Annotated in this window: 71 protein-coding genes, 2 rRNA genes and 2 other annotated features (1 of these 75 only partly in view); of the genes, 72 read left to right on the forward strand and 1 reads right to left on the reverse strand. The window is 39.1% G+C overall.

Annotation, left to right across the window (positions count from 1 at the left end; genetic code table 11):
- The 72 genes from PQF83_RS26670 to PQF83_RS27025 form a co-directional block, all read left to right on the forward strand.
- A 23S ribosomal RNA gene (locus PQF83_RS26670) occupies positions 1–119 on the forward strand; the annotation flags it as partial.
- Between the two features lie 49 nt (positions 120–168).
- Positions 169–284: ribosomal RNA gene (gene rrf, locus PQF83_RS26675) — 5S ribosomal RNA — on the forward strand.
- A gap of 206 nt (positions 285–490) precedes the next feature.
- Positions 491–952 (forward strand): transcriptional regulator CtsR, encoded by a 462-nt coding sequence (gene ctsR / locus PQF83_RS26680; protein WP_001244563.1) that lies wholly within the window; start codon positions 491–493, stop codon positions 950–952.
- Positions 953–1,125: 173 nt separating this feature from the next.
- Positions 1,126–1,674: a UvrB/UvrC motif-containing protein gene (locus PQF83_RS26685; RefSeq protein ID WP_000128382.1), complete on the forward strand. Its 549-nt coding sequence runs from the start codon at positions 1,126–1,128 to the stop codon at positions 1,672–1,674.
- A 4-nt stretch (positions 1,675–1,678) separates the two neighbouring features.
- A complete protein-coding gene (locus PQF83_RS26690) occupies positions 1,679–2,743 on the forward strand; it encodes a protein arginine kinase (protein ID WP_000050825.1) in 1,065 nt (354 codons plus the stop codon).
- Between the two features lie 22 nt (positions 2,744–2,765).
- Entirely contained in the window at positions 2,766–5,201 is a 2,436-nt protein-coding gene (gene clpC, locus PQF83_RS26695) for an ATP-dependent protease ATP-binding subunit ClpC (protein WP_000971179.1), read from the forward strand.
- Between the two features lie 96 nt (positions 5,202–5,297).
- A complete protein-coding gene (radA, locus tag PQF83_RS26700) occupies positions 5,298–6,674 on the forward strand; it encodes a DNA repair protein RadA (protein WP_001085212.1) in 1,377 nt (458 codons plus the stop codon).
- Between the two features lie 3 nt (positions 6,675–6,677).
- Entirely contained in the window at positions 6,678–7,751 is a 1,074-nt protein-coding gene (gene disA, locus PQF83_RS26705) for a DNA integrity scanning diadenylate cyclase DisA (RefSeq protein WP_000392171.1), read from the forward strand.
- 160 nt (positions 7,752–7,911) lie between these two features.
- Entirely contained in the window at positions 7,912–9,021 is a 1,110-nt protein-coding gene (locus tag PQF83_RS26710; RefSeq protein ID WP_000919684.1) for a PIN/TRAM domain-containing protein, read from the forward strand.
- A 16-nt stretch (positions 9,022–9,037) separates the two neighbouring features.
- Entirely contained in the window at positions 9,038–9,718 is a 681-nt protein-coding gene (gene ispD, locus PQF83_RS26715) for a 2-C-methyl-D-erythritol 4-phosphate cytidylyltransferase (protein ID WP_000288304.1), read from the forward strand.
- 115 nt (positions 9,719–9,833) lie between these two features.
- A complete protein-coding gene (gene ispF, locus PQF83_RS26720; protein WP_000488386.1) occupies positions 9,834–10,310 on the forward strand; it encodes a 2-C-methyl-D-erythritol 2,4-cyclodiphosphate synthase in 477 nt (158 codons plus the stop codon).
- Between the two features lie 89 nt (positions 10,311–10,399).
- A complete protein-coding gene (gene gltX, locus PQF83_RS26725; protein WP_000415154.1) occupies positions 10,400–11,857 on the forward strand; it encodes a glutamate--tRNA ligase in 1,458 nt (485 codons plus the stop codon).
- 47 nt (positions 11,858–11,904) lie between these two features.
- Positions 11,905–12,150, forward strand: a binding site (T-box leader).
- Positions 12,151–12,288: 138 nt separating this feature from the next.
- The gene (gene cysE, locus PQF83_RS26730; protein WP_000476500.1) at positions 12,289–12,954 is read left to right on the forward strand and encodes a serine O-acetyltransferase; all 666 of its coding nucleotides are present in this window, start codon (positions 12,289–12,291) and stop codon (positions 12,952–12,954) included.
- Complete coding sequence (gene cysS / locus PQF83_RS26735; RefSeq protein ID WP_000152258.1) at positions 12,935–14,332, forward strand: cysteine--tRNA ligase; 1,398 nt, start codon at positions 12,935–12,937, stop codon at positions 14,330–14,332. Before cysE ends, cysS begins: the two co-directional genes overlap by 20 nt.
- Positions 14,333–14,334: 2 nt before the next feature.
- Entirely contained in the window at positions 14,335–14,742 is a 408-nt protein-coding gene (locus PQF83_RS26740; protein ID WP_000564260.1) for a Mini-ribonuclease 3, read from the forward strand.
- Entirely contained in the window at positions 14,739–15,482 is a 744-nt protein-coding gene (rlmB, locus tag PQF83_RS26745; protein WP_000093759.1) for a 23S rRNA (guanosine(2251)-2'-O)-methyltransferase RlmB, read from the forward strand. Before PQF83_RS26740 ends, rlmB begins: the two co-directional genes overlap by 4 nt.
- A gap of 3 nt (positions 15,483–15,485) precedes the next feature.
- A complete protein-coding gene (locus tag PQF83_RS26750) occupies positions 15,486–15,998 on the forward strand; it encodes an NYN domain-containing protein (RefSeq protein WP_000997883.1) in 513 nt (170 codons plus the stop codon).
- A 67-nt stretch (positions 15,999–16,065) separates the two neighbouring features.
- Positions 16,066–16,722 (forward strand): RNA polymerase sporulation sigma factor SigH, encoded by a 657-nt coding sequence (locus PQF83_RS26755; RefSeq protein WP_000387199.1) that lies wholly within the window; start codon positions 16,066–16,068, stop codon positions 16,720–16,722.
- Positions 16,723–16,853: 131 nt separating this feature from the next.
- A complete protein-coding gene (gene rpmG, locus PQF83_RS26760) occupies positions 16,854–17,000 on the forward strand; it encodes a 50S ribosomal protein L33 (protein ID WP_002070160.1) in 147 nt (48 codons plus the stop codon).
- Between the two features lie 32 nt (positions 17,001–17,032).
- Positions 17,033–17,212 (forward strand): preprotein translocase subunit SecE, encoded by a 180-nt coding sequence (secE, locus tag PQF83_RS26765; protein ID WP_001241321.1) that lies wholly within the window; start codon positions 17,033–17,035, stop codon positions 17,210–17,212.
- 131 nt (positions 17,213–17,343) lie between these two features.
- Entirely contained in the window at positions 17,344–17,877 is a 534-nt protein-coding gene (nusG, locus tag PQF83_RS26770; protein ID WP_000415794.1) for a transcription termination/antitermination protein NusG, read from the forward strand.
- Between the two features lie 167 nt (positions 17,878–18,044).
- Positions 18,045–18,470 carry a 50S ribosomal protein L11 gene (rplK, locus tag PQF83_RS26775; protein ID WP_001085872.1) on the forward strand — a complete coding sequence of 142 codons (426 nt, stop codon included), beginning with the start codon at positions 18,045–18,047 and terminating at the stop codon, positions 18,468–18,470.
- A gap of 177 nt (positions 18,471–18,647) precedes the next feature.
- Positions 18,648–19,340, forward strand: a complete 693-nt coding sequence (gene rplA / locus PQF83_RS26780) for a 50S ribosomal protein L1 (protein WP_002020168.1) — start codon at positions 18,648–18,650, stop codon at positions 19,338–19,340.
- A 49-nt stretch (positions 19,341–19,389) separates the two neighbouring features.
- Positions 19,390–19,533, forward strand: a sequence feature (ribosomal protein L10 leader region).
- 39 nt (positions 19,534–19,572) lie between these two features.
- On the forward strand, positions 19,573–20,073 hold the full coding sequence (gene rplJ / locus PQF83_RS26785) for a 50S ribosomal protein L10 (RefSeq protein WP_000048716.1): 501 nt from the start codon (positions 19,573–19,575) through the stop codon (positions 20,071–20,073).
- 67 nt (positions 20,074–20,140) lie between these two features.
- Positions 20,141–20,500, forward strand: coding sequence for a 50S ribosomal protein L7/L12 (gene rplL, locus PQF83_RS26790; RefSeq protein ID WP_000159736.1), 360 nt, complete (start codon positions 20,141–20,143; stop codon positions 20,498–20,500).
- A 76-nt stretch (positions 20,501–20,576) separates the two neighbouring features.
- Positions 20,577–21,176 carry a class I SAM-dependent methyltransferase gene (locus tag PQF83_RS26795; RefSeq protein WP_000763281.1) on the forward strand — a complete coding sequence of 200 codons (600 nt, stop codon included), beginning with the start codon at positions 20,577–20,579 and terminating at the stop codon, positions 21,174–21,176.
- A gap of 292 nt (positions 21,177–21,468) precedes the next feature.
- Positions 21,469–25,002, forward strand: a complete 3,534-nt coding sequence (gene rpoB, locus PQF83_RS26800) for a DNA-directed RNA polymerase subunit beta (protein WP_000147554.1) — start codon at positions 21,469–21,471, stop codon at positions 25,000–25,002.
- A gap of 37 nt (positions 25,003–25,039) precedes the next feature.
- Positions 25,040–28,651 carry a DNA-directed RNA polymerase subunit beta' gene (rpoC, locus tag PQF83_RS26805; protein WP_000567937.1) on the forward strand — a complete coding sequence of 1,204 codons (3,612 nt, stop codon included), beginning with the start codon at positions 25,040–25,042 and terminating at the stop codon, positions 28,649–28,651.
- A gap of 113 nt (positions 28,652–28,764) precedes the next feature.
- Positions 28,765–29,013 carry a 50S ribosomal protein L7ae-like protein gene (locus PQF83_RS26810; protein ID WP_000121830.1) on the forward strand — a complete coding sequence of 83 codons (249 nt, stop codon included), beginning with the start codon at positions 28,765–28,767 and terminating at the stop codon, positions 29,011–29,013.
- Positions 29,014–29,127: 114 nt separating this feature from the next.
- Positions 29,128–29,550 (forward strand): 30S ribosomal protein S12, encoded by a 423-nt coding sequence (gene rpsL, locus PQF83_RS26815; protein WP_001142340.1) that lies wholly within the window; start codon positions 29,128–29,130, stop codon positions 29,548–29,550.
- Positions 29,551–29,579: 29 nt separating this feature from the next.
- Positions 29,580–30,050, forward strand: a complete 471-nt coding sequence (rpsG, locus tag PQF83_RS26820; protein ID WP_001137493.1) for a 30S ribosomal protein S7 — start codon at positions 29,580–29,582, stop codon at positions 30,048–30,050.
- A 207-nt stretch (positions 30,051–30,257) separates the two neighbouring features.
- Positions 30,258–32,336, forward strand: coding sequence for an elongation factor G (gene fusA, locus PQF83_RS26825; RefSeq protein ID WP_000090373.1), 2,079 nt, complete (start codon positions 30,258–30,260; stop codon positions 32,334–32,336).
- Between the two features lie 117 nt (positions 32,337–32,453).
- Positions 32,454–33,641: an elongation factor Tu gene (gene tuf, locus PQF83_RS26830; RefSeq protein WP_001029615.1), complete on the forward strand. Its 1,188-nt coding sequence runs from the start codon at positions 32,454–32,456 to the stop codon at positions 33,639–33,641.
- A gap of 400 nt (positions 33,642–34,041) precedes the next feature.
- Positions 34,042–34,350, forward strand: a complete 309-nt coding sequence (gene rpsJ / locus PQF83_RS26835) for a 30S ribosomal protein S10 (protein ID WP_001040596.1) — start codon at positions 34,042–34,044, stop codon at positions 34,348–34,350.
- A 34-nt stretch (positions 34,351–34,384) separates the two neighbouring features.
- Complete coding sequence (gene rplC, locus PQF83_RS26840) at positions 34,385–35,017, forward strand: 50S ribosomal protein L3 (RefSeq protein WP_000160207.1); 633 nt, start codon at positions 34,385–34,387, stop codon at positions 35,015–35,017.
- A gap of 25 nt (positions 35,018–35,042) precedes the next feature.
- Positions 35,043–35,666 carry a 50S ribosomal protein L4 gene (rplD, locus tag PQF83_RS26845; protein WP_001127258.1) on the forward strand — a complete coding sequence of 208 codons (624 nt, stop codon included), beginning with the start codon at positions 35,043–35,045 and terminating at the stop codon, positions 35,664–35,666.
- Positions 35,666–35,956 carry a 50S ribosomal protein L23 gene (gene rplW / locus PQF83_RS26850; protein ID WP_001205558.1) on the forward strand — a complete coding sequence of 97 codons (291 nt, stop codon included), beginning with the start codon at positions 35,666–35,668 and terminating at the stop codon, positions 35,954–35,956. Before rplD ends, rplW begins: the two co-directional genes overlap by 1 nt.
- Before the next feature lie 28 nt (positions 35,957–35,984).
- Complete coding sequence (rplB, locus tag PQF83_RS26855; RefSeq protein WP_000511580.1) at positions 35,985–36,815, forward strand: 50S ribosomal protein L2; 831 nt, start codon at positions 35,985–35,987, stop codon at positions 36,813–36,815.
- Positions 36,816–36,875: 60 nt separating this feature from the next.
- Positions 36,876–37,154 (forward strand): 30S ribosomal protein S19, encoded by a 279-nt coding sequence (rpsS, locus tag PQF83_RS26860; RefSeq protein ID WP_000124453.1) that lies wholly within the window; start codon positions 36,876–36,878, stop codon positions 37,152–37,154.
- Positions 37,155–37,171: 17 nt separating this feature from the next.
- Positions 37,172–37,513 (forward strand): 50S ribosomal protein L22, encoded by a 342-nt coding sequence (rplV, locus tag PQF83_RS26865; RefSeq protein WP_001148024.1) that lies wholly within the window; start codon positions 37,172–37,174, stop codon positions 37,511–37,513.
- A 3-nt stretch (positions 37,514–37,516) separates the two neighbouring features.
- On the forward strand, positions 37,517–38,176 hold the full coding sequence (gene rpsC / locus PQF83_RS26870; RefSeq protein ID WP_000529956.1) for a 30S ribosomal protein S3: 660 nt from the start codon (positions 37,517–37,519) through the stop codon (positions 38,174–38,176).
- A 1-nt stretch (position 38,177) separates the two neighbouring features.
- Positions 38,178–38,612: a 50S ribosomal protein L16 gene (rplP, locus tag PQF83_RS26875; RefSeq protein ID WP_000928971.1), complete on the forward strand. Its 435-nt coding sequence runs from the start codon at positions 38,178–38,180 to the stop codon at positions 38,610–38,612.
- On the forward strand, positions 38,602–38,802 hold the full coding sequence (gene rpmC, locus PQF83_RS26880) for a 50S ribosomal protein L29 (RefSeq protein WP_000855718.1): 201 nt from the start codon (positions 38,602–38,604) through the stop codon (positions 38,800–38,802). Before rplP ends, rpmC begins: the two co-directional genes overlap by 11 nt.
- 20 nt (positions 38,803–38,822) lie before the next feature.
- Positions 38,823–39,086: a 30S ribosomal protein S17 gene (rpsQ, locus tag PQF83_RS26885; protein ID WP_000004106.1), complete on the forward strand. Its 264-nt coding sequence runs from the start codon at positions 38,823–38,825 to the stop codon at positions 39,084–39,086.
- 43 nt (positions 39,087–39,129) lie between these two features.
- Entirely contained in the window at positions 39,130–39,498 is a 369-nt protein-coding gene (gene rplN / locus PQF83_RS26890; RefSeq protein WP_000615912.1) for a 50S ribosomal protein L14, read from the forward strand.
- Positions 39,499–39,536: 38 nt separating this feature from the next.
- Complete coding sequence (gene rplX, locus PQF83_RS26895; RefSeq protein ID WP_000558200.1) at positions 39,537–39,848, forward strand: 50S ribosomal protein L24; 312 nt, start codon at positions 39,537–39,539, stop codon at positions 39,846–39,848.
- Between the two features lie 26 nt (positions 39,849–39,874).
- Positions 39,875–40,414 (forward strand): 50S ribosomal protein L5, encoded by a 540-nt coding sequence (rplE, locus tag PQF83_RS26900; protein ID WP_001080827.1) that lies wholly within the window; start codon positions 39,875–39,877, stop codon positions 40,412–40,414.
- 33 nt (positions 40,415–40,447) lie between these two features.
- Positions 40,448–40,633, forward strand: a complete 186-nt coding sequence (rpsN, locus tag PQF83_RS26905; protein ID WP_001085700.1) for a 30S ribosomal protein S14 — start codon at positions 40,448–40,450, stop codon at positions 40,631–40,633.
- A 29-nt stretch (positions 40,634–40,662) separates the two neighbouring features.
- The gene (gene rpsH / locus PQF83_RS26910; RefSeq protein WP_000245511.1) at positions 40,663–41,061 is read left to right on the forward strand and encodes a 30S ribosomal protein S8; all 399 of its coding nucleotides are present in this window, start codon (positions 40,663–40,665) and stop codon (positions 41,059–41,061) included.
- Positions 41,062–41,093: 32 nt separating this feature from the next.
- Positions 41,094–41,633, forward strand: a complete 540-nt coding sequence (rplF, locus tag PQF83_RS26915) for a 50S ribosomal protein L6 (RefSeq protein WP_000086558.1) — start codon at positions 41,094–41,096, stop codon at positions 41,631–41,633.
- Between the two features lie 31 nt (positions 41,634–41,664).
- Positions 41,665–42,027 (forward strand): 50S ribosomal protein L18, encoded by a 363-nt coding sequence (gene rplR / locus PQF83_RS26920; protein WP_000628816.1) that lies wholly within the window; start codon positions 41,665–41,667, stop codon positions 42,025–42,027.
- 21 nt (positions 42,028–42,048) lie between these two features.
- Positions 42,049–42,549, forward strand: a complete 501-nt coding sequence (gene rpsE / locus PQF83_RS26925; protein WP_000554646.1) for a 30S ribosomal protein S5 — start codon at positions 42,049–42,051, stop codon at positions 42,547–42,549.
- Between the two features lie 13 nt (positions 42,550–42,562).
- A complete protein-coding gene (rpmD, locus tag PQF83_RS26930) occupies positions 42,563–42,745 on the forward strand; it encodes a 50S ribosomal protein L30 (RefSeq protein WP_001085234.1) in 183 nt (60 codons plus the stop codon).
- A gap of 33 nt (positions 42,746–42,778) precedes the next feature.
- Positions 42,779–43,219: a 50S ribosomal protein L15 gene (gene rplO, locus PQF83_RS26935; protein ID WP_000766080.1), complete on the forward strand. Its 441-nt coding sequence runs from the start codon at positions 42,779–42,781 to the stop codon at positions 43,217–43,219.
- Entirely contained in the window at positions 43,219–44,520 is a 1,302-nt protein-coding gene (gene secY / locus PQF83_RS26940; protein WP_000490114.1) for a preprotein translocase subunit SecY, read from the forward strand. The genes rplO and secY overlap by 1 nt, the downstream gene beginning before the upstream one ends.
- A 56-nt stretch (positions 44,521–44,576) precedes the next feature.
- Positions 44,577–45,227, forward strand: a complete 651-nt coding sequence (locus PQF83_RS26945; protein WP_001048996.1) for an adenylate kinase — start codon at positions 44,577–44,579, stop codon at positions 45,225–45,227.
- Positions 45,227–45,973: a type I methionyl aminopeptidase gene (map, locus tag PQF83_RS26950; RefSeq protein WP_000582539.1), complete on the forward strand. Its 747-nt coding sequence runs from the start codon at positions 45,227–45,229 to the stop codon at positions 45,971–45,973. Before PQF83_RS26945 ends, map begins: the two co-directional genes overlap by 1 nt.
- Positions 45,974–46,041: 68 nt before the next feature.
- A complete protein-coding gene (gene infA, locus PQF83_RS26955; RefSeq protein ID WP_001029884.1) occupies positions 46,042–46,260 on the forward strand; it encodes a translation initiation factor IF-1 in 219 nt (72 codons plus the stop codon).
- Between the two features lie 35 nt (positions 46,261–46,295).
- Positions 46,296–46,409 (forward strand): 50S ribosomal protein L36, encoded by a 114-nt coding sequence (rpmJ, locus tag PQF83_RS26960; RefSeq protein WP_000868344.1) that lies wholly within the window; start codon positions 46,296–46,298, stop codon positions 46,407–46,409.
- A gap of 21 nt (positions 46,410–46,430) precedes the next feature.
- A complete protein-coding gene (gene rpsM / locus PQF83_RS26965; RefSeq protein WP_000090789.1) occupies positions 46,431–46,796 on the forward strand; it encodes a 30S ribosomal protein S13 in 366 nt (121 codons plus the stop codon).
- 24 nt (positions 46,797–46,820) lie between these two features.
- A complete protein-coding gene (gene rpsK, locus PQF83_RS26970) occupies positions 46,821–47,210 on the forward strand; it encodes a 30S ribosomal protein S11 (RefSeq protein ID WP_000101799.1) in 390 nt (129 codons plus the stop codon).
- Positions 47,211–47,390: 180 nt separating this feature from the next.
- Positions 47,391–48,335 (forward strand): DNA-directed RNA polymerase subunit alpha, encoded by a 945-nt coding sequence (locus PQF83_RS26975; protein WP_000569643.1) that lies wholly within the window; start codon positions 47,391–47,393, stop codon positions 48,333–48,335.
- 35 nt (positions 48,336–48,370) lie between these two features.
- Entirely contained in the window at positions 48,371–48,733 is a 363-nt protein-coding gene (rplQ, locus tag PQF83_RS26980; RefSeq protein WP_000331490.1) for a 50S ribosomal protein L17, read from the forward strand.
- 103 nt (positions 48,734–48,836) lie between these two features.
- Positions 48,837–49,679 (forward strand): energy-coupling factor ABC transporter ATP-binding protein, encoded by an 843-nt coding sequence (locus PQF83_RS26985; RefSeq protein WP_000711783.1) that lies wholly within the window; start codon positions 48,837–48,839, stop codon positions 49,677–49,679.
- Complete coding sequence (locus tag PQF83_RS26990; RefSeq protein WP_000406517.1) at positions 49,655–50,536, forward strand: energy-coupling factor ABC transporter ATP-binding protein; 882 nt, start codon at positions 49,655–49,657, stop codon at positions 50,534–50,536. Before PQF83_RS26985 ends, PQF83_RS26990 begins: the two co-directional genes overlap by 25 nt.
- Entirely contained in the window at positions 50,524–51,318 is a 795-nt protein-coding gene (locus PQF83_RS26995; protein ID WP_001186536.1) for an energy-coupling factor transporter transmembrane component T family protein, read from the forward strand. Before PQF83_RS26990 ends, PQF83_RS26995 begins: the two co-directional genes overlap by 13 nt.
- A gap of 14 nt (positions 51,319–51,332) precedes the next feature.
- Positions 51,333–52,076 carry a tRNA pseudouridine(38-40) synthase TruA gene (gene truA, locus PQF83_RS27000; protein ID WP_002163776.1) on the forward strand — a complete coding sequence of 248 codons (744 nt, stop codon included), beginning with the start codon at positions 51,333–51,335 and terminating at the stop codon, positions 52,074–52,076.
- A 152-nt stretch (positions 52,077–52,228) separates the two neighbouring features.
- Entirely contained in the window at positions 52,229–52,666 is a 438-nt protein-coding gene (rplM, locus tag PQF83_RS27005; protein WP_001260793.1) for a 50S ribosomal protein L13, read from the forward strand.
- 21 nt (positions 52,667–52,687) lie between these two features.
- Positions 52,688–53,080 (forward strand): 30S ribosomal protein S9, encoded by a 393-nt coding sequence (gene rpsI, locus PQF83_RS27010; RefSeq protein WP_000079986.1) that lies wholly within the window; start codon positions 52,688–52,690, stop codon positions 53,078–53,080.
- Between the two features lie 161 nt (positions 53,081–53,241).
- On the forward strand, positions 53,242–53,670 hold the full coding sequence (locus tag PQF83_RS27015) for a YbaK family protein (RefSeq protein ID WP_001101006.1): 429 nt from the start codon (positions 53,242–53,244) through the stop codon (positions 53,668–53,670).
- 66 nt (positions 53,671–53,736) lie between these two features.
- Entirely contained in the window at positions 53,737–54,450 is a 714-nt protein-coding gene (gene cwlD, locus PQF83_RS27020) for an N-acetylmuramoyl-L-alanine amidase CwlD (RefSeq protein WP_000822435.1), read from the forward strand.
- 144 nt (positions 54,451–54,594) lie between these two features.
- Positions 54,595–55,662, forward strand: a complete 1,068-nt coding sequence (locus PQF83_RS27025; protein WP_000256607.1) for an Mrp/NBP35 family ATP-binding protein — start codon at positions 54,595–54,597, stop codon at positions 55,660–55,662.
- A 56-nt stretch (positions 55,663–55,718) separates the two neighbouring features.
- On the opposite strand, the gene gerD is transcribed toward PQF83_RS27025, so the two are convergent.
- A protein-coding gene (gene gerD, locus PQF83_RS27030) for a spore germination protein GerD (RefSeq protein WP_000827519.1) crosses the window boundary here: on the reverse strand, positions 55,719–56,115 show its 3' portion. Its footprint extends 221 nt past the window's final position; only the last 397 of its 618 coding nucleotides appear in the window; the start codon falls outside the window, past its right edge; its stop codon occupies positions 55,719–55,721.

Genomic DNA, 56,115 nt, shown 5'->3' on the forward strand with positions numbered 1-56,115 from the left:
AGATTTCCCATAGCGTAAGCTAGTAAGATCCCTGAAAGATGATCAGGTTGATAGGTTCGAGGTGGAAGCATGGTGACATGTGGAGCTGACGAATACTAATAGATCGAGGACTTAACCATATAATATGTAGCAAATGTTATCTAGTTTTGAAGGAATATGCCTTCATAGTTTGGTGATGATGGCAGAGAGGTCACACCCGTTCCCATACCGAACACGGAAGTTAAGCTCTCTAGCGCCGATGGTAGTTGGGACCTTGTCCCTGTGAGAGTAGGACGTCGCCAAGCAACTAAGCACGAGTCAAATGACTCGTGTTTTTTCGTGTTTTCTTTTATAATCCATAGTAATAAAAAATGTATTTAAATAATTATTATTTTGATTAAATACAGGGGAATGTGGCTAGGATAGTAAATAAGCAAAAGAGTTGCAAATTTTATTAATACGTATATAATTAAAGTCAAAGATAGTCAAAGTCAATAAAGGTGGCGGATAAATGAGAAATATATCTGATATCATTGAGCAATATCTAAAGCAAGTTATTGACTTAAGTAATAATAATGTGATTGAAATCAAGAGAAATGAGATTGCGGATCGATTCGAGTGCGTACCATCTCAAATCAATTATGTGATCAATACCCGTTTTACGTTAGAAAGAGGATTTGTAGTAGAAAGTAAACGTGGTGGAGGAGGTTACATTCGCATTATAAAAGTCAAACTGCATGACGATATAGACATTATTGATCAAATGCTTCATATGATTGATCATAGCGTTGCGCAAGGAAATGCAGAGAGTATGATTATACGTTTAATAGAAGAGGGAATCATAACGAATCGTGAAGCTAAACTTATGTTAAGCGTACTAGATCGTTCTGTATTATCAATGGATGTTCCTTCTCGAGATGAACTTAGGGCTCGAATATTATGCGCAATGTTAAGAACACTGAAATATAAATAAATACAGCTTTTGTAAAAGAATAATAACTAAAAGATAAGGCAGTTAAATATTGTAGAAGTTTTGAAAAAAGAACACGCACTTTTATGTAAACGAATAAAGGAAAGTGAACAGTCTAGTAATGTATGAAAAGTACTATGAGATAGATCGTTCCTGTTGTAAAGGTGGGGATAGTGATGACTTGTCAAAACTGTAATATAAGACCAGCAACTTTACATTATACAAAAGTAATTAACGAAAAGAAGGCGGAAGTTCATCTTTGTGAGCAATGTGCAGAACAAAGTGGCTATACGTCTTTCTTTCAATCATCGCAGTCTAACTTTTCATTCCATGATTTATTTGCTGGGTTATTACACGGTGAATCAACAATGTTTGAAGAAGAAAAAAGCGGATTTTCGAACACAAATATATTAAGATGTCCAAATTGTAAAATGACATATGAGCAACTTACAAAGGTAGGACGCTTTGGATGTGCTTCTTGTTACGATACATTTAAGGAACATTTAAAGCCGTTATTAAAACGTCTTCACGGCGGGCATACAGATCATTGTGGAAAAATTCCGAAGCGTATAGAAGGAAATATTCACTTAAAGAAAGAATTAGATGAACTAAAACTCATTCTGAAACAATACGTACAGAAAGAGGAATTTGAGAAAGCTGCTGGAGTAAGGGATAAAATTAGAAATCTTGAAACTCAGCTTAGTGAGCATAGAGAGGGGGAATAGTTCTATGTCACTGGACAAAATTATGAATGAAGCGATTAGTCCATGGATGAAGGGAGATGGCCCTGATTCTGATATTGTTTTAAGTAGTCGAATTCGTTTGGCTCGTAATTTTAAAAAATATCAATTCTCTACTATGCAAAACGAAGAAGAAGCTAAACAGATTCAAGAATTATTTAAAAAGGAATTTATAAATAAAACAGTAGAACCTTTTGGAGAGTTTGAACTATTAAAAATGAATGAATTAACGCCTCTTCAAAGGAGAGTATTAGTTGAAAAGCATTTAATTAGTCCCAACCTTGCAGGAACAGAATATGGAGCGTGTCTATTGTCAGAAAACGAACATATTAGTGTTATGCTGAATGAAGAAGACCATATTCGGATTCAGTGCTTATTTTCAGGATTGCAGTTATCAGAGGCACTTCAAAGTGCTAATCAAATAGATAATTGGATTGAGAAAGAGGTTGAATATGCTTTTGATGAATCACTTGGATATATTACGAGCTGCCCTACTAACGTTGGTACAGGACTTAGGGCTTCCGTAATGATCCATTTACCAGGGCTCGTTTTAACGAAAAGAATTAGCCGTATTATACAAGTAATTCAAAAATTAGGGTTAGTAGTAAGAGGAATATACGGTGAAGGTAGCGAAGCGTTAGGTAATATATTTCAAGTGTCAAACCAAATGACGCTAGGAAAATCTGAAGAAGATATTATTGCAGATTTAAAGAGTGTCATTCAACAAATCATACAGCAAGAAAAGATGGCTAGAGAATTAATTGTACAAAATTCAAGTATTGAGCTTGAAGATAAAGTTTATCGCTCTTATGGCATACTAGCCAACAGTCGTTTAATTCAATCTGCGGAAGCAGCCAATTGCTTATCAGATTTACGACTTGGTATTGATTTAGGATATATAAAAGGTATATCGAGAAATATTTTGACTGAGCTAATGGTTCTTACACAACCAGGCATTTTACAACAATATGCGGGAGGACCTTTAGGGCCAGAAGAAAGAGATTATCGAAGAGCAACCTTAATCCGTGAGCGATTACGTATTGAAAAAAACTAAGCGCAAGTAGGAGGCGATTTCTATGATGTTTGGAAGATTTACAGAAAGAGCACAGAAAGTATTAGCTTTATCTCAAGAGGAAGCGATTCGTATTGGGCATAACAATATTGGAACAGAACATATTTTACTTGGGCTTGTACGCGAAGGTGAAGGAATTGCAGCAAAAGCGTTGATTGCTCTTGGATTAAGCCCGGAGAAAGTTCAAAAAGAAGTAGAAGCGTTAATTGGACGCGGAACAGAAGCTTCTCAAACCGTACATTATACACCGCGTGCTAAAAAGGTTATTGAGCTGTCTATGGATGAAGCTCGTAAATTAGGTCATTCTTACGTTGGAACAGAACATATTTTACTTGGTTTAATCCGCGAGGGTGAAGGGGTAGCAGCACGTGTTTTAAATAACTTAGGTGTTAGCTTAAATAAGGCAAGACAACAAGTATTGCAACTTCTTGGAAGTAATGAAGCAAGTTCAGGTCATCAAGGTGGTTCTTCAACAAATGCAAATACACCAACACTTGATAGCTTAGCACGTGATTTAACAGTTGTTGCACGTGAAAATCGTTTAGACCCTGTTATTGGACGTGGTAAAGAAATTCAACGTGTAATTGAAGTTTTAAGCCGTAGAACGAAAAACAATCCTGTATTAATTGGGGAGCCTGGTGTAGGTAAAACGGCAATTGCAGAAGGATTAGCACAACAAATCGTAAATAATGAAGTTCCTGAAACTTTAAGAGATAAGCGTGTTATGACACTAGATATGGGTACAGTGGTAGCCGGAACGAAATACCGTGGTGAATTTGAAGACCGTTTGAAGAAAGTAATGGATGAAATCCGCCAAGCAGGAAATATCATTCTATTTATTGATGAACTTCATACATTAATTGGTGCAGGTGGAGCAGAAGGTGCTATTGACGCATCGAACATTTTAAAACCATCTTTAGCTCGTGGGGAATTACAATGTATTGGAGCGACAACGTTAGATGAATATCGCAAATATATTGAAAAAGATGCAGCTTTAGAGAGACGTTTCCAACCAATTCACGTTGATGAGCCAAGTTTAGATGAATCAACTCAAATTTTGAAAGGTTTACGCGATCGTTATGAGGCACATCACCGCGTATCTATTACAGATGATGCAATTGATGCAGCTGTAAAGCTTTCAGATCGTTATATTACAGATCGTTTCTTACCAGATAAAGCAATTGATTTAATTGATGAAGCTGCTTCAAAGGTTCGCTTACGCTCTTATACAACACCACCAAATCTAAAAGAGCTTGAAGTGAAGCTTGAGGAAATTAGAAAAGAAAAAGATGCAGCTGTACAAAGTCAAGAGTTTGAAAAAGCTGCTTCCTTACGTGATATGGAACAACGTTTACGTGAGAAGTTAGAAGATACGAAGCGTCAATGGAAAGAGCAACAAGGAAAAGAAAACTCAGAAGTGACAGTAGAAGATATTGCAAATGTTGTTTCTACGTGGACTCGTATCCCGGTTTCTAAGCTTGCACAAACAGAGACTGATAAATTATTAAACTTAGAATCGATTCTTCACGATCGTGTTATTGGTCAAGATGAAGCGGTAGTAGCTGTGGCGAAAGCTGTTCGTCGTGCTAGAGCAGGTTTGAAAGATCCGAAACGTCCGATTGGTTCATTTATTTTCTTAGGACCAACAGGTGTAGGTAAAACGGAGCTAGCAAGAGCGTTGGCAGAATCTATGTTCGGTGATGAGGATGCAATGATTCGCATCGATATGTCTGAGTACATGGAGAAGCATTCTACTTCTCGTTTAGTTGGATCTCCTCCAGGATATGTTGGATATGAAGAAGGTGGACAATTAACAGAAAAGGTTCGCCGTAAGCCATATTCAGTTGTCTTATTAGATGAAGTAGAGAAAGCTCATCCTGATGTGTTTAACATTTTACTACAAGTATTAGAAGATGGTCGCTTAACAGATTCTAAAGGGCGTACAGTTGATTTCCGTAATACAATTGTTATTATGACATCTAACGTTGGTGCAGAAGCGTTAAAACGTAATAAACATCTTGGATTTAACGTACAAGATGAGAGCCGCGATTATTCAGATATGAAAGGTAAAGTAATGGATGAACTGAAAAAGGCATTCCGTCCAGAATTCTTAAACCGTATTGATGAAATTATCGTGTTCCATATGCTTGAGAAAAAACATATTCAAGAGATTGTAACACTTATGGTAAATCAGTTAGTAAATCGCTTAAAAGAGCAAGAAATTGAATTGCATTTAACAGAAGGAGCGATTTCGGCTATTGCTGATAAAGGGTTTGACCGAGAGTACGGTGCTCGTCCGCTTCGTAGAGCAATTCAGAAACATGTAGAAGATAGACTATCAGAAGAACTTTTAAAAGGTGCTATTGAGAAAGGACAAAAAGTTATCTTTGATGTTGAAGGAGAATCATTTGTCATTCATAGTGCTGAAAAGGTAAAATAAGTATAGACAAACTAAGAGGGCTACGAGATAGCCCTCTTTCTTGTACGATAAGGATAAATTGTTTATAGATGAAAGTGAAGTGAGATATAAAACGATATGGCTAAAAAGAAAACAAAATTCACATGTCAAGAGTGTGGGTATCAGTCACCAAAATATATGGGGAAATGCCCTGGATGTGGTCAATGGAATACGCTTGTTGAAGAGATGGAACCGGTTGTATCATCAAGGCGCCTTAATTATGCGAATGCAATTCAAACAGAAGTAACAAAACCAAGACGTCTAACAGAAGTGGAAACAAAGTCTGAGGCGCGTATTGAAACAAAATTTCAAGAATTTAACCGTGTACTTGGTGGCGGGATTGTAGATGGATCCTTAGTACTGATTGGTGGAGACCCCGGGATTGGAAAATCAACGTTACTATTACAAATATCATCACAATTAGCGGATTCTTCATATGATGTCCTATATATATCGGGTGAAGAATCAGCAAAACAGATTAAACTGCGTGCGGATCGTTTACATGTAAATGGTAGTAATCTATTTGTTGTATCAGAGACGGACTTACAGCGAATTGCAACACATATTGAAGAGGTGAACCCAGCCTTTGTTGTTATTGATTCTATTCAAACAATACATCTACCTGAAGTAACATCAGCACCGGGAAGTGTGGCACAAGTTCGTGAATGTACAGCGGAATTAATGAAACTTGCAAAAACGAAAGGAATCCCTATTTTTATCGTTGGACATGTGACAAAAGAGGGAGCGATTGCAGGACCTCGTATGTTAGAACATATGGTCGATGCAGTTCTTTACTTTGAAGGAGACCGTCATCATACATACCGCATTTTGCGAGCAGTAAAGAATCGTTTTGGTTCTACGAATGAAATGGGTATTTTTGAAATGAAAGAGCTTGGCCTTGCAGAAGTATTAAACCCTTCTGAAATTTTTCTTGAGGAAAGACCAGTTGGGGTTGCAGGATCAACAGTGGTTGCCTCAATGGAAGGAACAAGACCAGTTTTAGTAGAAATACAAGCATTAATTTCCCCTACTAGTTTTGGAAACCCTCGAAGAATGGCAACGGGAATTGATCATAACCGTGTATCGCTTATTATGGCAGTGCTAGAAAAAAGAACAGGCTTATTATTGCAAAATCAGGATGCATATTTAAAAGTAGCAGGTGGTTTGAAGTTAGATGAACCAGCAATTGATTTAGCTGTCGCTTTAAGTATAGCTTCAAGTTTTAGAGATAAATCTACGGCACCAACCGATGCAGTAATAGGAGAAGTAGGATTAACTGGAGAAATAAGAAGAGTATCAAGAATTGAACAACGTGTACAAGAAGCAGCTAAATTAGGATTTCAACGCGCTATTATTCCTAGAAAAAATTTGGGAGGATGGACAATTCCAGATGGGATTGAGGTAGTTGGTGTATCTAATTTAGGAGAAGCACTTCGTTTGACATTAGGAGGCTAGGCTATGGAAGAAAACAAGCAACGTGTCAAAAGTATGATTAATATTTTACAACTTGTGGCCCCGGGAACACCACTGCGCGAAGGGATAGATAATGTACTTCGCGCACAAACAGGGGGATTAATTGTTCTTGGATATAATGAGCAGATTAAAAGTATTGTTGATGGAGGTTTTCATATTAATTGTGCATTCTCTCCAGCTAGTTTATATGAATTAGCAAAAATGGATGGGGCACTTATTTTAAATGAAACGGGAAGTAAAATTTTGATTTCGAACGCACAGTTAGTTCCAGAGTCATCTATTGACTCTATTGAGACAGGTATGCGCCACCGAACGGCGGAGCGTGTAGCAAAGCAGACAGGCAGCCTTGTTGTGGCTATTTCACAAAGACGTAACGTAATTACGCTATATCAAGGGAATTTACGTTATACACTAAAAGATATAGGCGTTATTTTAACAAAGGCGAATCAAGCTATCCAAACGTTAGAAAAATATAAGGCTGTATGGAATGATGGGATTACGAATTTGGGCATTCTAGAATTTGAAGAGGTTGTTACAATGTCCGAGGTAGTCCATGTTTTACATAGTGTTGAAATGGTACTACGTATTAAAAATGAAATATTGAGCTATATTCATGAATTGGGAACAGAAGGTAGGTTAATTCGTTTACAACTTACGGAACTATTAGCCGACTTAGAAGCAGAGGCAGCGCTATTAATTAAAGATTACTATCAAGAAAAAACACAAGACCATCATCAAATTTTGAAAAAGTTACAAGAACTTGCGAATACACAACTTCTAGAGGACAGTGATTTAGTTAAATTACTTGGATACCCAGGACAAACGAGTTTAGAAGAAAGTGTGACGCCGAGAGGATACCGAATCACAAGCAAAATTTCGCGTGTTCCACCACTTATCATTGAAAATTTAATTAATCGATTTAAAACTTTGCAAGGTGTTTGTCGTGCAACTATTAATGAATTAGATGATGTGGAAGGAATTGGAGAAGTCAGGGCGAAGAAAATACGAGAAGGCCTAAAAAGAATTCAAGAGCATCTCTATATGAGTAGACACAATTAAGAATATTACATTGATTCCATAATATAACGACACTAGAACATTTTTGGTATATGATATGATATATTGGTAAATAAAACTATTTATAAAAAAACACGTCCGCTTTTGCATTCGGCGTTTTGATTAGCGAAACAATGGTTAATAATGAGTAGGAGGTGGTTGGATGTTAAAACGGATTGTACAGCTCTTCTTTTTAGTAATCGGGGGAGCGTTAGGGATTTACTTAATCCCAAAAGTTATTAATGTATTAGACATCGGTGCCGTTCCTTTATTGGAAGGATCGTATGTTCGTGCAATTATTGGTGCAATTATTTTATTTTTAACAACATTTTGGCTTGTAGATTATATTGTTCAACTTATTAAGCATATTGAAGAGGCTCTTGTAAAAGCGCCTGTAGCAGATGTTTTGTTTGGTACATTAGGTTTAATCTCTGGGCTTATTGTTGCGTATTTAATTTTAATACCAATTCGTGAATTTACAATTCCAGTTATTAGTACAGTGTTGCAAGTGTTCTTTACTCTTTTACTAGGATATTTAGGATTCCAAGTAGGGTTTAAAAAGAGGAATGAATTGCTAGGATTATTTACATTACCACAACGTGGGAAGAAGAAAAATAATAATAGTGAGAATGAAGAACCAGAAAATGAGGTAGAAGAATCTTTAGCGCATTGGAAAATTCTCGATACAAGTGTAATTATCGATGGACGTATTGCTGATATTTGCCAAACAAAGTTTTTAGAAGGAACAATTGTCATTCCGCAATTCGTGTTAGAAGAACTTCAGCACATTGCCGATTCTTCTGATGCTTTAAAACGTAATCGTGGTCGCAGAGGATTAGATATTTTAAATCGTATTCAAAAAGAGATGCCGATCCCGGTAGAAATTTATGAAGGCGATTTCGATGATATTCAGGAAGTGGATAGCAAACTTGTAAAGTTGGCGAAAATCACTGGTGGAACGGTAGTAACGAATGACTTCAACTTAAACAAAGTCTCTGAATTACAAGGGGTAACGGTGTTAAACATTAATGATTTAGCTAATGCAATTAAACCTGTTGTACTCCCAGGTGAAGAATTAAGTGTGTATGTTGTAAAAGATGGAAAAGAACAAAATCAAGGTGTAGCATATTTAGATGACGGCACGATGATTGTAGTAGAAGATGGTAGAGAATATGTAGGCTCACAACTCGATGTACTCGTTACGAGTGTGTTACAAACGTCGGCTGGGCGCATGATTTTTGCCAAACGTAAATTATTAGAAAAAGCATTATAAGTAGAGGATTATTAATATGTATACATTAATTATTCCAGCAGCTGGTCAAGGAAAGCGGATGGGTGCTGGCAAAAATAAGTTGTTCTTACTTATTAATGAAGTACCGATTATTGTGCATACGTTACGTGCTTTCGAACAGGATAAAGCATGTAAAAATATTATTATGGCAATTAACGAAGAAGAGCGTCCGTATTTTGAAGAGTTAATGCAAAAGTATCCGGTTGCAAAGCCAGTACAATTTATTCAAGGTGGAGCTGAAAGACAAGATAGTGTATATAATGCGATTCAGCATACGAGTGATGTTGAGTATGTTCTTGTACATGACGGTGCGCGCCCGTTCGTAACGAATAAAGTGATCCAAGATGTATTAACTGCAGCAGAAAAATATGGAGCTTCCATTTGTGCGGTGCCAGTGAAAGATACTGTTAAGAAAGTAGAGCAGGGTGTTGTTGTCGAAACGGTAGAAAGATCTCAACTTAAAGCTGTTCAAACACCGCAAGGGTTCTCTGTTTCTCTTTTGTTAGAAGCTCATAGAAGTGCGAAGCAGAGTTGTTTCCTTGGTACAGATGATGCAAGTCTCGTAGAACGTATCGGGAAGCAAGTAGGTGTAGTAGAGGGGAGTTACTATAATATTAAAGTGACGACCCCAGAGGATTTACTAATTGCTGAAAGTTTTCTTCACGTTCAAAAGAAATGATAGCAATGATTATAGCGAAGAGAAGCTCGGCAAAGGCCGGGCTTTTCTTTATAAGGATAGCGATATAATATAGAATCATAAAGCTCAGTAGTTTAGCTCGAGGAGGATGTAAAAAATGTTTCGAATTGGACAAGGTTTTGATGTGCATGAATTCGCGGAAGGTAGACCGTTAATTATTGGCGGAATTACAATTCCACATGAGAAAGGATTAATCGGTCACTCTGATGCAGATGTATTGTTACATACAATCGCGGATGCGTGTTTAGGTGCAATTGCAGCAGGAGATATTGGGAAACATTTTCCTGATACAGACCCTGCCTTTAAAGATGCTGATTCAGCTGTATTATTGCAAAAGGTTTGGGAGTTTGTGCGTGAACAAGGTTATGAATTAGGGAATTTAGATTGTACAATTATTGCTCAAAAGCCAAAAATGGCACCACATATTGAAAGTATGCGCAAACGCATTAGTGAGCTATTAGAAACGTCTATCGATAATATCAATGTAAAGGCAACAACAACAGAAAAATTAGGATTTACAGGTAGAGAAGAAGGAATTGCTTCTCAAGCAGTTGTTTTATTACAGAAAAAATAATGGTTTTTAATTCGTAAGATGGATAATCACATTTTTTTGGTGTACAATTATAGAATGTGTTGACATTAAGAATGGAAGGTGTACCAATTATGGAAAAGCAAGTGAGAGTGCGCTATGCGCCAAGTCCAACAGGACACTTACATATCGGAAATGCGCGTACGGCATTATTTAATTATTTATTTGCTCGTCATCAAGATGGTAAGTTTATTATTCGTATTGAAGATACTGATGTAAAACGTAATGTTGCTGGTGGAGAAGAAAGCCAATTAAAATACTTGAAATGGCTCGGTATGGACTGGGATGAAGGTGTTGATGTTGGTGGTGAATTTGGACCATATCGTCAAACAGAGCGTTTAGATATTTATAAAAAGTTATATGAAGATTTATTAGAGCGTGGTTTAGCTTACAAATGTTATATGACAGAAGAAGAGCTAGAAGCAGAACGCGAAGGGCAAATTGCTCGTGGTGAAACACCTCGTTACGCAGGTAACCACCGTGATTTAACTGAAGCGCAAGTGAAAGAATTTGAAGCTGAGGGACGTATTCCAAGTATTCGTTTCCGCGTACCAGCTGACCGTGATTACACATTTAAAGATATTGTAAAAGATGAAGTTGCATTCCATTCAAATGATTTCGGTGATTTCGTTATCGTGAAAAAAGATGGAATTCCAACTTATAACTTTGCAGTAGCAGTAGATGATCACTTAATGGAAATTACACACGTACTTCGTGGTGATGACCATATTTCAAACACGCCAAAACAAATGATGATTTATGAAGCTTTCGGTTGGGATATTCCGCAATTCGGTCATATGACTTTAATTGTAAATGAAAGCCGTAAAAAATTAAGTAAGCGTGATGAATCTATTATTCAATTTATTGAGCAATATAAAGAGCTTGGATATCTTCCAGAAGCAATCTTTAACTTTATTGCACTACTAGGTTGGTCGCCAGTAGGAGAAGAAGAAATCTTCTCTCAAGAAGAGTTTATCAAAATGTTTGATGCAGCTCGTTTATCAAAATCACCTGCATTATTTGATTCTCAAAAACTAAAATGGATGAATAACCAATATATGAAAAAGCAAGATTTAGATACGGTGGTAGAATTAAGCTTACCGCATTTAGTGAAGGCTGGACGTATAGGTGAAACTTTAAGTGAACAAGAACAAGCTTGGATTCGTGATGTAATTGCGTTATATCATGAACAAATGAGCTTTGGAGCTGAAATTGTAGAGCTTTCTGAAATGTTCTTCAAAGATCATGTTGATTATGAAGAAGAAGGACAAGAAGTATTAAAAGGTGAACAAGTACCAGAAGTACTTCGTGCATTTGCTGGTCAAGTAGAAGCACTAGAAGCTATGGAACCGGCAGCAATTAAGGCGGCTATTAAAGCAGTTCAAAAGGAAACAGGTCATAAAGGTAAAAACTTATTTATGCCAATCCGTGTTGCAACTACTGGTCAAACACACGGTCCAGAGCTTCCTAATGCTATTGCACTTCTTGGAAAAGAAAAAGTTTTAAATCGTCTTCAAAAAGTAATTGGTTAACATTTTCTAGGTTTAGAAATATAATAAGTATACTTAAAACCTAATAAGGAAAAGCGACGAGAAGGAGAAGTAGAAAATCAGGCTTTTTACAGAGAGAACCACCTTAGGCTGGAAGTGGTTTATAAGCGGATTTTTGAAATGCCCCTTCGAGTCTTCTGCTGAACAGCAAATTGTTTTGCGAAACGTCTTAGGACGTAAAGTAAGCAGAAGCGGTGTACACCGTTATCAGAGATGAGTTTGAGGCTTTTTTTAGCCTAAACAGAGTGGAACCGCGCTTATAAGGCGTCTCTGTCAATATGACAGAGACGCCTTTTTTTATACCGTAAAATTGGGTATGAGTATAAGTTTTATCCACGTGTATAAAGATTTAGGGGGATAAGTAGGGAGTTAGTTCACTCGAAAAAGCAGCCCATAAAGGGGAGGGAACGTCGATGTTTAAGAGGCTTCGGGAAGATATTGAAGTCGTTTTTGAACAGGATCCAGCGGCAAGAAGTTATTTCGAAGTCATTTTGACTTACTCTGGATTACATGCAGTTTGGGCCCATCGAATTGCACATGCTTTTTATAAAAAGAATTTCTTCTTTATTGCACGTTGGATCTCACAAGTTAGTCGTTTCTTTACTGGCATTGAGATTCATCCAGGAGCAACAATTGGTCGTCGTTTTTTCATTGACCATGGAATGGGAGTTGTAATTGGAGAAACGTGCGAAATTGGTGATAATGTAACGATCTATCAAGGAGTTACATTAGGTGGTACGGGTAAAGAAAAGGGAAAGAGGCACCCTACAATTCAGGATAATGTATTAATTGCCACAGGTGCTAAAGTACTGGGTTCTATTACAGTTGGAGAGAATTCTAAAATTGGAGCAGGTTCTGTCGTATTAAAAGAAGTCCCTGCACATTCTACAGTTGTAGGTATACCTGGCCGAGTCGTTATTCAAAATGGCGTAAAGATTGGTCAAGAATTGAATCATTCCGACCTTCCAGACCCAATTTTTGATAAATTAAAGGTCATGGAAGTAGAACTTGATAAATTGAAAAAACAACTTGAAGTAAAGGTAGAAAGGAAGGATAAAAATGACTATTCACATTTATAATACGTTAACACGTCAAAAGGAAGAGTTTATTCCATTAGAAGAAAATAAGGTAAAGATGTATGTATGCGGACCTACAGTTTATAACTATATTCACATCGGGAACGCAAGACCACCTATGGTATTTGATACAGTGCGCCGTTATTTAGAATATAAAGGATACGATGTGCAGTATGTATCTAACTTTACTGACGTAGATGATAAATTAATTAAAGCGGCAAATGAATTAGGTGAAGATGTGCCGACAATTGCGGACCGTTTCGTGGAAGCATATTTTGAAGATGTAACGGCACTAGGTTGCAAACATGCAACAGTTCATCCGCGTGTAACAGAAAATATGGATATCATTATTGAATTTATTCAAGAACTTGTGAATAAAGGATATGCATATGAATCAGAAGGGGATGTGTACTTTAGAACGAAGGAATTCGAAGGGTACGGTAAGTTATCACATCAACCGATCGCGGACTTACGTCACGGTGCGCGTATTGAAGTAGGAGAAAAGAAACAAGACCCTCTTGATTTTGCACTATGGAAAGCTGCGAAAGAAGGAGAAATCTTCTGGGAAAGCCCTTGGGGTCAAGGTCGCCCAGGCTGGCATATCGAGTGCTCGGCAATGGCGCGTAAATACTTAGGGGATACAATTGATATTCACGCTGGTGGTCAAGACTTGGCATTTCCTCATCACGAGAATGAAATCGCGCAGTCTGAGGCGTTAACAGGAAAAACATTTGCACGTTATTGGATGCACAATGGATATATTAATATTAATAATGAGAAAATGTCTAAGTCACTTGGGAACTTCATTTTAGTTCACGATATCATTAAGCAATATGATCCGCAGTTAATTAGATTCTTTATGCTATCAGTACACTACCGTCACCCAATTAATTTCAGTGAAGAGTTATTACGAAGCACAAATAACGGACTGGAAAGAATTAAAACAGCTTACGGTAATTTAAAACACCGTATGGAAAGTAGTACGGATTTAACAGATCATGATGAGAAGTGGTTAGCTGACCTGAAAAAATTCCAAACTGCATTTGAAGAAGCGATGAATGATGACTTCAATACTGCCAATGCAATCACTGAGTTATATAATGTAGCAAATCATGCAAATCAATATTTACTGGAAGAACATACGTCTACAGTGGTAATTGAAGCATACGTAAAACAACTTGAAACATTATTTGATATTCTAGGGTTAGAATTAGCGCAAGAAGAGTTACTAGATGAAGAAATTGAAGCGCTTATTCAAAAACGTATTGAAGCTCGTAAAAATCGTGATTTTGCATTATCAGATCAAATTCGCGATGATTTAAAAAATCGTAATATTATTTTAGAAGATACCGCTCAAGGTACAAGATGGAAAAGAGGATAAGAATGATTGATGCAAAGCAATTAAACAGCTTAGCGTTAGCATATATGGGTGATGCGGTATATGAACAATATATCCGCTATCACCTACTTCAAAAAGGGAAGGTTCGTCCTAATCAGTTGCATCGATTAGGGACAAGCTTTGTTTCGGCAAAAGCACAGGCGAAAGTTGTTTATCATTTATTAGAGACAGCGTTTTTAACTGAGGAAGAAGAGGCAGTACTAAGAAGAGGGCGTAATGCAAATTCAGGTACTGTTCCGAAAAATACAGATGTACAAACATATCGACATAGTACAGCCTTTGAAGCGTTAATTGGCTATCATCACTTATTAAATAATCGTGAAAGATTAGACGAAATTATATATAAGGCAATTGCTGTTCTAGAAGAAAAGGAAGGGGGCACATCATCATGAGTAGTGAATATATTATCGGACGTAACCCTGTAATTGAAGCGTTACGATCAGGGAGAGATATTAATAAAATTTGGATCGCAGAAGGTGCTGCCAAAGGACAAGTACAAATTGTACTAGCACTAGCGAAAGAAAATAAAATTATTTTGCAACATGCACCAAAAAAGAAGTTAGATCAATTAGTTGAGGGGAACCATCAAGGTGTAATTGCTCAAGTGGCCGCATATCAATATGCTGAGCTAGAAGATCTATTCAAAGTAGCAGAGAAGCGTAATGAAGATCCATTCTTCTTAATTTTAGATGAAATTGAAGACCCGCATAACCTCGGTTCTATTATGCGTACTGCGGACGCGACAGGAGCTCATGGAATTATAATTCCGAAAAGAAGAGCTGTGGGACTTACTGCATCAGTTGCGAAAGCATCTACTGGGGCAATTGAATATATTCCTGTTGCACGTGTAACGAATTTATCTCGTACAATCGATGAATTAAAAGAACGTGGACTTTGGATTGCTGGTACAGATGCAAAAGGAAAAACGGATTACCGTAATTTAGATGGTAAAATGCCAATTGGATTAGTAATTGGAAGTGAAGGAAAAGGTATGAGTCGTATTATTGGTGAAAAATGTGATTTCTTAATTACTTTACCGATGGTTGGTAAAGTTACATCCTTAAATGCTTCAGTGGCCGCAAGTTTGTTAATGTATGAGGTATATCGTAAACGTAACGAAATTGGTAAATAAAAAATGAACGATATTTTAATCGTTGACGGTTACAACATTATTGGAGCTTGGGGAGACTTGAAAAAACTACGGGATGTAGATTTGCAATCATCAAGAGATGCACTGATTGATAAGATGGCGGATTACCAAGGTTACACAGGTACAAAGGTAATGATCGTTTTTGATGCTTATACAGTCCACGGTATTGAAAAAAAGATGAAACAATCACGTGTGGAAGTTATATTCACGAGGAAGAATCAAACTGCAGATGAAAAGATAGAGCAACTTGCAATTGAGCTTAGAAATATAAATACGCAAATATATGTTGCGACTTCTGATTATACGGAACAATGGGTTATATTTGCTCAAGGTGCGCTCCGGAAATCTGCGCGGGAATTAGAGTTGGAAGTACAAGCGATGGAGCAACAAGTAAGAAGGCGTACACAAGACACAAAAGAAAAGCAACCTGCTATGCGAAAGATATTTAGTAAAGATATTACAGAAAAGTTAGAAAAATTAAGAAGAGGAGAGCGTTGAAGCATTGACGCTCTTTGTCTTTTTACTGTATAATATTTCTAAATAAATAGCGGTCGGAGGGATCAAGGTGGAAGCAGGCTTCGTAAGTGTAGGCGACGTTACATTTCGTGATTTAGAAGATGAGGCAATCGTTGAGTTAGTTCGAAAAGGTAATACTGACGCTCTAGAATATTTGATTCACAAATATAAGAACTTTGTTCGCGCGAAATCGAGATCTTATTTCTTAGTGGGTGCCGATCGAGAAGATATTGTTCAAGAAGGTATGATTGGATTGTTTAAAGCGATTCGTGATTATAAAGAGGACAAGCTGTCTTCATTCAAAGCATTTGCTGAACTGTGTATCACTCGACAAATTATTACCGCTATTAAAACAGCAACCAGGCAAAAACATATTCCGTTAAATTCATATGTGTCTTTAGATAAACCGATTTATGACGAGGAATCTGATCGGACATTATTAGATGTTATTTCGGAAGCGAAGGTAACTGATCCTGAAGAAATGATTATAAGTCAGGAAGAATATACCGACATAGAATCTAAAATATCTGAATTATTAAGCGATTTAGAAAGAAAAGTGCTTTCTTTATATCTAGACGGTCGTTCTTATCAAGAGATTTCGGAACAGTTAAATAGACATGTGAAATCTATTGATAACGCTTTACAGAGAGTGAAGCGGAAATTGGAACGATATATGGAAATGAGAGAGAGTACCACTTCAAATTAATAACAAGAGCTACAGGTGTAAAAAATCACCTGTTTTCTTTTTGTAGCGAGTACAAAAGGCATGTCATTGACATTGTCTTTTATTGTATGATACATTTTTAGGGACATAATGTTACAAGGTTGGTGTAACTAATGAGGAAAAAAGTTGTACTCTCATGTGAAGAGTGTAAAAATCGAAACTACTCTACGATGAAAGATACGAGCTCAGTAGAGCGACTTGAAATAAAGAAATTTTGTAAAACATGCAATCAGCATACAGTTCACAAGGAAACAAAATAAATAATTGAAATAATACACTGGAGGTCCCGTAGATGCGTTTAACGAACTTTTTCGGCGATGTAGGTCGCGAAATGAAAAAAGTAAGTTGGCCTAAAAAAGATGAATTACTCCGTTCAACAGCGACTGTTATCGCTACAGTTGTCTTCTTTGCGATTTTCTTCGCAGTAGTTGATATGGGCATTTCTTCTTTAATTCGGTTAATTCTTGGTTAATTCTTGAATAAGAAGCACTTATCCATGATATAATGTTATTTATAAGAACTGTGTAAAAGCCCGGTGAACGGGTTTTTTCATTTGCGCAAAAAAATGTACGTCAGGGAGGGAAGGACGCTCGTCCTAAATGAATGGAAAAAAGTTGGTATGTTGTCCATACTTATTCTGGATATGAAAATAAAGTAAAAGCAAACCTAGAGAAACGTGTAGAATCAATGGGTATGCAAGATAAAATTTTCCGTGTTGTTGTCCCGGAAGAAGTAGAAGTAGAAATGAAAAACGGTAAAGAAAAATTAATGAAAAGAAAAGTGTTCCCAGGTTATGTATTAGTAGAATTAATCATGACTGATGACTCTTGGTATGTTGTACGTAACACGCCAGGTGTAACTGGGTTCGTTGGTTCTTCTGGTTCTGGATCTAAACCATCACCTCTATTAGAAGAGGAAGTTGTTACCATTATGAAACATATGGGAATGGACAACGAAGTGGTTGATTTCGACTTTGAACTTCATGAGACAGTACGTGTAAATGAGGGACCATTCGCAGATTATACAGGTGCTATCGAAGAAATTGATGTGGAGAAGAAGAAGGTTAGTGTGCTTGTGGACATGTTTGGTCGCGAGACTCCAGTTGAACTTGACTTCCATCAAATTGAAAAATTATAAAATGAAACTTGAAATGAATTGTAAAAAGTGATAATATCTTTTAAGTCAGTACGTCTTCGTTATCGGAGACGTTTTTTGAAAGATTTTATCCTTAGAGATAAAATATGACGTGGGAGGGCAAATCACTGTCCAATTGACCACATCACGGACTTAAGGAGGTGTGTCTCGTGGCTAAAAAGGTAATTAAAATGGTAAAGCTTCAAATTCCTGCAGGTAAAGCTAACCCAGCTCCACCAGTTGGTCCAGCATTAGGACAAGCAGGTGTTAACATCATGGGCTTCTGTAAAGAGTTTAACGCTCGTACAGCAGATCAAGCTGGTCTTATCATCCCTGTTGAAATTACGGTATTTGAGGACCGTTCATTCACTTTCATTACTAAAACTCCTCCTGCTGCTGTTCTTCTTAAGAAAGTAGCTGGTATTGAGTCTGGTTCTGGTGAACCAAACCGTAATAAAGTGGCAACTGTTAAGCGTGATAAAGTACGCGAAATCGCTGAAACTAAAATGCCTGACCTAAACGCTGCTAGCGTAGAAGCTGCAATGCGTATGGTTGAAGGTACTGCACGCAGTATGGGCATCGTTATCGAAGACTAATTCGATTTGTTTTTTAAAAAAGGTTGCGGGTCTGGAATTCCAATTCGCAACCTTTATTATCGTAAATGATTATCGTTTTTAAATAAATGGGTGGCGCGCATCCTCAGGTTATACCTGAAAATAAGCGTAAACGTGGGAGGTTATTCCGCTAAAACCACATTCGAGGAGGAAATAAAAATGGCTAAAAGAGGTAAAAAGTACGTAGAAGCTGCAAAGCTTGTTGATCGTGCAGCTGCTTACTCTGCAACAGAAGCAGTAGAATTAGTAAAGAAAACAAACACAGCTAAATTTGATGCAACTGTAGAAGCTGCATTCCGTTTAGGTGTTGACCCTAAGAAAGCTGACCAACAAATCCGTGGTGCAGTTGTTCTTCCACACGGTACTGGTAAAGTACAACGTGTATTAGTGTTCGCTAAAGGTGAAAAAGCTAAAGAAGCTGAAGCTGCTGGAGCTGACTTCGTAGGCGATGCTGATTACATCGGTAAAATCCAACAAGGTTGGTTCGATTTCGATGTAGTAGTAGCAACTCCTGACATGATGGGTGAAGTTGGTAAACTTGGTCGCGTATTAGGACCTAAAGGTTTAATGCCAAACCCTAAAACTGGAACAGTTACTTTCGATGTAACTAAAGCTGTTAACGAAATCAAAGCTGGTAAAGTTGAATACCGCGTTGATAAAGCTGGTAACATCCACGTTCCAATCGGTAAAGTATCTTTCGAAGATGCTAAATTAGTAGAAAACTTCAGAACAATCGCTGACACTTTACAAAAAGTTAAGCCAGCTGCTGCAAAAGGTACTTACATGAAGAACGTAACAGTTGCTTCTACAATGGGACCTGGCGTACGTGTAGACGTTTCTACATTAGCGTAAATTTTGGAAGTTGACTTCATAAAGAAGTTTTAATATAATCATTTATGTTGTGAATTTAATTAGTGTACCGTAGACAGTAGGTGTCAATAGACTTAATTTCCTACCTAGGTGTTAATATACGAAGCGGAATTTTTTTCTGTGACTATATGCCTCCATGTCTACAAGTTGGGCATGGAGGTTTTTAGTGCACTTTCGGTACATCTTCTATATAATCTACAGGAGGTGTAATAACATGAGCAAAGTAATCGAAACTAAACAACAAGTTGTAACTGAAATCGCGGACAAACTTCGCGCTAGTAAATCTACAATCGTTGTTGACTACCGTGGTTTAACAGTTTCTGAAGCAACAGAATTACGTAAGCAATTACGTGAAGCTGGCGTTGAGTTCAAAGTTTACAAAAACTCTCTAACTCGTCGTGCTGCAGAATCTGCTGAAATGGCTGAGTTAAATGAATTCTTAACAGGACCAAACGCAATCGCGTTCAGTAACGAGGATGTAGTTGCTCCTGCGAAAGTATTAAACGACTTCGCTAAAGATCATGAAGCTTTAGAAATTAAAGCAGGCGTAATCGAAGGTAAACTTGTAACACTTGATGAGGTTAAAGCTATCGCTACTCTTCCATCACGTGAAGGCTTACTTTCTATGCTTCTTAGCGTTCTTCAAGCTCCAATCCGTAACCTTGCACTTGCTACTAAAGCAGTTGCAGACCAAAAGGAAGAGCAAGGCGCTTAATTTTTTAAAAGATAATTACGTATTATCGATAAAACAATACAAACCTATTTAAGGGAGGATATTTACAATGACTAAAGAACAAATCATTGAAGCAGTTAAATCTATGACTGTATTAGAACTTAACGACTTAGTAAAAGCTATCGAGGAAGAATTCGGCGTAACTGCTGCTGCTCCTGTAGCTGTTGCTGGTGGCGCTGGAGAAGCTGCTGCTGAGAAAACTGAATTTGATGTGGAACTAACTAGCGCTGGTGCACAAAAAATCAAAGTTATCAAAGTTGTTCGTGAAATCACTGGTCTTGGCTTAAAAGAAGCTAAAGAATTAGTTGACAACACTCCAAAAGTAATCAAAGAAGCTGCTGCTAAAGAAGAAGCTGAAGAAATCAAAGCTAAACTTGAAGAAGTTGGCGCTGCTGTAGAAGTTAAGTAATTAACTTTTGATGCTTTAAAAAAAGCTCGCTCTCATGCGAGCTTTTTTTTTAACTGTAAAGAAAAGAGGTGGCCATATGGCAGACCATTATTTTTCTAATGACCCTTCTAGTAAAAGTGATCGTAAGCGATGGGAATTTACGCTTCGTGGATCTCAATTTACTTTCTTATCTGACCGTGGGGTGTTCTCGAAAAACGAAGTGGACTTTGGTTCTCGTCTTTTAATTGAAGCGTTTCAAGTGCCAGATATTAAAGGTGACATATTAGACGTAGGTTGTGGATATGGACCAATTGGTTTATCGTTGGCGAAAGAGTTTCAAGACCGTAAAGTTCACATGGTGGATGTGAATGAAAGGGCACTTGAGCTTGCGAAAGAAAATGCCGCTAACAATAGAATTGGAAATGTGCACATTTTTCAAAGTAGCGTCTATGAAAATGTAGATGGTATGTATGCTGCTATTCTATCTAATCCTCCAATTCGTGCAGGTAAAGATATCGTGCATGAGATTTTAGAAAAAGCTATAGAACATTTAGTTCCAGGTGGGGAGTTGTGGATTGTTATTCAAAAGAAACAAGGTGCACCATCTGCGCTGAAGAAACTAGAAGAAGTATTTTCTGAAGTCGAAGTTGTAGAAAAGAAAAAAGGATATTATATCATAAAATCAAAAAAACGTTGACGGTTATTTTTGGCTATGTTAACATTATACAATGCCAATATATGATTTTCTGCGTTGAGAAAGATGTATATTTTTGTTTCTCTTGGAAAAGATAGTAAAATCAGCAGATTATGAAACAGAATGATGGTTTTCTTATAGAAGCCATTTTTCTTTTTTGAACAGGTAGAAAGACTCAACGTATTTATCTTTAAGAGAAAAAGACTACGCTAAATAGCAGTAGTTGTATTTATTTGTGATTTTGCACAAATTTTTTTGTGCATTTATAATACTCATGATTTGAGGGGTGAAGCAGTTGACAGGTCAACTAGTTCAATACGGACGCCACCGCCAACGAAGAAGTTATGCCCGTATTAGTGAAGTATTAGAGTTACCAAATCTTATCGAAATTCAAACCTCTTCTTATCAGTGGTTTCTTGATGAGGGTTTGCGAGAAATGTTCCAAGACATTTCTCCGATTGAAGACTTTACGGGAAATCTATCGCTTGAATTTATCGACTACAGCTTAGGTGAACCTAAATACTCTGTAGACGAATGCAAAGAGCGTGATGTGACGTATGCAGCACCACTTCGTGTAAAAGTGCGTCTAATCAACAAGGAAACTGGTGAAGTAAAAGAACAAGATGTGTTCATGGGAGATTTCCCACTCATGACAGAGACTGGAACATTCGTAATTAACGGTGCAGAACGTGTTATCGTTTCCCAGTTAGTTCGCTCTCCAAGCGTATACTATAGTGGCAAAGTGGATAAAAACGGAAAACGTGGTTTTACTGCTACTGTAATTCCAAACCGCGGAGCTTGGTTAGAGTATGAGACAGATGCTAAGGATGTTGTATATGTGCGTATTGACCGTACGCGTAAACTTCCTGTAACTGTTTTGTTACGCGCATTAGGGTTTGGCTCTGATCAAGAAATCACCGAGCTTTTAGGTGATAACGAATACTTAAGCAACACATTAGAAAAAGACAACACAGATAGCACAGAAAAAGCATTGCTTGAAATTTATGAGCGTCTACGTCCTGGTGAACCACCAACAGTAGAAAATGCTAAGAGCTTACTTGTGTCTCGTTTCTTTGATCCAAAGCGCTACGATTTAGCAAATGTAGGTCGCTACAAGATCAACAAAAAGTTACACATTAAAAACAGATTGTTTAATCAACGTTTAGCTGAAACATTAGTGGATCCAGAAACTGGTGAAATTTTAGCGGCAGAAGGAACAATCTTAGATCGTCGTACACTTGATCGCATTTTACCTTACTTAGAGAAAAACATTGGATTCAAAACAGCGAAACCAATGGGTGGAGTGGTAGAAGGCGATGTTGAGCTGCAATCTATTAAGATTTATGCTCCTGAGTCAGAAGGCGAGCGCGTAATTAACGTAATTGGTAATGCAAATATTACTCGCGATGTAAAACACATCACACCAGGTGATATCCTTGCTTCTATCAGTTACTTCTTCAACCTACTATACAAAGTAGGGGATACAGATGATATCGACCACTTAGGAAACCGTCGTCTGCGTTCTGTTGGAGAACTATTACAAAATCAATTCCGTATCGGTCTTTCTCGTATGGAACGTGTTGTTCGTGAGAGAATGTCGATCCAAGATACAAATGCAATTACACCACAGGCATTAATTAATATTCGTCCTGTTATTGCATCTATTAAAGAGTTCTTCGGAAGTTCTCAGTTATCTCAGTTCATGGACCAAACAAACCCATTAGCAGAGTTAACTCACAAACGAAGACTATCTGCATTAGGACCTGGTGGTTTAACGCGTGAGCGCGCAGGCTTTGAAGTACGTGACGTTCACTACTCTCACTATGGTCGTATGTGTCCGATTGAAACACCAGAGGGACCAAACATCGGTTTGATTAACTCATTATCTTCATTCGCGAAAGTAAATGAGTTTGGTTTCATTGAAACACCATACCGTCGTGTTGACCCAGAAACTGGTCTTGTAACAGGGCATGTTGATTATTTAACAGCAGATGAAGAAGATAATTATGTTGTAGCCCAAGCGAATATGAAATTATCTGAAGAAGGAGAATTCCTTGATGAAGATATCGTAGCTCGTTTCCGTGGTGAAAACATTGTCACAAATAAAGAACGCATCGACTACATGGATGTATCACCAAAACAAGTAGTGTCGGCAGCGACAGCTTGTATTCCGTTCTTAGAAAACGATGACTCTAACCGCGCACTTATGGGAGCGAACATGCAACGTCAGGCGGTTCCGTTAATGAATCCGGAATCACCGATTGTAGGTACAGGTATGGAGTACGTATCAGCAAAAGACTCAGGTGCTGCAGTAATCTGTAAACACCCTGGTATTGTTGAGCGCGTAGAAGCACGTGAAGTTTGGGTACGTCGCTATGTAGAAGTTGACGGTCAAACAGTAAAAGGCGACTTAGATCGCTACAAAATGCAAAAATTCATTCGTTCTAACCAAGGAACTTGCTACAACCAACGTCCAATCGTAAGTGTTGGAAATGAAGTTGTAAAAGGTGAAATCCTTGCGGATGGTCCTTCTATGGAATTAGGTGAACTAGCACTTGGACGTAACGTGCTTGTTGGCTTCATGACTTGGGACGGTTATAACTACGAGGATGCGATCATTATGAGTGAGCGCCTTGTAAAAGATGATGTGTATACTTCTATTCATATTGAAGAATATGAGTCAGAAGCTCGTGATACGAAGCTTGGACCAGAAGAAATCACACGTGATATTCCAAACGTTGGGGAAGATGCATTACGTAACCTTGACGAGCGCGGTATCATTCGCGTTGGTGCGGAAGTAAAAGATGGAGATTTACTTGTTGGTAAAGTAACACCTAAAGGTGTAACAGAATTAACAGCTGAAGAACGTCTATTACATGCTATCTTTGGAGAAAAAGCGCGTGAAGTACGTGATACATCACTACGTGTACCACACGGTGGTGGCGGTATTATCTTAGACGTAAAAGTATTCAACCGTGAAGATGGCGACGAATTGCCACCAGGCGTGAATCAACTTGTGCGTGCATATATCGTTCAAAAACGTAAAATCTCTGAAGGTGACAAGATGGCCGGACGTCACGGTAACAAAGGTGTTATCTCTCGTATTTTACCAGAAGAAGATATGCCTTACTTACCAGACGGTACGCCAATCGATATCATGTTAAACCCATTAGGGGTACCATCTCGTATGAATATCGGTCAGGTATTAGAGCTTCATCTTGGTATGGCAGCAAGATACCTTGGCATTCACATTGCAACACCAGTATTCGATGGTGCTCGTGAGGAAGATGTTTGGGGCACAATTGAAGAAGCTGGTATGGCAAATGACGCGAAAACAATCCTGTATGACGGACGTACTGGTGAACCATTCGATAACCGTGTATCTGTTGGTGTCATGTATATGATCAAACTTGCGCACATGGTTGACGATAAACTTCATGCTCGTTCTACTGGACCATACTCACTTGTAACGCAGCAGCCTCTTGGAGGTAAAGCTCAGTTCGGTGGACAGCGTTTCGGTGAGATGGAGGTTTGGGCACTTGAAGCTTACGGTGCTGCTTATACTCTTCAAGAAATCTTAACAGTGAAGTCTGATGATGTTGTTGGACGTGTTAAGACGTATGAAGCAATTGTTAAAGGCGAAAATGTTCCAGAACCAGGCGTTCCTGAATCATTCAAAGTATTGATTAAAGAGCTGCAAAGTTTAGGTATGGACGTTAAAATGATGTCTAGCGACGATACAGAAATTGAAATGCGTGATACGGAAGATGACGATGATCATCAATCAGCAGACAAATTGAATGTCGAAGTTGAGACAACTAAGGAATAATTGGGATAACCTGTAGACTAAAAGGGAGGTAGGCCCCTTGATAGATGTAAATAACTTTGAATATATGAAGATTGGACTTGCTTCACCTGACAAGATTCGTTCTTGGTCATACGGTGAAGTTAAGAAACCAGAAACAATTAACTATCGTACGTTAAAGCCTGAAAAAGATGGCTTGTTCTGTGAGCGTATTTTCGGACCACAAAAGGACTGGGAATGTCATTGCGGAAAATACAAACGTGTACGTTATAAAGGTGTAGTTTGTGATCGATGTGGTGTTGAAGTAACGCGTGCGAAAGTACGTCGTGAACGTATGGGTCATATCGAATTAGCTGCTCCTGTATCTCATATTTGGTATTTCAAAGGTATCCCGAGCCGCATGGGACTTGTCTTAGACATGTCCCCTCGCGCGCTTGAAGAAGTAATTTATTTCGCTTCTTATGTTGTAACAGAAAGTGGAGATACACCACTTGATAAGAAGCAATTACTTTCTGAAAAAGAATACCGTGCATATCGTGATCGATATGGTAGCACATTCCAAGCTGCTATGGGTGCAGAAGCGATTAAAAAGCTATTACAAGACATCGATTTAGATAAAGAAGTAGACTTCTTAAAAGAAGAATTAAAAACAGCACAAGGACAACGCCGTACTCGTGCTATTAAACGTCTAGAAGTATTAGAAGCATTCCGTAACTCTGGAAATGAGCCATCTTGGATGATCTTAGATGTTCTACCAGTAATCCCACCAGAACTACGCCCAATGGTACAGTTAGATGGTGGACGTTTTGCTACTTCTGACTTAAACGACTTATACCGTCGTGTAATTAACCGTAACAACCGTTTAAAACGTCTATTGGACTTAGGTGCACCAAGCATTATCGTTCAAAACGAAAAACGTATGTTACAAGAAGCTGTAGACGCATTAATCGATAATGGTCGTCGTGGCCGTCCAGTTACTGGACCAGGTAACCGTCCATTAAAATCACTATCTCACATGCTTAAAGGTAAACAAGGACGTTTCCGTCAAAACTTATTAGGTAAACGTGTTGACTACTCTGGTCGTTCTGTAATCGTTGTAGGACCGAACTTAAAGATGTATCAATGTGGATTACCGAAAGAGATGGCGCTTGAATTGTTCAAACCTTTCGTAATGAAAGAGTTAGTTGAAAAAGGATTAGCACACAACATTAAGAGTGCGAAACGTAAAATCGAGCGTGTACAACCTGAAGTTTGGGACGTTTTAGAATCTGTGATTAAAGAACATCCAGTACTTCTAAACCGCGCACCAACACTTCACCGTCTTGGTATTCAGGCGTTTGAACCTACATTAGTAGAAGGTCGCGCAATCCGTCTTCACCCACTTGTATGTACTGCATACAACGCGGACTTTGACGGTGACCAAATGGCCGTTCACGTACCTTTATCATCAGAAGCACAAGCAGAAGCTCGTCTTCTTATGTTAGCGGCACAAAACATCTTGAACCCGAAAGACGGTAAACCAGTTGTTACTCCATCTCAGGATATGGTATTAGGTAACTACTACTTAACACTTGAGCGTGAAGGTGCAATCGGTGAAGGTATGGTCTTCAAAGATGCGAACGAAGCATTACTTGCATACCAAAATGGATATGTACATCTTCATACACGTGTTGCAGTAGCTGCAAGCGCAGTAAACAACGCAACATTTACTGAAGAGCAGAAGAGTATGCTTCTATTAACAACAGTTGGTAAATTAATATTTAACGAAATCTTACCAGAGTCGTTCCCTTATATTAATGAACCAACAAATTCAAACCTTGAAAAAGAAACACCAGCGAAATATTTCGTTGAAAAAGGTGCGAACATTAAAGAGATTATTGCTAGTCGCGAAGAAGTGGCGCCATTCAGCAAGAAAATCCTTGGTAACATCATTGCGGAAGTGTTTAAACGTTTCAAAATTACAGAAACGTCTCGCATGCTTGACCGTATGAAAAACTTAGGATTCAAGTACTCTACAAAAGCTGGTATTACAGTTGGGGTATCTGACATTCTTGTATTAGGTGAAAAAGATGAAATTCTCCACGAAGCACAAGCAAAAGTAGATAATGTAATTAAACAATTCCGTCGCGGTTTAATCACGGAAGAAGAACGTTACGATCGCGTTATCTCTATTTGGAGTAATGCAAAAGATGTTATCCAAGGAAAACTGATGAAGTCCTTGAATAAACGCAACCCAATCTTCATGATGAGTGATTCCGGTGCCCGTGGTAACGCATCGAACTTTACTCAGCTTGCTGGTATGCGTGGTCTGATGGCCAATCCATCTGGTCGTATCATCGAACTTCCAATCAAATCAAGTTTCCGTGAAGGTTTAACAGTACTTGAGTACTTCATCTCTACGCATGGTGCGCGTAAAGGTCTTGCCGATACAGCACTGAAAACTGCCGATTCTGGTTACTTAACACGTCGTCTTGTTGACGTTGCACAAGATGTAATCGTTCGTGAAGATGATTGTGGAACAGATCGCGGTTTATTAATTGGTGCGATTAAAGAGGGTAATGAAGTTATTGAGTCATTATATGATCGTCTTGTTGGACGTTTTGCAAGAAAAACTGTAAAACATCCTGAAACAGGTGAAGTATTAGTTGCTGAAAATCAATTAATTACTGAAGATATCGCTCATATCGTTGAAAATTCGGGTGTTGAAACTGTAAACATTCGTTCAGCGTTTACGTGTAACACTCGCCATGGTGTATGTAAGAAGTGTTACGGTCGTAACTTAGCAACTGGAACAGACGTAGAAGTAGGGGAAGCGGTAGGTATTATCGCAGCTCAATCTATCGGTGAGCCAGGTACACAGTTAACGATGCGTACGTTCCATACAGGTGGGGTTGCCGGAGATGATATCACTCAAGGTTTACCTCGTATCCAAGAGATCTTCGAAGCTCGTAATCCGAAAGGTCAGGCTGTTATCAGTGAAATCGACGGTGTTATCGCAGCGATCAACGATGTTAAAGATCGCCAAGAAGTAGTTGTACAGGGTGAAGTTGAAGCTCGTACGTATGCTATTCCTTACGGTGCTCGTCTGAAAGTAATTCCAGGACAGAAAATTAGCCACGGTAAAGAGTTAACAGAAGGTTCTATCGATCCGAAAGAATTACTAAAAGTAACGGACATTACGGCAGTTCAAGAATACTTATTACGTGAAGTTCAAAAAGTATACCGTATGCAAGGGGTAGAAATTGGTGACAAACACGTAGAAGTAATGGTACGCCAAATGTTACGTAAAGTACGTGTGAGTGATGCAGGTGAAACAGATGTATTACCAGGAACATTACTAGATATCCATCAGTTTACTGATGCGAATGCGAAGGTGTTACTGCAAGGTAAACAACCAGCAACAGCTAGACCAGTTCTACTTGGTATTACAAAAGCTTCACTTGAAACAGATTCATTCTTATCTGCAGCATCGTTCCAAGAAACAACTCGTGTCTTAACTGATGCAGCGATTAAGGGTAAACGCGATGAGCTTCTAGGATTGAAAGAAAATGTTATTATCGGTAAACTTGTTCCTGCTGGAACAGGTATGAATCGTTATCGCAAAGTGGATCTTGTTAAAACAACACAAGATGACATGAATGTAGAAAACGATGAAGTTTATGTGGAACAGTAAAATTTTCCGTCGTAAATTTTGTATAAAAACAGTTAATCCTAGTTGACATTGTATGAGTCAAAATGTTACTATAAGCAAGGTTGCTCCTGAACGATGCTTTGGAGGATATTTATATGTCTTATCAAAAAGTGTCAAATGCTGAAAATGTAGTCGTTGGTCATAAACGTACATTGGAAGCAATCAAAAATGGTATAGTTAAAGAAGTTGTCATTGCAGAAGATGCTGATATGCGGTTAACCCATGTTATCATTCGCACTGCATTGCAACATAACATACCCATAACCAAAGTTGAATCAGTTCGTAAACTTGGAAAAGTTGCGGGGATTCAAGTGGGAGCTTCAGCAATAGGAATAATAAGTTAAAACTGTTTTTGTGAGGAGAGAGCATTTGCTCTCCCTTGCAAAAACTTTGTTTTCAACTAATAATGAACCACCTGGATATGTGGTCATACAAACATGCGAAGGGAGGATAATCAAATGCCTACTATTAACCAATTAGTGAGAAATGGTCGTACTGATAAAGTATGGAAATCTAAATCACCTGCGTTAAACAAAGGTTTTAACTCTTTAAAGAAAAAATCAACTGATATCTCTGCACCTCAAAAACGTGGTGTATGTACTCGTGTTGGTACAATGACTCCAAAGAAACCTAACTCAGCGTTACGTAAATATGCTCGTGTTCGTTTAACAAATGGTATTGAGGTAACAGCATACATCCCAGGTATCGGTCACAACTTACAAGAGCACAGCGTAGTATTAATTCGCGGTGGTCGTGTAAAAGACTTACCAGGGGTACGTTACCACATCGTTCGTGGTGCGCTTGATACAGCTGGTGTTGACAAGCGTATGCAAGGCCGTTCTAAATACGGTACTAAAAAGCCTAAAGCGGCTAAGAAATAATAACTTTTTAATGAAAGGAGGAACTCAATATGCCTCGTAAAGGACCTGTTGCAAAACGTGACGTGTTACCAGATCCAATGTACAATTCGAAGCTAGTAACACGCCTTATCAACAAAATGATGGTTGACGGTAAAAAAGGTAAATCTCAAACAATTCTTTATAATGCGTTCGATATCGTAAGCGAACGTACTGGTAAAGAGCCAATGGAAGTATTCGAGCAAGCTCTTAAGAACATTATGCCTGTTCTTGAAGTACGCGCTCGTCGTGTTGGTGGTGCTAACTACCAAGTTCCAGTTGAGGTTCGTCCAGAACGCCGTACAACTTTAGGTCTTCGTTGGTTAGTAAACTACGCTCGTCTTCGTGGTGAAAAAACTATGGAAGAGCGTCTTGCTAACGAAATCTTAGATGCAGCTAACAACGCTGGTGCATCTGTTAAGAAACGTGAAGACACTCATAAAATGGCAGAAGCTAACAAAGCATTTGCTCATTACCGTTGGTAGGATTCAACGTAAAATAAATGTAAGCATAAACCGCTTTATTTGTCGCTTATGGAAGTGTGGAGAGGGAGAATGCCTCTCCCTTTCGTTGGGCGCTCGTTTTACATAATGAGGGTACTGGACATACTGACATGTGTAACAATATAAAGTGGCTTTTTTGCTACTTAAAATAAAAAATCCAATCCATATATGGAAGGAGCAAGACACCAAATGGCAAGAGAGTTCTCTTTAGAAAACACTCGTAATATTGGTATCATGGCTCACATCGATGCTGGTAAAACAACAGCTACTGAGCGTATTCTGTACTACACAGGACGTATTCACAAAATCGGTGAAACTCACGAAGGTGCATCTCAGATGGACTGGATGGAGCAAGAGCAAGAGCGTGGTATCACAATTACTTCTGCTGCAACTACAGCACAATGGAAAGGTCACCGTGTAAACATCATTGACACTCCAGGTCACGTAGATTTCACAGTAGAAGTAGAACGTTCTTTACGCGTACTTGATGGCGCAGTAGCAGTACTTGATGCACAATCTGGTGTAGAACCACAAACAGAAACTGTTTGGCGTCAGGCTACTACTTACGGCGTACCTCGTATCGTATTCGTTAACAAAATGGATAAAATCGGTGCAGATTTCTTATACTCTGTAGGAACAATCCACGATCGTTTACAAGCAAACGCACACCCAATTCAGTTACCAATCGGTGCTGAAGATGAGTTCAATGGTATCATTGATCTTGTTGAAGAATGTGCTTACATGTACGGTAACGATTTAGGAACAGACATTCAACGTGTTGAAATTCCTGAAGAGCATAAAGAACTAGCTGAAGAATACCGTGGAAAACTTATTGAAGCGGTAGCTGAGCTTGATGAAGAAATGATGATGAAGTACCTAGAAGGTGAAGAAATCACTGTAGAAGAGCTTAAAGCTGGTATCCGTAAGGCTACAACTTCTGTAGAATTCTTCCCAGTAATCTGTGGTTCTGCATTCAAAAACAAAGGTGTTCAAATTCTGTTAGACGCAGTTATCGACTACCTACCATCTCCATTAGATGTACCTGCAATCAAAGGTACTCTTCCGGATACAGATGAAGAAGTAGAACGTAAGTCTAGCGATGAAGAGCCTTTCTCAGCTCTAGCATTCAAAATCATGACTGACCCTTATGTTGGTAAGTTAACATTCTTCCGTGTGTACTCTGGTGTGTTAAACTCTGGATCATACGTGAAAAACTCAACTAAAGGTAAGCGTGAGCGTGTAGGTCGTATCCTACAAATGCACGCTAACAGCCGTGAAGAGATCTCAACAGTTTACGCTGGTGATATCGCTGCTGCTGTAGGTTTAAAAGATACTACTACTGGTGATACTCTTTGTGACGAGAAGAGCCTTGTTATCCTTGAGTCTATGGAATTCCCAGAGCCAGTTATCTCTGTAGCTATCGAACCAAAATCAAAAGCTGACCAAGATAAAATGGGTACAGCATTATCTAAGCTTTCTGAAGAAGATCCAACATTCCGTGCTCACACTGACCAAGAAACTGGCCAAACAATCATCGCTGGTATGGGTGAACTTCACCTTGATATCATCGTTGACCGTATGCGCCGTGAGTTCAAAGTTGAAGCAAACGTTGGTGCTCCTCAGGTAGCATACCGTGAGACTTTCCGCTCTGCTGCGAAAGTTGAAGGTAAGTTCGCTCGTCAATCTGGTGGACGTGGACAATTCGGTCACGTTTGGATTGAGTTTGAACCTAATGAAGAAGGTAAAGGATTCGAATTCGAAAACAAGATCGTCGGTGGTGTTGTTCCACGTGAATACATCCCAGCTGTAGGCGCAGGTCTTGAAGATGCACTTAAAAATGGTGTACTTGCTGGATATCCAGTAGTAGACATTAAAGCTGCATTAGTTGACGGATCTTACCATGATGTCGATTCATCTGAGATGGCGTTCAAAATCGCTGCATCTATGGCACTTAAAGCTGCGGTTTCTAAATGTAACCCAGTAATTCTTGAGCCAATGATGAAAGTTGAAGTTGTAATTCCTGAAGAGTACATGGGTGACATTATGGGTGACGTAACATCTCGTCGTGGACGTGTAGAAGGTATGGAAGCTCGCGGTAACGCTCAAGTTGTTCGCGCTATGGTTCCACTTTCTGAAATGTTCGGTTATGCAACGTCATTACGTTCTAACACTCAAGGACGCGGAACATTCTCTATGGTGTTTGATCACTATGAAGAAGTACCAAAGTCTGTTTCTGAAGAAATTATCAAAAAAAATAAAGGTGAATAATTGATTTTTATCGATTCTTCACGTATAACTACTTATGTAAGCTTAGAAAGTGGGACGCAAGTTTCGCTTTCTAGCCTAAATATAAAATAACCTATATAAACTAAGGAGGAATTTAGAATGGCTAAAGCTAAATTCGAACGTTCTAAACCCCATGTTAACATCGGTACAATCGGCCACGTTGACCATGGTAAAACTACATTAACTGCTGCGATCACTACAGTACTTGCAAAAGCTGGTGGTGCTGAAGCACGCGGATACGATCAAATCGATGCTGCTCCAGAAGAAAGAGAGCGCGGTATCACAATCTCAACTGCACACGTTGAGTACGAAACTGAAACTCGTCACTATGCACACGTTGACTGCCCAGGTCACGCTGACTATGTTAAAAACATGATCACTGGTGCTGCTCAAATGGACGGCGGTATCTTAGTAGTATCTGCTGCTGATGGCCCAATGCCTCAAACTCGTGAGCACATCCTTCTTTCTCGTCAAGTAGGTGTACCTTACATCGTTGTATTCTTAAACAAATGCGACATGGTAGACGACGAAGAATTATTAGAATTAGTAGAAATGGAAGTTCGCGACCTATTATCTGAATACGGATTCCCAGGCGATGACATTCCTGTAATCAAAGGTTCTGCTCTTAAAGCTCTTCAAGGAGAAGCTGATTGGGAAGCAAAAATCATTGAATTAATGGCTGAAGTTGATGCTTACATCCCAACTCCAGAACGTGAAACTGACAAACCATTCTTAATGCCTGTAGAGGATGTATTCTCTATCACAGGTCGTGGTACAGTTGCTACTGGTCGTGTTGAGCGCGGTATCGTTAAAGTTGGTGACGTTGTAGAAATCATCGGTCTTGCTGAAGAAAATGCTTCTACAACTGTAACTGGTGTAGAAATGTTCCGTAAACTTCTTGACCAAGCTCAAGCTGGTGACAACATCGGTGCTTTACTTCGTGGGGTTGCTCGTGAAGACATCCAACGTGGACAAGTACTTGCAAAAAGCGGTTCTGTAAAAGCTCACGCTAAATTCAAAGCTGAAGTTTTCGTATTATCTAAAGAAGAAGGTGGACGTCACACTCCATTCTTCGCTAACTACCGTCCACAGTTCTACTTCCGTACAACTGACGTAACTGGTATCATCCAATTACCAGAAGGTACTGAAATGGTAATGCCTGGTGACAACGTAGAAATGACTATCGAACTTATCGCTCCAATCGCTATCGAAGAGGGAACTAAATTCTCTATTCGTGAAGGTGGACGTACAGTAGGTTACGGCGTAGTTGCTACTATCGTTGAGTAATCTTAACTGATATAAAAAACCCCGAGGGATTTTCCCTTGGGGTTTTTGTTTGCATTTATATAATGAACAAAATGATTGTTTCATGTTTTGACGAGTTTCTTCTATAATAATGTGAAATCATTAAAACCGAAATCCAGAAACTGTAAAATGAATTCTGCTAGATGAAAACTTGAAATTCTTTAAAGTGCCATGTATAATAGCAAAAGTAGAGAAAAGCAGATGCAAACAAAAAGATGCTTGCATCTAGACGAATAACATTGTATAATAGACAATGTTGGTCTTTGACTGCGATGAAGTGGAAGGTTGCTGACACACCCGGCCGCTTTGCCATGGCATGGTGTGAGGAAATTTCCATGGAGAAGGTCTATTTTAGAAATAGGCGAACGAAGGAGGGAAAATAATGGCAAAAGAAAAAATTCGTATCCGTTTAAAAGCTTACGATCACCGTATTCTTGATCAGTCAGCTGAGAAAATTGTAGAAACAGCTAAGCGTTCTGGGGCAACAGTTTCTGGTCCGATCCCATTACCAACTGAAAAAACTGTTTACACAATTCTTCGTGCTGTTCATAAGTACAAAGATTCTCGTGAGCAATTCGAAATGCGCACGCACAAACGTCTAATCGACATCGTGAGTCCTACTCCACAAACAGTAGATTCATTAATGCGTTTAGACTTACCATCTGGTGTAGATATCGAAATCAAACTATAATTTATATAACTTAAAAATGTAGGAGGTGTAACTCATGACCAAAGGAATCTTAGGAAGAAAGATCGGTATGACTCAAGTATTTGCTGAGAACGGTGAGTTAATCCCAGTAACAGTTATCGCTGCTAATCCAAACGTTGTTCTTCAAAAGAAAACAACTGAAACTGATGGCTACAACGCAATTCAGTTAGGATTTGAAGATAAGCGTGAAAAGTTAACTAACAAACCTGAACAAGGCCACACTGCTAAAGCATCTACAACTCCTAAGCGCTTCATTCGCGAAATCCGCGATGCAGACGTGGACGGATTAGAGGTTGGTCAAGAGGTAAAAGTTGACGTATTCGCTACAGGTGAAATCGTTGATGTAACAGGAATTTCTAAAGGTAAAGGTTTCCAAGGTGTTATCAAACGCCACGGACAATCTCGCGGACCTATGTCTCATGGTTCTCGCTATCACCGTCGTCCAGGTTCAATGGGCCCAGTTGCTCCGAACCGTGTATTCAAAGGCAAAAAACTTGCTGGACGTATGGGTGGAGACCAAGTTACTATCCAAAACTTAGAAATCGTTCAAGTTGACACTGAGCGCAACTTATTACTAGTAAAAGGTAACGTTCCAGGTGCTAAGAAATCTCTTGTAGTTGTTCAAGGCGCTGTGAAGGTTAGCAAATAATTCACAATAGGAAGGAGGAATTCCAATGCCAAAAGTTACTGTATATAACCAAACTGGTTCACAGGTTGGTGAAATCGAATTAGCTGAAGCTATTTTCGGTATCGAACCAAATGAAGCTGTACTTTTCGAAGCTGTAATGATGCAACGTGCATCTTTACGTCAAGGTACACACAAAGTAAAAACTCGCTCTGAAGTTCGCGGTGGTGGTCGTAAACCATGGCGTCAAAAAGGAACTGGACGTGCTCGTCAAGGGTCTATCCGCTCTCCTCAATGGCGTGGTGGTGGTACGGTATTCGGACCTACACCAAGAAGCTATGCGTACAAACTTCCTAAGAAAGTTCGTCGTTTAGCAATCAAATCTGCATTAGCTACTAAAGTAGTTGAGAACAACATTGTAGTTCTTGAAGACCTAGTGTTAAATGCACCAAAAACAAAAGATATGCTAGCAGTACTTAAAGGATTAACTGTTGAGAAGAAAGCTCTTATCGTAACTGCTGATGCAAACGAATCTGTAGAGTTATCTGCTCGCAATATCCCTGGAGTAACAGTAATCACTGCTGATGGCGTAAACGTTTTAGACGTGCTTCATCATGATAAGCTAATCATGACAAAAGCGGCAGTGGAAAAAGTAGAGGAGGTGCTTGCATAATGAGAGATCCTCGTGATATCATTAAGCGCCCAGTTATCACTGAACGTTCTATGGAAATGATGGCTGAAAAAAAATACACGTTCGATGTGGACGTTAAATCTAATAAAACAGAAGTTAAAGATGCTCTAGAAGCGATCTTTGGTGTTAAAGTAGAAAAAGTGAACATCATGAACTACAAGCCGAAAGCAAAACGCGTTGGTCGTCACGCTGGTTTTACTAGCCGTCGTCGTAAAGCAATCGTTAAGCTAACTGCTGACAGCAAAGAAATCGAAATCTTCCAAGGCGTTTAATTCTTACTAAAGAAGGAGGGAAATTGAGATGGGAATTAAAAAGTATAATCCAACTACTAACGGTCGTCGTAACATGACTACGAATGATTTCGCTGAAATCACGACTGACAGACCCGAAAAGTCTTTACTTGCTCCTTTAAGCAAAAAGGCTGGTCGTAATAACCAAGGTAAAATCACTGTACGTCATCAAGGTGGCGGACATAAGCGTCAATACCGTATCATCGACTTCAAACGTAACAAAGATGGAATTCCAGGACGCGTTGCTACGATCGAATACGATCCAAACCGCTCTGCGAATATCGCATTAATTAACTACGTTGACGGTGAAAAACGTTACATTCTTGCTCCTAAGAACTTAGAAGTAGGTATGGAAATTATGTCTGGCGCTGAAGCTGACATTAAAATCGGTAACGCATTACCATTAATCAACATTCCAGTAGGTACTGTTGTTCATAACATCGAGCTTAAACCAGGTCGTGGTGGACAATTAGTTCGTTCTGCTGGTACATCTGCACAAGTACTTGGTAAAGAAGGTAAATACGTTCTTGTACGTTTAACTTCTGGTGAAGTGCGTCTTGTATTATCTGCTTGCCGTGCAACTGTAGGTCAAGTTGGTAACGAGTCACACGAACTTATCAAGATCGGTAAAGCTGGTCGCTCTCGCTGGTTAGGTAAGCGCCCAACTGTTCGTGGTTCTGTAATGAACCCAGTTGATCACCCACACGGTGGTGGTGAAGGACGTTCACCAATCGGACGTAAGTCTCCAATGTCTCCATGGGGTAAACCAACTCTTGGATTCAAAACTCGTAAGAAAAACAAAGCGTCTGACAAATTCATCGTTCGTCGTCGTAAAAAATAATGGGATTGTAGTACGGTTCACTTTGAGAACCGTACGGCAATCACGAAGGGAGGCACCAAAATGGCTCGTAGCTTGAAAAAAGGACCATTTGTCGATGATCATTTAATGAGTAAAATTGCAAAGCTAAATGAAACTGAGCAAAAGCAAGTTGTTAAAACTTGGTCTCGTCGTTCAACGATCTTCCCTCAGTTCATCGGTCACACAATCGCTGTATATGACGGTCGTAAACATGTACCTGTATATGTTACTGAAGACATGGTAGGCCACAAGTTAGGTGAATTCGCACCAACTCGTACGTATAAAGGTCATGATGCTGACGATAAGAAAACTAGAAGATAATGAGAGGAGGCACTTCAATGCAAGCTAAAGCAGTAGCGAGAACAGTTCGTATTGCTCCTCGTAAAGTTCGTTTAGTTGTAGACTTAATCCGAGGTAAGCAAGTGGGTGAAGCGATTGCTATCCTTAACCACACACCAAAAACTGCTTCTCCAGTTGTAGAAAAAGTTTTAAAATCTGCAATCGCAAATGCAGAGCACAATTATGAAATGGACATTAACAACCTAGTTGTTGAGAAAGTTTTCGTTGACGAAGGTCCAACGTTAAAACGTTTCCGTCCACGTGCAATGGGTCGTGCAAGCCAAATTAACAAACGCACAAGCCACATCACAGTTGTGGTATCAGAAAAGAAGGAGGGATAATCGATGGGTCAAAAGGTTAATCCAATTGGTCTTCGTGTCGGCGTTATCCGTGACTGGGAATCTCGTTGGTTCGCTGAGAAAGATTACGCTACATTATTACATGAAGACATCAAAATCCGTGAGTACATTAATGTACGCTTAAAAGATTCTGCTGTTGCTAAAGTAGAAATCGAACGTGCAGCAAATCGTGTAAATGTTACAATTCACACTGCAAAACCTGGTATGGTAATTGGTAAAGGTGGTACTGAAGTTGAAGCACTTCGTAAAGCTCTTAACCAATTAACAGGCAAGCGTGTACACATCAACATTTTAGAAGTTAAGAGAGCTGATCTTAACGCTAAATTAGTAGGCGAAAACATCGCTCGTCAATTAGAAAACCGTGTATCATTCCGTCGTGCACAAAAGCAAGTTATTCAACGTGCTATGCGTGCAGGTGCTAAAGGTATTAAAACACAGGTTTCTGGTCGTCTTGGCGGAGCTGATATCGCTCGTGCAGAATCTTACAGTGAAGGAACTGTTCCACTTCATACACTTCGCGCTGATATTGACTATGCAGCAGTTGAAGCTGATACAACATACGGTAAATTAGGCGTAAAAGTATGGATCTACCGTGGAGAAGTCCTTCCTACAAAAAAGAAAGCTTCTGAGGAAGGAGGAAAATAATATGTTAATGCCAAAACGCGTAAAATATCGTAGAGAGCATCGTGGTAAAATGCGTGGTCGTGCTAAAGGTGGAACTGAAGTAGCTTTCGGTGAATTCGGTTTACAAGCACAAGCTGCTTCATGGATTACAAACCGTCAAATCGAAGCTGCTCGTCGTGCAATGACTCGTTACATGAAACGTGGCGGTAAAGTATGGATTAAAATTTTCCCTTCTAAACCTTACACTGCAAAACCTCTAGAAGTACGTATGGGTTCCGGTAAAGGGGCACCAGAAGGCTGGGTAGCAGTAGTAAAACCTGGGAAAATTATGTTCGAAATCGCGGGTGTATCTGAAGAGGTAGCACGCGAAGCATTACGTCTTGCAGCTCACAAGTTACCTGTGAAATGTAAATTCGTAAAACGTGAAGAAAATGGTGGTGAATCTAATGAAAACTAATGATATTCGTGAATTAACCACTGCCGAAATCGAAACAAAAGTTAAAGCTTTAAAGGAAGAGTTGTTTAATCTTCGCTTCCAACTTGCTACAGGACAATTAGAGAATCCAACTCGCATTCGTGAAGTGCGTAAGGCAATTGCTCGTATGAAAACTGTAGTTCGTGAAAGAGAGATCGGAATTAATCGATAAATTGAGGGGAGGTTTGCATAGTGAGCGAACGTAACCAACGCAAAGTTTATACTGGTCGTGTAGTGTCTGACAAAATGGACAAAACGATTACAGTTTTAGTTGAAACTTACAAAACTCATTCCTTGTACGGAAAACGTGTTAAGTATTCTAAGAAGTACAAAGCCCATGATGAGCAAAACCAAGCGAAACTTGGCGATATCGTAAAAATCATGGAAACTCGCCCGCTTTCTGCTACTAAGCGTTTCCGTTTAGTTGAAATCGTTGAAGAAGCGGTTATTATCTAAATAGACGAATCGGAATTTTTAGTCCGAAGGGAGGTTTCATAACATGATCCAACAAGAATCTCGTTTGAAAGTTGCTGACAACTCTGGTGCACGTGAACTTTTAACAATTAAAGTATTAGGCGGCTCTGGTCGTAAATATGCTAACATTGGTGACATTATCGTTGCTACGGTAAAACAAGCAACACCAGGTGGCGTTGTTAAAAAAGGTGACGTTGTTAAAGCAGTAGTAGTACGTACGAAGAGCGGTGCTCGTCGTCCGGATGGTTCTTACATCAAATTTGATGAAAACGCAGCGGTTATCATTAAAGACGATAAGAGCCCACGTGGTACTCGTATCTTCGGACCAGTAGCTCGTGAATTACGTGATAGCAACTTCATGAAGATCGTTTCTTTAGCTCCAGAAGTTCTATAATTTAAGGTATTGCCTTGCTAAGGAGGTGCAGAATTAAGATGCATGTAAAAAAAGGTGATAAAGTACAGGTAATCACTGGTAAAGACAAAGGAAAACAAGGCGTTATCCTTGTGGCTTTCCCAAAGCAAAACCGTGTTATCGTTGAGGGTGTTAACATCGTTAAGAAGCACTCTAAGCCATCTCAATTAAATCCACAAGGTGGAATTATTACTAAAGAGGCACCTATTCACGTTTCTAACGTTATGATTTTAGATCCGAAAACAGGTGAACCTACTCGCGTAGGCTTCAAGGTAGAAGATGGTAAAAAAGTTCGTATTGCAAAAAAATCTGGTGAATTATTAGATAAATAATTTTCTTAAGAAAGGAGGTCACTTCATTGAATCGCCTTAAAGAGAAGTTCCAAAAGGAAATTACTCCTGCTCTAATGAGCAAGTTTAACTATAAATCTGTAATGCAGGTACCAAAAATCGAAAAGATCGTAATCAACACTGGTGTTGGTGACGCGGTATCTAACTCAAAAGCTTTAGACAACGCAGTAGAAGAATTAACACAAATCGCAGGTCAAAAACCTGTTGTAACTCGTGCTAAAAAATCAATCGCTGGTTTCCGTCTTCGTGAAGGTATGCCAATCGGTGCGAAAGTAACTTTACGCGGCGAGCAAATGTATGAGTTCTTCGATAAATTAGTATCAGTTTCTTTACCACGTGTACGTGATTTCCGTGGTGTTTCTAAGAAATCATTCGATGGTCGTGGAAACTATACATTAGGTGTTAAAGAGCAACTTATTTTCCCTGAGATTGATTATGATAAAGTAAGCAAAGTCCGCGGTATGGACATCGTAATCGTTACTACAGCGAACACTGATGAAGAAGCTCGTGAACTTTTAACACAATTCGGTATGCCATTCCAAAAATAATGGAAGCCAACGCTAAGTAGAGGAGGCGAAAACGTGGCTAAAAAATCTATGATTGCGAAACAAAAGCGTACTCCTAAGTTTAAAGTACAAGAGTATACACGTTGCGAACGCTGCGGTCGTCCGCATTCTGTATACCGCAAATTTAAACTTTGCCGTATTTGTTTCCGTGAACTTGCATATAAAGGTCAAATTCCTGGTGTTAAAAAAGCTAGTTGGTAAAACCCACAAATGGGAAGGAGGTAAAACACATGGTGATGACAGATCCAATTGCAGACATGCTTACTCGCATCCGTAATGCGAACATGGTACGTCATGAGAAATTAGAGGTTCCTGCTTCTAAAATCAAAAAAGAGATCGCTGAACTTTTAAAACGTGAAGGTTTCATTCGTGATGTAGAATACATCGAGGATAACAAACAAGGTATCCTTCGTATTTTCCTGAAATATGGTGCAAACAACGAACGTGTAATCACTGGATTAAAACGTATCAGTAAACCTGGCTTACGCGTTTACGCTAAAGCTGACGAAGTACCACGTGTACTTAACGGATTAGGTATCGCTCTTGTTTCTACATCTAAGGGAGTAATGACAGACAAAGACGCTCGTCAATTACAAACTGGTGGAGAAGTAGTAGCATACGTTTGGTAATATATATTTAAAACGAACGGAGGTGTGACCACATGTCTCGTATTGGTAAAAAGATTCTTGAAATCCCTGCAGGTGTTACTATTACAGTTGCAGAAGACAATACTGTAACAGTAAAAGGCCCTAAAGGTGAATTAACTCGTACTTTCAATGCTGATATGCTTATCAAAATTGAAGAGAATACATTAACAGTTGAGCGTCCATCTGAACAGAAGGAACACCGTGCATTACACGGTACAACTCGTGCTTTAATCGGAAACATGGTTGAAGGTGTAACTGAAGGTTTCGCACGCGGACTTGAATTAGTCGGTGTTGGTTACCGTGCTCAAAAACAAGGTGATAAACTTGTATTAAGCGTAGGTTATTCTCATCCAGTAGAAATGACTCCGGAAGCAGGTCTTGAAGTTGAAGTACCTGCACCAACTAAGATCGTAATCAAAGGTATCGACAAGCAACGTGTTGGCGAATTCGCTGCTAACATCCGCGCTGTACGTGCTCCTGAGCCTTACAAAGGTAAAGGTATTCGTTACGAAGGCGAAGTTGTTCGTCGTAAAGAAGGTAAAACTGCTAAGTAAACCCGTTAGGTGAGAGAAAGGAGTGACAAGAATGATCACTAAAGCTGATAAAAATGCGACTCGTAAGAAAAGACATGCGCGTGTACGTGCTAAACTTACTGGTACTGCAGAACGTCCACGTTTAAACGTGTTCCGTTCTAACCAACATATTTACGCTCAAGTTATTGATGATGTAAATGGTGTAACGTTAGTAAGTGCATCTACTCTTGATAAAGACCTTGCTCTTAACGGTACTAGCAATATTGAAGCTGCTACGAAAGTTGGAGAATCAGTTGCTAAGCGTGCTGTAGAGAAAGGCGTTAAAGAAGTAGTATTTGATCGCGGTGGTTACTTATACCATGGCCGTGTTAAAGCTCTAGCTGAAGCTGCTCGTGAGGCTGGATTACAATTTTAATGGTCAAAGGAGGGAAAATTGATGCATCGCATTGACCCAAGTAAATTAGAACTTGAAGAACGTGTAGTTACGATAAATCGTGTCGCGAAAGTTGTTAAGGGTGGTCGTCGTTTCCGCTTTGCTGCACTAGTTGTAGTTGGCGATAAAAACGGTCATGTTGGATTCGGTACTGGTAAAGCACAAGAGGTACCAGACGCAATCCGCAAAGCTATCGAAGACGCTAAGAAAAACTTAATCGCTGTACCATTAGTTGGTACAACAATTCCACACACAATCAACGGTCATTTTGGAGCTGGTGAAGTATTCTTAAAGCCTGCTGCTGAGGGTACTGGTGTTATTGCTGGTGGACCTGTTCGTGCGGTCCTTGAATTAGCAGGTGTACAAGATATTCTTTCGAAATCTCTTGGTTCTAACACACCAATCAACATGATTCGCGCTACTGTGAACGGATTAAGCGAACTTAAGCGCGCTGAAGATGTTGCAAAATTACGCGGTAAATCTGTAGAAGAGCTACTAGGTTAAGGAGGGAAAACAAATGGCGAAAAAGTTAGAAATTACCCTCACTCGTAGTGTAATTGGTCGTCCACAAGATCAACGTGCGACGGTAGAAGCTTTAGGTCTTAAAAAGTTGAATTCAACTGTAGTTAAGGAAGAAACTCCTGCTATTCTTGGTATGATCAACAAAGTTTCTCACCTTGTAACTGTAAAAGAAGCTTAAGGATAACTCATTAATATAAGGAGGTGCCTGGGAATGAAACTTCATGAATTAAAACCTGCAGAAGGTTCTCGTAAAGTACGTAACCGTGTCGGTCGTGGTATCGGTTCTGGTAACGGTAAAACTGCTGGTAAAGGTCATAAAGGACAAAACGCACGTTCTGGCGGCGGTGTTCGTCTTGGCTTCGAAGGTGGTCAAACTCCATTATTCCGTCGTTTACCAAAACGCGGCTTCACAAACATTAACCGTAAAGAGTTTGCTATTGTAAACTTATCAACGTTAAATCGTTTTGAAGATGGTACAGAAGTAACACCTGAATTATTGCTGGAAACTGGCGTTATCAGCAAATTAAACGACGGTGTTAAAATTCTTGCAAGCGGCGCAGTAGAGAAAAAACTAACTGTTAAAGCGCACAAGTTCTCTTCAAGTGCTAAAGAAGCAATTGAAGCAGCTGGCGGATCAGTTGAGGTGATCTAATGTTTCGTACAATCTCCAACTTTATGCGCGTTGCTGAGATAAGACGTAAAATATTATTCACTTTAGCGATGTTAATCGTATTCAGGATTGGCACGTTTATCCCCGTGCCATTTACAAATGGAGACGTACTGAAGGCACAAGATCAATTAAATGCTTTAGGTATTCTAAATACATTTGGCGGTGGAGCCTTGAAAAACTTCTCCATCTTTGCGATGGGAATCATGCCGTATATTACAGCATCCATCATCGTGCAATTATTGCAGATGGATGTTGTTCCTAAATTTTCGGAATGGGCGAAGCAAGGTGAAATGGGCCGTCGTAAATTAACGCAATTCACGCGTTATTTTACAATTGTTCTTGCGTTTATTCAGGGGTTTGGTATGTCAATCGGTTTTAACGGTATGGTAGGTGGACAATTAATTTTGAATCCTGGTTGGAGCACTTATTTATACATTGCTACGGTACTGACTGCTGGTACTGCATTTTTAATGTGGTTAGGTGAACAGATTACAGCTAAAGGTGTAGGTAATGGTATTTCCATCCTAATCTTTGGTGGTATTGCCGCAGCGATCCCAAGTGTTATATCTCAAGTGTATCAGCAACAGTTTCAAAATATCGGAGATCAATTGTTCATGAGTATCGTTAAAGTTGCATTGATTTTACTAGCTGTGTTAGCAGTTATTGTGGGTGTTATTTTCATTCAACAGGCTGTTAGAAAGATCCCAATTCAATATGCGAAGCGTGTAACAGGAGGAAATGGTGGTTATGCTGGAGCACAAAACACACATTTACCGCTTAAGGTAAATAGTGCTGGTGTTATTCCAGTAATTTTTGCTGTTTCATTCTTAATTACTCCTCCGACTATTGCGCAGTTCTTCCCGAAACATGATGTATCGCAGTGGATTATTGCAAACTTTAACTATTCTCACCCAGTGGGAATGATCATATATGTTGCGCTCATTGTAGCCTTCACATATTTCTATGCGTTTGTTCAGGTTAATCCAGAGCAAATGTCAGAGAATCTAAACAAACAAGGTGGATATGTTCCAGGTATTCGTCCGGGTAAGAATACAGAACAATATCTAACAAAAATCTTGTATCGTTTGACCTTTGTAGGATCAATTTTCCTAGCAGCGATTGCAATCTTACCAGTTATCTTTACGAAGCTGGGAAATCTTCCTCCATCTGCACAGATCGGTGGAACGAGTATGTTAATCGTTGTCGGCGTTGCTTTAGAAACAATGAAGCAACTAGAAAGCCAACTGGTAAAACGCCATTACAAAGGGTTTATCAAGCAGTGAGTAAGTGGGAAGTATTGTCTTCCCTACATGCTCATGTACTCTGAGGGGGAACAAGGATGAACTTAATTTTAATGGGGCTTCCTGGTGCTGGTAAAGGTACACAAGCCGAACAGATTGTTGCCAAGTATAACATCCCTCACATCTCAACAGGAGATATGTTCCGTGCAGCTATGAAGGCTGAAACTGAAATGGGTTTACAAGCAAAATCCTTTATTGATAAAGGTGCACTTGTTCCAGATGAAGTTACAATCGGAATCGTTCGTGAACGTTTAAGTCAAGAAGACTGCGTAAGAGGCTTCTTATTAGACGGTTTCCCACGAACTGTTGCACAAGCATCAGCTCTTGAAGAGATTATGAAAGATCTTGGCAAAAAAATCGACTATGTTTTAAACATTAATGTGGATTCAGGATTGTTATTAAAACGCCTTACAGGCCGTCGCATTTGTAAAGAGTGCGGTGCGACTTACCACTTAGAATTCAATCCGCCAGCAAAAGCTGACGTGTGCGATAAATGTGGTGGCGAGTTATATCAACGCTCTGATGACAATGAAGAAACTGTAGCAAATCGCTTAGATGTAAATATTAAGCAAACTAAACCTTTGCTTGATTTCTACGAGGAGCTTGGTTACTTACAAAGCATTAATGGTGAGCAAGATATCAATAAAGTATTTGCTGATATCGATGTTCTCATCGGAGGCTTAGCGTAATGATAATCTGCAAAACTCCTCGCGAGATAGAAATCATGCGAGAAGCGGGCAGGATCGTTGCTTTGACTCATCAAGAGTTAAAACAGCACATTACTCCAGGAATTACAACGAAAGAGCTCGATCAAATAGCGGAAAAGACGATTCAAAAATATGGTGCTACGCCATCTTTTAAAGGATACAACGGATTTCCGGGGAGCATATGTGCTTCTGTAAATGAAGAGCTTGTACACGGAATTCCAGGGAAGCGCAAGCTCAAAGAGGGCGATATCATCAGTATCGATATTGGTGCGAAATACAATGGGTACCATGGAGATTCTGCATGGACGTATCCAGTTGGAAACATTTCTGAATCTGTTCAAAAGCTACTTGATGTCACAGAAAAATCGTTGTATCTTGGTCTAGAACAAGTAAAACCAGGCGAGAGATTATCAAATATCTCACATGCGGTTCAAACCCATGCTGAAGAGAATGGATTCTCGATCGTTAGGGAGTATGTTGGTCACGGAATCGGGCAAGACTTACATGAGGACCCTCAAATCCCGCACTATGGTCCACCAAATAGAGGCCCTAGATTAAAGCCGGGAATGGTCATCTGTGTTGAGCCGATGGTGAATCAAGGAAGACGATATGTAAAAACACTATCTGATGACTGGACAGTGGTAACGGTAGATGGTAAATGGTGTGCCCATTTTGAGCACACGATTGCTCTTACAGAAGCAGGATACGAAATCCTTACCACTTTATAAGTAGCTGGCTCTCCGGGATTTCAGAGCAGTGTAAAATGTTACTGATTTGAAGAAGGGAGAACTATTGAATGGCTAAAGATGATGTAATTGAAGTCGAAGGTACCGTTCTTGAAACGTTGCCAAATGCTATGTTCAAAGTAGAATTAGAGAATGGGCATGTCGTATTGGCTCACGTTTCTGGTAAAATCCGTATGAACTTCATTCGTATTTTACCAGGAGACAAAGTTACGGTAGAATTATCTCCGTACGATTTAAATCGTGGTCGTATTACGTACCGTTTTAAATAATATAGCACTCCGTAATCTTTAAGGAGGTTCGAGACATGAAAGTAAGACCGTCAGTTAAACCAATCTGCGAAAAATGTAAAGTTATTCGTAGACGTGGAAAAGTAATGGTTATTTGTGAAAACCCTAAACATAAACAAAAACAAGGTTAATCAGAAGGAGGTGCATTCGGAATGGCACGTATCGCAGGTGTAGATATTCCTCGTGACAAACGCGTTGTTATTTCTTTAACTTACGTATTCGGCATTGGTCGCACAACTGCTGAAAAAATTCTTGCTGAAGCTGGTGTTTCTGAAGAAACACGAGTTCGTGATTTAACGGAAGACGAATTAGGACGTATCCGTGATATCATCGATCGTATTAAAGTTGAGGGAGACCTTCGTCGTGAAGTATCTCTTAACATCAAACGTCTAATGGAGATCGGTTCTTACCGTGGTCTTCGTCACCGTCGTGGTTTACCAGTTCGTGGTCAAAACTCTAAAAACAATGCTCGTACACGTAAAGGTCCACGTCGTACAGTAGCAAATAAAAAGAAATAATAAGTAAAGGAGGTTGAACTAACAATGGCACGTAAAACAAACACTCGTAAAAAACGTGTGAAAAAGAATATTGAAGCTGGTGTAGCTCATATTCGTTCTACTTTCAACAACACAATCGTAACACTTACAGATACTCACGGTAACGCGCTTTCTTGGTCTAGTGCTGGTGCACTTGGTTTCCGTGGATCTCGTAAATCTACTCCATTCGCTGCGCAAATGGCTGCTGAAACTGCTGCTAAAGCTGCAATGGAGCACGGTTTAAAAACTTTAGAGGTTACTGTTAAAGGTCCTGGTGCTGGTCGTGAAGCTGCAATTCGTGCTCTTCAAGCTGCAGGTCTAGAAGTAACAGCAATTAGAGATGTTACTCCAGTTCCTCATAATGGATGTCGTCCACCAAAACGTCGTCGTGTGTAATTTTTCTGTATAGAATTTTCCCTTTTGTCTATAATGGATATGATGCATTATCGAGAAATTTCGTACAGAAACATCGCTTGTTGTGCACAATCGGGAACTGCCTAAGGGGGACTTTCGGTTAGACAGGGGTTATACCTTTGTTTAACCGGGGTTTCGACGTTTTGAAGGAGGGTTTAGTTAATGATTGAAATCGAAAAGCCGAAAATCGAAACGGTTGAACTTAACGAAGATGCTAAATATGGTAAATTCGTAATTGAACCGCTTGAGCGTGGATATGGTACTACGTTGGGTAACTCCTTACGTCGTATTCTTTTATCTTCACTCCCTGGTGCCGCTGTTACTGCTATCCAAATCGATGGCGTATTACATGAATTTTCAACAGTTGAGGGCGTAGTAGAAGACGTTACAACGATCATCTTAAACTTGAAAAAGTTAGCTCTTAAAATCTACTCTGAAGAAGAGAAGACGTTGGAAATTGATGTGCAGGGCGAAGGTATTGTCACAGCTGCTGATATTACTCACGATAGTGATGTAGAAATCTTAAATCCAGATTTACACATTGCAACGTTAGCAAAAGATGCGCATTTCCGCGTGCGTTTAACTGCAAAGCGTGGCCGTGGGTATACGCCAGCTGATGCAAATAAAAGCGAAGATCAACCAATAGGAGTAATTCCTATTGATTCTATTTATACTCCAGTATCACGTGTGACTTACCAAGTGGAAAAGACACGTGTCGGACAAGTGGCTAATTATGATAAGCTTACGCTTGATGTATGGACGGATGGAAGCATCGGGCCAAAAGAAGCTATCTCTTTAGGTGCCAAAATCTTAACTGAGCATTTAAATATCTTTGTTGGTTTAACTGATGAAGCACAAAATGCTGAGATTATGGTCGAGAAGGAAGAAGATCAAAAAGAGAAAGTTCTTGAGATGACTATCGAAGAACTAGACCTTTCTGTTCGTTCTTATAATTGCCTAAAACGTGCAGGAATTAATACTGTACAAGAGCTTGCGAACAAAACAGAAGAAGATATGATGAAAGTTCGTAACTTAGGACGTAAATCCTTAGAAGAAGTTAAACATAAACTTGAGGAATTAGGTTTAGGTTTACGTAAAGACGACTGAGGATTTAAACCCATCAACAAAGGAGGGAACTACGAATGGCATACAGAAAATTAGGACGTACAAGTGCGCAACGTAAAGCTATGTTACGTGACTTAGCTACTGATTTAATTATCAACGAGCGCATCCAAACGACAGAAACTCGTGCAAAAGAACTTCGTTCTGTAGTGGAAAAAATGATCACTTTAGGTAAACGCGGAGATCTTCATGCTCGTCGTCAAGCAGCAGCTTTCATTCGCAATGAAGTAGCTAACGCTGAGACTGGTCAAGATGCACTTCAAAAACTATTCGCTGATGTAGCTCCACGCTATGCTGAGCGCCAAGGCGGATACACTCGTATTGCAAAAATTGGTCCACGTCGCGGAGACGCAGCACCAATGGTAATTATCGAGTTAGTATAATGATAATTAAAAGGGCAGGACAGTTCTTTTCAAGAAACTGGTCATGGCCCTTTTTTTTAAATATAAAAATAGGCTTACTTGGCGAAGGAAAGGGTGCCTTGTATTGAAAAAAGAGAAACTTCGGACAGAAAATATATCATTTCAATATCCTGGTGCAGCCACTTATGCATTAAAAGATGTTTCATTCTCCTTATATGAAGGAGAATGGGTATCTGTTATTGGACAAAACGGTTCTGGGAAGTCTACACTTGCAAAATTATTGAATGGTTTGTTTTTGCCGGAAGCAGGGACAATTACAGTAAATGATACAATGGTTTTGTCAGAGGAAACGGTATGGGATGTTCGAAAACAAATTGGGATGGTATTTCAAAATCCAGATAATCAATTTGTTGGAACGACAGTGCAAGATGACGTTGTCTTTGGTTTAGAGAATATCGGAATGCCAAGAGAGCAAATGGTAGAAAGATTAGATCAGGCCTTACGACTAGTCCGTATGGAAGATTTTCTTAATGATGAGCCACATTCGTTATCTGGTGGGCAAAAGCAGCGAGTAGCAATAGCAGGCGTTTTAGCACTTCAACCGTCTATTTTGATATTAGATGAAGCAACGTCAATGCTAGACCCTCAAGGGAGACGTGAAGTGGTAGAAACGGTTAGACAACTTGTTAATGAAAAAGGTATTACCGTGTTATCAATTACGCACGATTTAGAAGAAGCGGCACAGTCAGACCGTGTCATTATTTTAAATAAGGGAGAGATATTAGAGGAAGGGACTCCAGAACAAATTTTCAAGTCCTCTCATATGCTCCAAGAAATTGGATTAGATGTACCATTTTCAGTGAAAATAGCAGAATTATTAAAAAGAAATGAAATTCTCTTGCAAAATACGCATCTTACAATGGAAAGCTTGGTGAACGAACTTTGGAGATTACATTCCAAAAAGTAGAACATCGTTATCAATATAAAACTCCATTTGAAAGACGCGCACTTTATGATGTAGACGTGTCGTTTCCAAGTGGGGGCTATTATGCCATTATCGGTCATACTGGTTCAGGTAAGTCGACGATGATTCAACATTTAAATGGTTTATTGCAGCCGACAAATGGCACAGTTCAAATCGGTGAACATTTCATTTCGGCAGGAAAGAAAGAAAAAAAGCTAAAGCCACTACGTAAAAAGGTAGGGGTTGTCTTTCAATTCCCAGAACATCAGTTATTTGAAGAGACTGTGGAGAAAGATATTTGCTTCGGACCTACTAATTTTGGGGTATCGGAAGAAGAAGCGAAGCAAAAGGCAAGAGAAGCAATTGAACTTGTAGGGTTAGAACCAGAACTGTTAACGCGTTCACCATTTGAGTTAAGTGGTGGGCAAATGAGGCGTGTTGCGATAGCAGGCGTATTAGCGATGGAACCCGAAGTGCTTGTATTAGATGAACCTACAGCAGGACTAGACCCAAAAGGGCAAAATGAACTTATGGAGATGTTTTATAAGCTACATAAGGAGAAAGGCCTTACAGTTATCCTTGTAACGCATAATATGGAGGATGCTGCTAAATATGCCGAGCAGATTGTAGTCATGCATAAAGGAACGGTCTTTTTGCAAGGAAGTGCAGAGGAAGTATTTTCACATGCTGATGAACTAGAGAAAATTGGTGTGGATCTTCCTATGTCTTTAAAGTATAAACGTGCAATTGAAGAGAAGTTTGGCATTTCAATCCCAAAGGCTACCTTATCTTTAGAGGATCTTACTCATGAAGTTGTGCAGGTGTTACGAAAAGGTGGTCATGAATCATGCAGCAGTTGATTATTGGAAGATATATTCCAGGGAATTCTCTTATTCATCAACTTGATCCACGTACGAAGCTGCTGATTGTCTTTTTATATGTATTTGTTGTTTTCTTAGCAAATAATGCGATTTCATATGGATTTTTATTTTTATATGCACTCATTGCTTTATTTTTTGCAAAAGTGCCGATTCGTTATGTACTTTCGGGCTTAAAACCAATTCTATGGATTTTTCTTTTTACATTTTTCCTGCATATTTTAACAAATAAAGAAGGGGAAGTATTATTCCAGCTTGGTTGGTTTTCGATACATGAAAAAGGATTAGAGCAAGGAATATACATTTCTATACGATTCTTCGTTATTATTTTAATGACGACATTATTAACGTTAACGACGACACCTATTGAGATTACAGATGGTTTGGAGACGTTATTAAAGCCGTTGAAGCGTATAAAAGTTCCTGTTCATGAAATCGCATTAATGATGTCAATTTCTCTTCGTTTTATCCCGACATTAATGGATGAAACGAGTAAAATAATGAAGGCACAATCGTCACGTGGTATTGATTTTGCAGGGGGACCGATAAAAGATAGGATGAAAGCTATCATTTCACTACTCGTTCCTCTATTTATCAGTGCTTTTAAGCGTGCAGAGGACTTAGCAATTGCTATGGAAGCCCGTGGATATCAAAGTGGCGAAGGACGTACTAAATTTAGGCAACTACGCTGGAAAACAAGCGATACAGTAACGATTATAAGCTTACTTTGTTTAGCTTGTATTTTGGCATGGGTGCGATCGTAATGGAGAATAAAGAAATGGATAGAATAAAATGTACGGTTGCATATGATGGCATGCATTTTTGTGGTTATCAAATTCAACCGCAGCATCGTACTGTTCAACAAGAGATAGAGAAAGCTTTGCAGAAATTGCATAAAGGGGAACTTGTTCGTGTTCAGGCATCGGGCAGAACGGATTCTACCGTTCATGCTAAAGGACAAGTGATACACTTTGATACACCGTTGTCTCTTGAAGAGTGGCAATGGAGCAATGCATTAAACACTATGTTACCAGATGATATTGTTATCACACAGGTAGAGAAAAAAACAGAAGAATTTCACGCACGTTACGGTGTCGAGAGAAAAGAATATCGTTATCGTGTATTATTATCAAAGACTGCGGATGTATTCCGTAGAAATTACGTATATCAATATCCATATCCGCTCGAAATAAATGCTATAAGAAAAGCGATCCCTTATTTTATTGGAACGCATGATTTCACTTCTTTTTGTTCGGCAAAAACTGACAAAAAAGATAAAGTGAGAACAATTTATGAAATCGAGCTAATTGAGCAGGACGACGAATTAATTTTTCGTTTTGTAGGTAATGGATTTTTATATAATATGGTCAGGATTATTGTTGGTACGTTACTGAGCGTAGGGCAAGGAAAGCTTGATCCGGATAGCATTCCAGAGATTTTAGCGAAACAAAATCGTCAGTTTGCTGGAAAGATGGCTCCTGGTCATGGGCTTTATTTATGGCAGGTAAACTATAACAACTAATCCTGGTGTAACATTTGCTTGACATTAGAAACTCAAAAGTATATCATAACATATGGTATTGTTTCTAAAACCACGATTAGCCCCGGAAGGAAATCGTGTTTAAGATAAACAATAGATTTTTTCTATGGAAAAGATAACGAGGAGGGAAACACATGCGTACGACTTTTATGGCAAAAGCTAACGAAGTTGAGCGTAAATGGTATGTGGTTGATGCTGAAGGTCAAACTTTAGGTCGCCTTGCTAGTGAAGTAGCATCCATTTTACGTGGTAAAAACAAACCTACATTTACACCACACGTTGACACGGGTGATCATGTAATTATTATTAACGCTGAGAAAATTCATTTAACAGGTAATAAATTAAACGATAAAATTTACTACCGTCACACTAACCACCCAGGTGGACTTAAACAAAGAACAGCTCTTGAAATGCGTACAAACTACCCTGTACAAATGTTAGAGCTTGCAATTAAAGGCATGCTTCCAAAAGGACGCTTAGGCCGTCAAGTTTCTAAGAAACTAAACGTGTATGCTGGAGCAGAGCATCCACACCAAGCACAAAAACCAGAAGTTTACGAACTTCGCGGATAATCAATTAAAGGAGGGCTTACTTTGGCACAGGTTCAATACTATGGCACTGGACGTCGTAAGAGTTCAGTAGCGCGCGTACGCCTAGTTCCAGGCGAAGGACGCGTTATCATTAACGGTCGTGATTTTGAAAACTATATCCCATTTGCTGCATTACGTGAAGTAGTGAAACAACCTCTAGTTGCAACAGAAACTTTAGGTAACTACGATGTACTTGTAAACGTAAATGGTGGTGGATACACTGGTCAAGCTGGTGCTATTCGTCACGGTATTTCTCGCGCTTTATTAAAAGCTGATCCAGAATACCGTCTAACACTAAAACGTGCAGGTCTATTAACTCGTGACGCACGTATGAAAGAGCGTAAAAAATACGGTCTTAAAGGCGCACGTCGTGCACCTCAGTTCTCAAAACGTTAATTTTTGCGAACTACAAACCCCAACCATTTTGGTTGGGGTTTTTTATGTTTCATTCCTCTTTTGAAATTTTTGTAGTTTGGAATATTTTAGTGCTATCCTCTCGCGTATGCTTCTTCTTTAGAAGTTTAGACTAATACGTATTAGGGAGGTTTATAAGTACTATGAATGTCATTGTCAGCTTACAAGAAAAACAAAAAGAAAAGCAGTTGAAATATGAGCGGAAGATGCTGCGGGAATTATCATTAAAAACATTACGTTCAAATATTAGAGATGCCTTTCAGATGCAGGAACTTCATCGTCAGTATGAAGATTACTGCATTGAATTAGGGATAGAATCGTATTTATTAGGAGCGAGATATAGCAAATTTGGTTATTATGGCGAATCGTTCTTTGATGTGAAATATAGGGCCTTAGAAGAAGAGCAACAATTAACGGAAACACTATTTCAATTTTTAACAAGCATGACTATGCGGGAGATTAAGTTACAAGATGAGGAATTACTTTTTGAATCTTGCCAGCAGTTTATCGGCTTATGGTGGCAGGAAGGATATGAAAAAGGTGAAAGAAGATATCGATTAAAGCTTCATTAAGACAAGCATAAACTTTCCTCTTGTCCCATATAAGTAATTAGAGGGACTAGCTGGAGGAGGAAAGGTATGAAGAGAATTCGAATTATCTCTTTTGCACTCGCTGCGGTTATTTTGTTTTTTTTAGTCAAACAAGAATTTCAAATTACAAAATCGTGGCGAGCTTGGAATTTACCCTTATCAGGGAAAGTAATCGTATTAGATGCTGGGCATGGTGGACCAGACGGAGGGGCTGTTGGTGGCAAGGATATTGTAGAAAAAGATATTACGCTTGAGATTACAAAGAAGGTGCAAGATTATTTACAAGAGCAAGGTGCACTAGTTATTTTAACGCGTGAGGGAGATTATGATTTAGCCCAGAAAGATACAAAGTCATATAGTAGACGTAAAGCAGAAGATTTAAAAAAACGTGTAGAGATTATTAATAAACCCGATGTAGATTTTTTTGCAAGTATCCATTTAAATGCTTTAACTAGTAGTGGATCAAAAGGCGCACAAACGTTCTATTACCGTTCTTCAATTGAAAATGAACGTGCTGCGAAATTTATACAAGCTGAGTTGAGAACGAGTTTAGAGAATACAAATCGTTCTGCTAAAACAATTTCTCATGTGTATTTATTAAAGTATGCGAAAAACCCAGGTGCTTTAATTGAAGCTGGCTTTTTATCGAATGTAAATGAAAGGTATATGTTAAATTCGGAGAAATATCAGCAAAAGGTAGCAGCTGCTGTATATCGTGGTATATTACGTTATTTCACGGAAAAAGGAAATCCTCCAGAATAAGGAGGATTTTTTTGCGTTTCTCTTGTTAACGAAGTTTTCCGAAAATATGTTATACTGGAAATGTAAACGCATTTATTTCAAAAGTAAAGAGAGATATATTTAATTAACATTATGTTATTTTTCATACAGGGGGCTGGGCTAATTATGGTAACGAAAGAGCAAGTAGTGGAAGCGTTAGAAGGGATTGTAGATCCGTTTTTACATAAAACGTTAAAAGAAACAGGGGCAATTAAAGAGGTAACAGTCAAGCCTGAGAAGGAACATGTAAGTGTTAAAATTGCAATCGTAAAAACTGGTACCGCGGAACAAATGCAATTGCAATCTGGAATTGTAAAGTTAGTAAAAGAACTAGGAGCAGCAACAGTAGGGCTTCGCTTTGCAGAATTTACAGAAGAGGAATTAGCTCAGTTTGCACCAGAACAAGAAGAAGAGCAAACTGAATCTTTATTGTCACCAAATTCGAAAACGACATTTTTAGCAGTGGCGAGTGGAAAAGGTGGAGTAGGGAAATCAACAGTTTCTGTTAACCTTGCTATTGCTTTAGCTCGTCTAGGGAAAAAAGTTGGTATCATTGATGCTGATATTTATGGTTTTAGCGTACCTGATATGATGGGGATAGAAAAACGCCCTGTAGTAAGAGGAGATAAAATCATTCCAGTGGAGCGTCTAGGTGTAAAGGTAATCTCAATGGGATTCTTTGTAGAAGATAATGCACCGGTTATTTGGAGAGGGCCTATGCTCGGGAAAATGTTAAATCACTTCTTTACGGAAGTAGAGTGGGGCGATTTAGATTATTTAGTTTTAGATTTACCACCAGGTACAGGTGATGTTGCGCTAGACTTACATTCGATGTTGCCGGCTTGTAAAGAGATTATTGTCACAACACCGCATCCAACAGCGGCATTTGTAGCAGCACGTGCTGGAGCAATGGCTTTACGTACAGAACATAGTATTCTTGGTGTTGTTGAAAATATGGCTTATTTTGAAAGTAAAACAACTGGCGAAAAAGAATATGTGTTTGGAAGAGGTGGTGGAGATAAATTAGCTACAGAACTTCAAACAGAAGTACTTGGCCGAATCCCGCTTCAACAACCTGATTGGAATAAAGAAGATTTTGCGCCGTCAGTATATGAAGATACGCATACGACAGGTCTTATTTATCGCACAATAGCTGAAGCGGTAATTGATAAAACAACTGTTGCGCAAAAATAAAATAATAATGAGTGGATGATACATGTATTGTCCACTCATTATTATCGTTATTATTTTTACTGCTGTTCCTTTTTACCTTCTTGGGAACCACCTTCACCGCCGGCTTCCTTTTTATCAGAACCACTTTTTTCGGCTTTTTGGACACCTTTACTAATAATATCAATCATCTTAGCTTGGAAGAGTGGGCTTTCAGCAGTTTCTGTTAATACTTGTTGTAAATATTGACGGTATTCTTTGCTCTTCATTGTTTGTAACATCATTTTTTCTACTTCAGGGTTTTTCATAATTTCTATAACGCCTGCTTGGTATTCAGGGTCTTTTAGTAATGTTTTCATTAAGGCTGTTTGTTCTTTTCCCATACTTTTAGCGAATTTCGATGAGAACTCAGGGTCTTTAAAGAGCTTTTCCCAGAATTGTTGCCCTTTATCGGATACCATTGCATCTTCAATCGTT

The sequence above is a fragment of the Bacillus sp. FF-1 genome, from assembly GCF_028548245.1.
Classification (GTDB): domain Bacteria; phylum Bacillota; class Bacilli; order Bacillales; family Bacillaceae_G; genus Bacillus_A; species Bacillus_A paranthracis.

Coding starts and splice junctions, on each gene's coding strand:
- ctsR (WP_001244563.1), top strand. CDS start 491: ATGAGAAATATATCTGATATCATTGAGCAATATCTAAAGCAAGTTATT.
- PQF83_RS26685 (WP_000128382.1), top strand. CDS start 1,126: ATGACTTGTCAAAACTGTAATATAAGACCAGCAACTTTACATTATACA.
- PQF83_RS26690 (WP_000050825.1), top strand. CDS start 1,679: ATGTCACTGGACAAAATTATGAATGAAGCGATTAGTCCATGGATGAAG.
- clpC (WP_000971179.1), top strand. CDS start 2,766: ATGATGTTTGGAAGATTTACAGAAAGAGCACAGAAAGTATTAGCTTTA.
- radA (WP_001085212.1), top strand. CDS start 5,298: ATGGCTAAAAAGAAAACAAAATTCACATGTCAAGAGTGTGGGTATCAG.
- disA (WP_000392171.1), top strand. CDS start 6,678: ATGGAAGAAAACAAGCAACGTGTCAAAAGTATGATTAATATTTTACAA.
- PQF83_RS26710 (WP_000919684.1), top strand. CDS start 7,912: ATGTTAAAACGGATTGTACAGCTCTTCTTTTTAGTAATCGGGGGAGCG.
- ispD (WP_000288304.1), top strand. CDS start 9,038: ATGTATACATTAATTATTCCAGCAGCTGGTCAAGGAAAGCGGATGGGT.
- ispF (WP_000488386.1), top strand. CDS start 9,834: ATGTTTCGAATTGGACAAGGTTTTGATGTGCATGAATTCGCGGAAGGT.
- gltX (WP_000415154.1), top strand. CDS start 10,400: ATGGAAAAGCAAGTGAGAGTGCGCTATGCGCCAAGTCCAACAGGACAC.
- cysE (WP_000476500.1), top strand. CDS start 12,289: ATGTTTAAGAGGCTTCGGGAAGATATTGAAGTCGTTTTTGAACAGGAT.
- cysS (WP_000152258.1), top strand. CDS start 12,935: ATGACTATTCACATTTATAATACGTTAACACGTCAAAAGGAAGAGTTT.
- PQF83_RS26740 (WP_000564260.1), top strand. CDS start 14,335: ATGATTGATGCAAAGCAATTAAACAGCTTAGCGTTAGCATATATGGGT.
- rlmB (WP_000093759.1), top strand. CDS start 14,739: ATGAGTAGTGAATATATTATCGGACGTAACCCTGTAATTGAAGCGTTA.
- PQF83_RS26750 (WP_000997883.1), top strand. CDS start 15,486: ATGAACGATATTTTAATCGTTGACGGTTACAACATTATTGGAGCTTGG.
- rpmG (WP_002070160.1), top strand. CDS start 16,854: ATGAGGAAAAAAGTTGTACTCTCATGTGAAGAGTGTAAAAATCGAAAC.
- secE (WP_001241321.1), top strand. CDS start 17,033: ATGCGTTTAACGAACTTTTTCGGCGATGTAGGTCGCGAAATGAAAAAA.
- nusG (WP_000415794.1), top strand. CDS start 17,344: ATGGAAAAAAGTTGGTATGTTGTCCATACTTATTCTGGATATGAAAAT.
- rplA (WP_002020168.1), top strand. CDS start 18,648: ATGGCTAAAAGAGGTAAAAAGTACGTAGAAGCTGCAAAGCTTGTTGAT.
- rplJ (WP_000048716.1), top strand. CDS start 19,573: ATGAGCAAAGTAATCGAAACTAAACAACAAGTTGTAACTGAAATCGCG.
- rplL (WP_000159736.1), top strand. CDS start 20,141: ATGACTAAAGAACAAATCATTGAAGCAGTTAAATCTATGACTGTATTA.
- PQF83_RS26795 (WP_000763281.1), top strand. CDS start 20,577: ATGGCAGACCATTATTTTTCTAATGACCCTTCTAGTAAAAGTGATCGT.
- PQF83_RS26810 (WP_000121830.1), top strand. CDS start 28,765: ATGTCTTATCAAAAAGTGTCAAATGCTGAAAATGTAGTCGTTGGTCAT.
- rpsL (WP_001142340.1), top strand. CDS start 29,128: ATGCCTACTATTAACCAATTAGTGAGAAATGGTCGTACTGATAAAGTA.
- rpsG (WP_001137493.1), top strand. CDS start 29,580: ATGCCTCGTAAAGGACCTGTTGCAAAACGTGACGTGTTACCAGATCCA.
- fusA (WP_000090373.1), top strand. CDS start 30,258: ATGGCAAGAGAGTTCTCTTTAGAAAACACTCGTAATATTGGTATCATG.
- tuf (WP_001029615.1), top strand. CDS start 32,454: ATGGCTAAAGCTAAATTCGAACGTTCTAAACCCCATGTTAACATCGGT.
- rpsJ (WP_001040596.1), top strand. CDS start 34,042: ATGGCAAAAGAAAAAATTCGTATCCGTTTAAAAGCTTACGATCACCGT.
- rplC (WP_000160207.1), top strand. CDS start 34,385: ATGACCAAAGGAATCTTAGGAAGAAAGATCGGTATGACTCAAGTATTT.
- rplD (WP_001127258.1), top strand. CDS start 35,043: ATGCCAAAAGTTACTGTATATAACCAAACTGGTTCACAGGTTGGTGAA.
- rplW (WP_001205558.1), top strand. CDS start 35,666: ATGAGAGATCCTCGTGATATCATTAAGCGCCCAGTTATCACTGAACGT.
- rplB (WP_000511580.1), top strand. CDS start 35,985: ATGGGAATTAAAAAGTATAATCCAACTACTAACGGTCGTCGTAACATG.
- rpsS (WP_000124453.1), top strand. CDS start 36,876: ATGGCTCGTAGCTTGAAAAAAGGACCATTTGTCGATGATCATTTAATG.
- rplV (WP_001148024.1), top strand. CDS start 37,172: ATGCAAGCTAAAGCAGTAGCGAGAACAGTTCGTATTGCTCCTCGTAAA.
- rpsC (WP_000529956.1), top strand. CDS start 37,517: ATGGGTCAAAAGGTTAATCCAATTGGTCTTCGTGTCGGCGTTATCCGT.
- rplP (WP_000928971.1), top strand. CDS start 38,178: ATGTTAATGCCAAAACGCGTAAAATATCGTAGAGAGCATCGTGGTAAA.
- rpmC (WP_000855718.1), top strand. CDS start 38,602: ATGAAAACTAATGATATTCGTGAATTAACCACTGCCGAAATCGAAACA.
- rplN (WP_000615912.1), top strand. CDS start 39,130: ATGATCCAACAAGAATCTCGTTTGAAAGTTGCTGACAACTCTGGTGCA.
- rplX (WP_000558200.1), top strand. CDS start 39,537: ATGCATGTAAAAAAAGGTGATAAAGTACAGGTAATCACTGGTAAAGAC.
- rpsH (WP_000245511.1), top strand. CDS start 40,663: ATGGTGATGACAGATCCAATTGCAGACATGCTTACTCGCATCCGTAAT.
- rplF (WP_000086558.1), top strand. CDS start 41,094: ATGTCTCGTATTGGTAAAAAGATTCTTGAAATCCCTGCAGGTGTTACT.
- rplR (WP_000628816.1), top strand. CDS start 41,665: ATGATCACTAAAGCTGATAAAAATGCGACTCGTAAGAAAAGACATGCG.
- rpsE (WP_000554646.1), top strand. CDS start 42,049: ATGCATCGCATTGACCCAAGTAAATTAGAACTTGAAGAACGTGTAGTT.
- rpmD (WP_001085234.1), top strand. CDS start 42,563: ATGGCGAAAAAGTTAGAAATTACCCTCACTCGTAGTGTAATTGGTCGT.
- rplO (WP_000766080.1), top strand. CDS start 42,779: ATGAAACTTCATGAATTAAAACCTGCAGAAGGTTCTCGTAAAGTACGT.
- secY (WP_000490114.1), top strand. CDS start 43,219: ATGTTTCGTACAATCTCCAACTTTATGCGCGTTGCTGAGATAAGACGT.
- PQF83_RS26945 (WP_001048996.1), top strand. CDS start 44,577: ATGAACTTAATTTTAATGGGGCTTCCTGGTGCTGGTAAAGGTACACAA.
- map (WP_000582539.1), top strand. CDS start 45,227: ATGATAATCTGCAAAACTCCTCGCGAGATAGAAATCATGCGAGAAGCG.
- infA (WP_001029884.1), top strand. CDS start 46,042: ATGGCTAAAGATGATGTAATTGAAGTCGAAGGTACCGTTCTTGAAACG.
- rpmJ (WP_000868344.1), top strand. CDS start 46,296: ATGAAAGTAAGACCGTCAGTTAAACCAATCTGCGAAAAATGTAAAGTT.
- rpsM (WP_000090789.1), top strand. CDS start 46,431: ATGGCACGTATCGCAGGTGTAGATATTCCTCGTGACAAACGCGTTGTT.
- rpsK (WP_000101799.1), top strand. CDS start 46,821: ATGGCACGTAAAACAAACACTCGTAAAAAACGTGTGAAAAAGAATATT.
- PQF83_RS26975 (WP_000569643.1), top strand. CDS start 47,391: ATGATTGAAATCGAAAAGCCGAAAATCGAAACGGTTGAACTTAACGAA.
- rplQ (WP_000331490.1), top strand. CDS start 48,371: ATGGCATACAGAAAATTAGGACGTACAAGTGCGCAACGTAAAGCTATG.
- PQF83_RS26995 (WP_001186536.1), top strand. CDS start 50,524: ATGCAGCAGTTGATTATTGGAAGATATATTCCAGGGAATTCTCTTATT.
- truA (WP_002163776.1), top strand. CDS start 51,333: ATGGATAGAATAAAATGTACGGTTGCATATGATGGCATGCATTTTTGT.
- rplM (WP_001260793.1), top strand. CDS start 52,229: ATGCGTACGACTTTTATGGCAAAAGCTAACGAAGTTGAGCGTAAATGG.
- PQF83_RS27015 (WP_001101006.1), top strand. CDS start 53,242: ATGAATGTCATTGTCAGCTTACAAGAAAAACAAAAAGAAAAGCAGTTG.
- cwlD (WP_000822435.1), top strand. CDS start 53,737: ATGAAGAGAATTCGAATTATCTCTTTTGCACTCGCTGCGGTTATTTTG.
- PQF83_RS27025 (WP_000256607.1), top strand. CDS start 54,595: ATGGTAACGAAAGAGCAAGTAGTGGAAGCGTTAGAAGGGATTGTAGAT.